The sequence below is a fragment of the Leptolyngbya sp. GB1-A1 genome, assembly GCF_039962475.1.
Lineage (GTDB): Bacteria > Cyanobacteriota > Cyanobacteriia > Elainellales > Elainellaceae > Leptolyngbya_A.
Genome location: NZ_JAMPLI010000011.1, coordinates 115,344 through 156,341 on the forward strand (window position 1 = coordinate 115,344; position 40,998 = coordinate 156,341).

Here is a 40,998-nt window from a genome sequence, read left to right on the forward strand (position 1 = left end):
TCGGAAGATTTAAATCCGCTAATACCTGATAGCACTCCGAAAAGGCTGCCTTGAGCGTTGCCACATTGCCGCCATGCCCGTTGATGAAAAAGAATTTGGTGAATCCTGTGCGCACCAGCGAAGTCACGTAGTCTCGAATCACCAGCATCAGCGTACTTGGACGCAGGCTCACTGTTCCAGGAAAGGCAGTGTGGTGAAGTGCCATACCCACGTTGATAGTTGGGGCAACCAGGGCTTGTGTCGCTTCGCCAACGCCTCGCGAAACTGCCTCAGCACAAATTGCGTCTGTGCCAATTAATCCAGTGGGACCATGCTGCTCAGTAGAACCGATCGGAATAATTAGCCCTTGCGACTGCTGAAGGTAGGCTTCTACTTCTTGCCAGGTTGTGAGATGGAGTAACATAACGTCTCCGAAAGCTAAGCTTCTACTGTACTTTAGCCAACGGACAATCGCCCCAGAAGCACCTGTAAAGCGATTATCCCTCTGGATATTAAGCTGAATATTGAGAAGAATGAGCGTAGCGATAGGGGTTAGAGAATGTTTGAAACGTGATACCTGTGACCCAAACCGCTTCCCTAACTCTTCCCTTCCAAGGAAACCTTATTTGCTTTAAAGTTCTTAAAGTCCCTTGAAGTTGACTTATTGAAGTTGACCGATTTAGGGGGACAATGCAAGGCCTCTGCGACTCCTTACCCACCCTCTTGGTATTGATCCCCAAACTGATCCCCAGACTGATACCCAAACTTTCTGTAACCTCGTTAAAATAATAGATAAAATTTACGAACTACACCCTGTGGGTGGCAGCGAACTGTAAATTCTAATAAATTGTCAAACTTGCCAAACTCAAACTGTCAGCCTCAGACCTGTCAAGCTCAGACAACGCTAAACCTGTCGGCCTCAGACCTGTCAACGTCAAACTCATCCATCGCGAATCTGTCGATGTCAAATGATCCGATGCCAAACGATCAGCCCCGCTGAATTCAGGTTTAGATTCCAGCCCGTAGCTCAGATTGTGACCAGTCCTTTATTAAAGATTCGACTTGACCCTCCACACCCCCCTTCACAATCCGGTATGCTCAGGCTTTAATTTGCATAAGCTCACCTTTCCCAGAGTGCGATTTTTATTCAACCGTTCCCCCTCATGATGAATCCTAAGGCTCTCTGCAATGTCAACCGTTCCGGGTCTTTTTTGCATCAGCCTCTCTGCCTACGCGATGAACCGTTGACCCGATCGTGCAGCTTGTTTTAGGGCTGCCTGTTCATTGCCATCCTTTGGCTGTTGCAGTGATTCGGACTTGGAATTTGCAGACTTTGATTGCTCAGGAGAAGCGATAAATGCTACACCGCAAGATCTATCAGATCTGTTGTGATGGACGAGAAGTTTGGATCTTTTTGCGGGATCAACAACGCTGGATTGAGCGTGCACGCATTCTCGATATCGAGGGTGACCTGGTGACAGTCCGGTATGAAACCGAAGAAGATGACGAAGTTTGCTCCTGGGAGGAGATGCTTCGCTTAGAGAGTATTGGTTCTGTAATGCAAAAATTGGCGACTGTGCCGCGTGGCGATGTCGAGCCGCTCGTCTCAGAAGACTGCCCTGAAGCAGAGCGCATTCGCAACCATCAGCCTGACAACGAATAGCGCAAACCAACCCTCAAATAATTCAGGATTGTTCAATAATGCCCCTGTCCATCAGGGGTTATTTTTTGTTTTAAATCTTCGCGTTGCTGACCTGGCAGTGCTAATCCGGCGGATGAATTCTGTAAGGATGGTTTACAAACCACCCCTAGCGCAAAACTCCCTATCCGAGAATCCTGTTTCCATTCAGCCATGCCTAAATCTTTATCTCATCTAATTCTCTGTTTTATCTAATTCTTTCTTCTATTTTTTTGTTCTATAAGTATTCGCGCAGAAACTCAAACGGGTCATCTTCCCAGCAAGGTTCGGGGCATCGCCAGTCTAGATTTTGCAAAATATCAGACTCGATCGCTTCAATTTCGTTCTGGTTAAAAAGCTCAGTCAGCACATGCAGATCACGTCCCCGAAGCGGAATTGACTGGGCTGAAATGAACTGTTCCGACGAAGAAGTATTCTCATGAAAGAGTAAGGGACTGCTGGCATCAAGCAGCGAAGGAAGCGGTTCTGGTTTGAAGGGATTGATCGCAGTAGAAGCGTTCGCCGAACGGGTAGCTAATGGCTCTCCATCTTCAAAAGAAACAGGCAGAGTTGGGGGACAAGCGCGAGGGGCAGATGGCATCATGATTGAGTTTAGGGGGCTGAGCAAAACCGAGAACATGGCTTGCAAGCATCTTAAACTGTTTTTGCAAAGAAATGTGAGGGCTAGTACTCAAAAAAGACTGCTCTTGCCTGTGTTTTTACGGAAGGGCTGGGGTTGCGATCGTATCAGCACTGCGCTACAGAACGATCAGCCGCAGCAGGACAAGGGTAAATCCACGGGAATTAGGCGAACTTGAAACACTTCAGCAAAGGCACGGGCAACCTGTTGTCGAACCCGATCGATCTGGATATCGGGAATAAACTCTGCCAGACTTCCCACCGGTCGATCGCCAATGCCGCAGGGAATGATGTGCTGAAATCCTGACAAGTCGGGACAGACGTTGAGTGCGAAGCCGTGCATCGTAATCCAACGGCTTACCTTAATACCGATCGCAGCCACCTTGCGCCCCTCGACCCATACCCCCGTTAGACCTGGAATTCGATCGCCCTGAAGCTGATAAGCTGCTAGCACCCGAATTAACACTTCTTCGAGCTGGCGTAAGTACCAGTGCAAATCCTGCTGATAAAAGCGAAGATTCAAAATCGGATAGCCCACAAGCTGACCCGGACAGTGGTGAGTTACTTCGCCGCCGCGCTCAATCCGAATCACCGGGTAGGGCGAATTTGAGACATCAAACTTCAGAAATTCAAGGCTGGAACCCTGCCCCAGGGTGTAAACAGATGGGTGTTCGAGCAGAAGAAAAATATCATTCTCGGCAGGGTCACTGTGCTCGGAGTTCGCGAATTCGCTTTTATCAGAGCCGCTGACTAAGCGATCGGGCTGCAACCGTTCTTTGATCAATCCGTGTGTGCGTCTTTCAGCAACCCATTTGCGCTGCCAATCCCAGGCAGTTTCATAGGGAACCAGTCCCTGATTGTAGAATAAGCACGGTCTGAGCAACACAGAATTTTTCAAATTCCCGATCTACTAATCTACTGGGTGAACGCAAAATAGATCAACATTAATTAAACAGAAATTAAACTGAGAATTTGTCCGCTCTGGTCAAGAATTATCAACGGATGCAAATGATTTTAAACGAGACTGTTGTCCCCGATACAAGGTGCTAGGGTGAAAGTGTGAACCCAGTTCTCAGGGGAGGAAGCTCTTATATGAAGCTTGTTATCCAGGGCAAAAACATCGAAATTACTGACTCGATTCGTGAATACGTCCATCAGAAAATTGAGAAAGCCGTCAGCCATTATCAGCATCTCACAATGGAAGTGGACGTTCACCTGTCAGTTGCCCGCAACCCCCGGATAAACCCAAATCAGACCGCAGAAGTTACGATTTACGCCAATGGCACAGTTGTGCGTGCTGAAGAAAGCAGTGAAAACCTCTATGCCAGCCTAGATCTTGTCGCCAATAAAATTGCCCGTCAGCTTCGCAAATTTAAGGAAAAACGCTACGAACAGGATCGTGCACCCGTGAAAGCCACTGCGGTGATTGAAGAGAAACCCGTCGCTGCGACTTTGATTGACACCGATCGCACCCCAGAACTACCTGCAGAAGTGGTGCGAATGAAATACTTCGCAATGCCGCCGATGACCATTCAGCAGGCACTAGAGCAGCTTGATCTGGTTGACCACGATTTCTTTATGTTCCGCAACATTGAAACAGGCGAAATCAACGTGATCTACGAGCGCAATCATGGCGGCTATGGCGTGATTCAGCCTCGCAACGGCAACGGTCACACCAACGGCAAATTTGCCGAAATTGCTCATGCTCACCACCCCGAAAACGTAAATAGCAACGGATACGCAAACGGACACACGAACGGAAAAGTAACCCAACCTTAAGGGACTTCACTTCAGTCGAGGAGGGATTGGCTTTGATCGAAACCAGAGGACACTAGACTGGAAAGAAATTGTGCAGTCCTAGGTCTACCTATTCCTCCTCCAATTTTTTATGTATACCTACGCTTTTCTGCATACGCCTAAGGCTCCTTTGGTGCTCATTAAGGGCATTAGCGGAACTTTAGAAACCGTGAAAGCCGATCGCCTCTTAGCAGTGGTTGAGCCTGAGCTCACAGTAGACTCTCTGCAAACCAGCGATGAGCAGCTTATGCAGGCAGTCCTGAAGCACGATCGGATTATTTGCGATTTGTTTGCTCAGACAACGGTGCTGCCGCTGCGGTTTGGCACGTATTTTGTCTCGAAAGAAGCACTGCTGGCACATCTCACCGATCGTCAGACTCAGTATCTCGATCAGCTTGCTCGACTGGATGGCAAAGCCGAGTATTTGCTGAAGCTAATTCCAAAACAGGAGCCAGAAACGGTGATCGCCCCGAATCTAAAGGGCAAAGACTATTTTCTGGCAAAGAAGCAGCGCATTCAGGAGCAGGCAGACTGGCAGCAGCAGCAGCAAATCGAGCGATCGAATCTGATGCAGCATTTCACCGAAGCCGGAATTTTGCATCAGGCGGTTGAGAGTCGGGAGGGGATTGAGCGGCTTTATTTGTTGGGAGATCGATCGGGCGAGGAAAAGCTGCGGGGGGTGCTGGCAGGCTGGCAGGCGCAGTGTTTACGCTGGGAGTTAGATTTGAGCGGAGCTTTGCCGCTTTATCATTTTGTTTAACTCTATTTGTTTAGCTCTATCATTTTTTCCAGAACACTTTGTCTAGAACAATGAGCTTCGTTTTCGGCTTTTCAGCCCCTAAATTCCCATTCTGGGGACTCTGAATGTTCTACAGCTTAAATAATCCTTCTTCCTGAGGCGTAATTTCCCCTCTAACAATAATCACTGTACGGTTTGTATTGCGAGCGATCGACTCTGGAATATTGCCTTTGATCACCTGCTGAAGCAGTCCCTCGCGGCTGGCTCCCAGCATAATGACATCGCAGCGTTCGGAGCGCGCAAGGTCAAGAATGGTGTCAGAAATCGATCGTCCACAGAGCGATCGGGCTGTGACCGGGCAGGGGAGTTTGAGCGTGACTTCGGCAAAAAGCTGCTTCAGGTAGGCAGTGTCGTGGCTGGAGGGCGTGTCGTCAAACACTTGACAGAGATGAACATCGGGCTTGGTTGAAAGCATGGTGAGGGTAGGAAGTAACCGCACAGCTTGCTGGGCATTAGGTCCGCCTGCGACAGGAATTAGCCAGCGATCGAATTTGACGATATCGCCGAGCTTCACCATCATCACTTCGCAGTCTGCCTGCCGAATCACGGTGTCTACAATGTTGCCAAACACGCGCCCTGGCGAAGTCGTGCTGCCTTTCCAGCCCATCAGGAGCAGATCGATATGGCGTTCCTCGATCGCTTCTAAAATTGCCTGAGCTGAATCGTGTGCCAGCCGTACCTGCGTATGAATGGGGACTTCTGAGGCGCGTCCGATTTGCTCTGCTCGTTTCAGCAGTTTGCGGCTATTGGTCGTGCGAATGCTGGCTTCTGAAGGCGAAGTTCCACGCGGCACACACACCACCTGAAGACATTCCAGCTCGTAGTCTCGTTCACGGGCGATCGTTGCTGCTAGGCGCAGGAGCAGGGGAGCGGTATGGGGATTGCTAAGCGGTACGAGGAGCCGTCCTTTTCCGGTAGCGGGCGATCGGGTTTGGTAAACCACGTAGGAGGGTTCAGGCTGGGGACCGAAGGATTTATTCTCACCGCTAATCTGGTCTGCTTCGGCACGAATAATATCGGCGCGGGTGATAATGCCGACGAGCTTTTGTCCTTCGGTAACGGGCAGACGGCTCAGCTTAAAGCGATTGAGCAAAAACAAAACGTGGGTGAGGCGATCGGTGGGGGAAACAGTGACGGGCTGCGGGGTCATGATATCGGCGAGTATTGCAGGCTGCCCCGTGGGAGCATGGCGCGAAGCAAAGCTGTTCCCCGCATGGGGTAGTCGGTCTGCCAGGTCGCTCTGGGTAACAATGCCAATGAGTTTGCCGTTCGTCATAACCGGAAAGCCGCGATGGTGCGATCGAGAAAATGCCTGCACGACGTCGGGCAAGCTGAGGCTGCTGTCTAGCGTTTCGACTCGTCGCTGCATCAGGTCGGCTGCTTTTAGCTCTGTCCAGGCTCCGCCCTTGGTAACGTATTTGTCGAGGTGAATGCCGTTCCAGGCGAGTAGGCGCGTGTAAATCGAACCACTGGCAATGCGATCGGTAATCAGGTAGGCGATCACCGAACCGATCATCAGCGGCAGCACTAGATTAAAGTCCGTGGTGATTTCAAAAACGATGACGATCGCTGTAATGGGTCCACGGGTGACGGCACTAAAAAATGCGCCCATTCCTGCCAGCGCATAGGTTGATGGATCGCTAATGCCAGCGGGAAAGCCAAGCGGAATGCCCACCATTGTTTCGAGCGTTTGTGCCCCATAGCCCACCAGATGCCCCAGTGCCGCGCCCAGCAGCAGAGCCGGAGCAAATAGCCCACCCGGTGTCCCGGCTCCATAGGCCAGCAAAGTCAAGCAGAACTTAATCACAAACGCTAGCAGGGTCAGATGCCAGGGCGCATCGCCCGTACTCAAAAACTCTTGCAGCCCCGAATTATCGCGAAACTCCGGCGGCAAAATCACCACGACTGCCCCTGAGATCAGCCCTGCTAAGCCAATCTTCATCGGTAGGCTCAACCGAGTTCCCCAGGGAAGCTCCCGCCGAAATAGTGCCAGGCTGGCAAAAATCCCCTGGCTAAACAGTCCGCCCAGCAGCCCCGCCAGCAATCCCAAAATCAGAAAAAACGGCACATCCTGAAGCGAAAAGCTGACCTGCGACTCGGTGACGATCGAATTCAGATTCAACCCCTGCCCACCAATTAGCCGCGACACGACCGCTCCAATAAACGAAGCCAGAATCGCCGTCCCTAGCGTCAGCCCGGAAAAATCCTGCAAAAACTCCTCCACGACAAACAGCACCCCGGCGATCGGCGCATTAAACCCTGCCGCCAACCCCGCTGCTGCCCCTGCCGCAATCAACTGTCTGCGATATTCGGGCGACGTGGGAATCCACTGACTCAACTGGGCTGCCAGAGCCGCACCGACCTGCACCGTCGGACCCTGCCGCCCCAGATTTAACCCGGAGCCAACTGCCAGAATTACGCTGACCAGCTTTATCGCCGCCACACGTAGATTAAGAGCGATCGGCACATTTGCCAAAGCCGCTTTCACCTGAGGAATGCCGCTTCCTGCCGCTTCGGGAGCCAGCCGCTCGATCAGCCAGCCCGACAACACGCCGCCCACCAAGCCGATCGCAGGCAAAACAAACCAGACAGGCATCTGATAAGACAACTGCACCCGCCAACTGCCTACGAAGCCAATACCCCACTTCAGCACGACAGCAGACAGCCCGGAAACCACCCCGATAACACAGGCTTCAAAAATTGCCAGCTTCGAGCCAGACATCAGGGAGCGAAACCGATTTGGCAGGGTGAGATAGCCCATGTTAGACCGCAGCAGAGGGAAAGCCTAAACTATCCTCATAGTGCCTGATTTATAACGAACTGTAACTATTGACTAGGAGCTAACCTGACGGTATCTTGCCCATTCGCGATCGAGTGCCTGCTGCCATCGAGCAGCAAGTTCTAGATCCGTAAAGGGAACCTGAACAGACTCATTCGAGAGTTGAAACTCGATCGCCACCTGTTTGCTTTTCTCAGGCAAATTCGCCGGGTCGATCGTCTGGTCGTTTGCCTTGAGCCAAATTGCCTGCACTTGCTGGAGCGAAAAGGTTTGCAGGTCTTTCATGCCTTTGCGAGTTGGTTTGCCCCAGGTGATTTCGCTGCCCTTTTGTCCCAAAACCGCGTAGATATCATACTTGGCGCGATCGAATCCCTCTGCCCAGAGTCGATACGCCTCTACTTTTTGATACTCGTTCCATCCTGCCCAGGCTAGCCCGATAAACAGCACCAGCAGCGGCAACCACAATAAACCCCGTTCCATCGCTAAAAACCAATAAAAGAATCAGGCAACGAGCGGCTGACAAATTTCATCTGCCAGGACTAGCTCTTCGGCGGCGATCGTCTGAATCGCTTGCTTCATAACCGTCTCTGGGTCGTGACCCTGTTCAATTTGCTTTAGCCATCGCTGTGCCTCGTTGCCTTCACGCAGGATTTTCTTCAGCGGCAGCAGGAAGCAGCTAAATCCCCCCTGTTTTGCCGTTCCCCAAACTTCCTGATACAGCTCCTCGATCCAGTCTCGTGCCAGAATTGTCCGCCCATCGCGCCAGTGTCGCAGTTCGGCATCGAGGCTGAGTTTGGCAGCGGCGGTTTCGTTGGCATCGGTAAGGGCAACCAGGGCTTCGGCTCGATCGCTAGCAGGCAAAAGGCTGTATTGAAGCGGGTCGAGTTCGGGGTGCTGAGCAATCTGGAGTATCCTTGCCTCTAGCAGTGCCGTGAGCGCGAGCAGGGCGATCGGGTCGGTCATCAAATCGCAGATTCGTAGCTCCAGACGGTTAAGGCTGTAGGGACGATGATCGCCATTCGGGCGCACCGAAGACCAGAGATGACGGACATTTTGCATCGTGCCTTTTTCAAGCTGTGCTTCGGTCCAGTCGATATAGTGGCGATGGCTTTCAAATAAAGGCACATGGGCAGGTGTTTTGGGAAACAGTCCCCATCGGGTGGAATGAAACCCCGTGACGTTTCCATCCAGAAAAGGCGAGGCAGCACTGAGGGCAAGATACAAGGGAGCCTCGACGCGCACTAATCGACAGGCTCTCATCAACGTTTCTGGGTCACTAATGCCAATGTTGATGTGAATGCTGGCAGTCACGACCGTTGTGCCGTAGGTCTGCTCGATGTAGCTGTGGTAGGGATTGCCCGGATCAGAGCGATAAAACCGATCGCTCCCTGCCAAAGCCAATGTACTGCCGGGAATCAGCGTGTAGTTGCCCAACTGGTGCAAATAAGCCCGCAGCTGACGACGAGGACGCACCAGCTCACACAGTAGCCGTTCATAACGATAAAGCGGAGCCGTCGTGTATTCCACATTGCGGCTATCTGGTTCGCGGACAAAGCCATGCAAATTAGCCACAATTTTGTCAGACAACCCGACGATTTCGCCATCTGGTGTGCCCGTGTACATTTCCACTTCAAAGCCTTTCGAGAGCATGGAGAAATTGCCTCTAGTCACAGTTCTATTGTCTCGGAAAAGGAGTCGGCTGCATCGTTCTACCGGGGCACTCCGACAGGGGGAAGTCACCAGGCGAATTTGCAGCATGCCCAAGCGGAAGTCCCATTTATGCTGGGAGACTGCTTTGCATTGCCTGCTCAAGCACAGGAAACAGATCAGGCGCAGTAAAGTTATCAATCACCAGAAACGCGCCCAGGTCGTACAGCTTTTGTGGCTCGTGTGTGGATGCAATCCCCACGGTTGGAATGCCTGCGGCAACAGCAGAGCGAATTCCAGAGGGCGAATCTTCAAAGGCGATCGTCTCGCTTGCTGTTACTCCAAGCTGATCGAGCGCAGCCAGATAAGGCATTGGATCGGGTTTACCACGCGGCAGCTCATCTCCCAGCACCACCAAGGGAAATTCGCTGTCCAGGTGCAGAACTCCCAGCATAAATTCCACATTTTCGAGTGGAGCGTTGGTCACGATCGCCCGCTTGAGCTGATGCTGCTCCGTCCATCTCAATACTTCTAGCAGTCCAGGCATGGGCTGAAGCACCGTGGCAGCCTGCTGTCGAAACATCGCTTCTTTGCGTTCACCGAGTTCGTCACCTTCAGCGATCGTCAACTGCGGCAAAATTTCCGGCACAATTTCCTGATTGCGTCTGCCGCTAAATTTAGCGCGATAGGTGGGGCGATCGATCGTGATGCCATAGGAAAGCAGGATCGATTGCCAGTTTTGAAAGTGAACTGGGTCGGTGTCTGCCATCGTTCCATCGAGGTCAAACAGCAAAGCCTTGAGCATGAATTTTTCCTAGGAAACGCTTAAAAAGTCGAGCTATTCCAGCCCCACATTGCCCCTTTTGAATCCGCAAACTCAATATAGGTACGGTTTGCAGGAACACCGAGGCTCTGATGCACTTGGGTGCAAAAATCCTGGCTCATTGCTTTGGTTTGCGTCGGACTCATCGAACCTACACTCTTGATTTCGATGTAGCACGTCGGGTCAGTCGTTCCGGCAAAGGTCATAGACACACCCGACTCAAACGCCGTCATCACGTAGGATTCTGGCTTGCCCAAATGCTTAGCGAGCGCGGCAGACAACTGCTTAAGCAACGCTTCGACCCGGAGGCGATCGGGCGAGTCAACCGAGGTTTGAATTTTGATTAGGGGCATATTGCACAAGTTCCTTTGCGATTGCTAGCCGCCGTACTGCCAGCCTGTGCTTTCCAGCAGCAGCGGATCACCGTCTCGATGCACCCCAGCCGCAATCACCTCACCCACAAAAACGGTGTGATCGCCCTGTTCGACTGACCCCACGACGCGGCATTCGACATAGCCCAGGGTGTCGGAAATAATCGGACAGCCCGTTTCGCCCAGATAGAATTCGACATCTTCAAACTTATTGCCGATCCGTCGCTGAGGCTTAAAAAACTTCTGCGCCAGCTCCTTTTGCCCCGCTTCTAAAATACTGAGCGCAAAAACCTGGCTTGACTTGATCATGGCGTGCGATCGCGAGTCTTGCTTGACACAGTTGATCACAAGCGGCGGTTGAAACGAACCCTGCATCACCCAGCTTGCAGTAAAGCCATTGACCTCTTCACCCTCTTTCACGCCACAGATATAAAGTCCGTGAGGAATTTTCCGCAGTATTGTCTTTTTTGCCTGTTCGTCTAGCAAGGCGGTGTTCTCCGATCGCGCTACATCGGATAGTGTATCGCATTCCAAATCGGGTTCTCAGGGTTCTGTCTAGTTCCGCTAATTGAAACGACCGCCCATTACTGCTCTAATTCCTTGAAGGTGAGAAGCCTTCTCACAGGGGTTGTTGGAGTCATGAGTTTTTTCCCCCTTTAAACTTAAGCAACTTTAAACTTGAGCAACGGAAACAGCACTTACATCCGCATGACGATCGAACAACACTCGCGGACGCAGCAAAATTCGGAACAGCAGCACCAGCGACTCAAATTCGCCCGGAGAGGTGCGGCGTTTCCATTGTCCCGGACGGCAAAACAGCATTTCGACCAGCAATCGTTGCTGAGCCAGCGTCACCTGCTCAAACATGACCCGCACTGCCAGAAAATCCGGCTGCTGCGTTACCTGCACCACGCGGCAGCTGAGGATTAAGTGATGTTCTAGAATCTCGATCGTTACAGGCAAAACTTCGCCTTCATGGGGGATTGGAAAGTCAAGCTGTGTCAGGGCAATTTCTGCTCCGACTTCTGAAATCATCGTTGTAGTTCCCCAAAAGTCCTGCACTATGTTTGTATCTGTCACAGTCTTTGTATCGGTCACAGTGATCCGGGCGGTGCGGTGCAGGTTAAACCATTCATACAAACTGGGGCGCGGCACATCGAGCAAAATCAGCAGCGCGATGCCCAGCATGATCAGGTTATAGCTGCTCCAGATCCAGCCCAAGCCGATGCCTTTTGCCTGAATTGCCACTTCGGGCGGCACGGTATTCATCCAGGCTCCCTTCAACATACAGAGACCAAAGTTGACCCAGAGGCTGACTGCTGTTGCCACAAACAAAATAATCAGGGGCCACGCCAGATTCCAGTTAAACGAAAATCGATCGCTCGATGTGCCCTTAGGCGTGACTTTGAACCCTTTTGAAAACGGATTGAGCATGACCTGAATCACCGTCAGGGCGAGCGGAAAACACAGCACCAGCGAATAGATATCCGAAAGCAGGGCAGAGCGCGATCGATAATTTAGCCAGGAAAAAACTGAAAGCTGCACCAGATAATAGGGCAAAAAGAAATAGAGCAGTTCCGCCGCCGTTGCCCGAAGCGGGATCACCCCCAGAAACGAATAGGCAAGCGGCATCAGCAGAAATCCAACTCTCGAAATGCTGGTAAACCAGTGCAGCAAACCTTCAAGATGGGCAAGCCGCTGAAGCGGATTCAGTCCGGGAATGGTGAGCGGATTGGATTTGATGAAAAATGCCTGGAGCGTTCCCCTTGCCCAGCGCAATCGCTGCACTGCATGGGCGGCAATATTTTCGGCGGCAAGTCCGGCACTTAGCTTTTCGTCGAGATACACTAGGCGATAGCCCTGCGCTGTAAGCCGAATCCCGGTAAAGTAATCTTCGCTCAGTGAATCGGTGACAAATCCTCCGGCACTTTCCAGGGCACTGCGCCGCACCACAAACGAGGTTCCCGAGCAGATCACGCTGCCTGCCCCATCGCGAATCGGCTGGATTTGACGGTAAAAAACTTCTTCTTCAGGAGTTAAGACATCTTCGAGTCCCAGATTGCGGGCGATCGGGTCTGAGTTGTAAAAGCTCTGCGGCGTCTGCACCAGCGCGACCTTCGGATTCTGGAAAAATCCCACGGTGCGAACCAGAAAATTTCGTGTGGGCACAAAGTCAGCATCAAACACCACCAGCAGATCGCCACTCGTTTTGCCGATCGCATGATTTAAGTTTCCAGCTTTGGCAAAGCGATTGTCTGGGCGCGTCATGTACTCACAGCCCAACTCTTCTGCCAGCTTTCTGATTTCGGGGCGGCGCGTATCGTCCAGCAAATAGACTTGCTTATTCCCATAGTCGATCGCCTGACAGCCAATTACTGTTCGCCGCAGAATGAATTCTGGCTCGTTGTAAGTCGGGATGAAAATATCAACGGTTGGGGTGTATTTGCCCTCAATCACATCCAATGTCAGCCGGTCTGCCTCTCGGCGTCGATCGCGCACCCGCAGCATCAAAAAAAGCTGAATCGTGCTGCTTGTCAGCACCAATAGCTCCAGAAAAAACAGTCCCAGACTAAACACACCATTCAGCGGCGTATCCACATTGAGCGTCGAAAGGGATCGCCACAGCAGATAGCGCAGCGTCAACGCCAGCAAAATTCCCACTACCGTAACCCGCGACCAGTAGCGAGGCTGAGGCGAAACTTTGGTGACTAGCAGGACGATCGCAAACAACGCCACCGTCGGAAACAGCAGATAGCCGCCTGCTACCATCGGCACTTCTAACCAGAGGGGCGGCTGTTCTTGCAGCGTATTGAGCTGAGTAAAAATCCTGCTGACTGTTCCCTGTCCTGCAAACCAGCCTGCCACGATCGCCCCAGAAAACAGCACCGTTCCCAGCAAAATCAGCGTCGTAGTTTGGGGACGAAACGATCGCCGCGAGGCAACAGACGAGGTAATTTGAGTCGAGGGTGGGGTCTGGTCTGCTGAAGTGGTCATCGAGACTCCTTATAAGGAAGTAGATCTGAGGAAGGCGGTCAGAGACTAGGATTTCGGGCAGAACTCGATCTCAGGTGAACTGTTTCTGAAGCAGTTATTTGCAGTTATTTACTCTGCCAGCGCACTAACTTTACCTTAACGATTACGATCGACGGTGCTAATCAGATTGCCCAAACAATTTCTGAAATCTACTCAATCTATCAACTTTCCTCAGCTTGAAAAAGTTTTGGGCGATAGCAAATCCAATCCAAAACGAGAGATTTGCCGTATGAATTCAAGATACGAGGCGCAAAGGCTGTTAAAGAAATAAAAACAAAAGTTGATTTCTGTTTCTGCTAATTTATGTAGATTGAACTGTAAAAGTTTTTTAGCAACCCCGCTTCCCAGGAGGCGATATGATTTTTGAATGATTTTAGAGAGGAAATCTGTTTCGACAGCACAATCTAGAACAGCGTACTGATGCAAGACAGCAATTCTCACGCCGCTTAGAATGATATTGCCCAGAATTCAATTGCCTGAACTTAAAAGTATTCGTTAGCACAGTTTTCTGAAATGTGAGTATCGTGTATCAGCGTAGGTAGGACAATCAAAACATGATAGACACAATTGATTTTGTCAGTCTTATTCATCCAGCTTTAGCGATCGTCTTTGTCTTTCCGCTGATCGGGATTGTGGTTCAATATTCACTTCAAACTCGAAATCGCCGACTCCAGATTGCAAAAGGTCAAAAAAGCGCAATTTCTGGAACCGTTGGTACTCAGCATTTGCGGATGGGACGCTGGCTCAGTAATTCAATCGTTGGCGTAGCTTTAATCGGGCTAGGCTATGCCATTTTTTCTAAAGTGTTGAAGGCTCCTCCCGAACAGCAAAACGGCATTAGAATCGTGCTGCTGCTGGTTTTATTTGCCCTGACGATCGCTTCTCTGGTGCTGCTCAACATCGCTAACGGCAAACTGCAACGCGGCGGATTCGCCACCCTGACTGGAATCGGTCTGGTGCTGCTTGGCTGTCAACCAGAAGTATTTCGGCGCGGCTTTGAGTGGTACGTTTCCCATTACTACTACGGCATCGCGGCGGCAATGCTAATGATTTTCTCGCTGGCGATTTTTCCTGAGATTTATCAGGATCGATCGAATCGCTGGCGCAATGTTCATGTCGTTCTAAACTGCGTCGCGGTGCTGCTGTTTATCGGTCAAGGTTTTACGGGAACCCGCGACCTGCTAGAGATTCCTGTAAGCTGGCAACAACCCTACATCGAGCAGCTTTATATCAACAACTGCCAGACCCAGCCTTGTACAGTTCAGCCCAGGCAATAGCGATCCTCAATCGGGGAACGGCTTCGCCTTCGGCTATCACCAATTTATCCATCGGAAAACCAGACCCCTGGATTCGGCGCTCGATACAGTCGATCAGGGCAAGATTAGGCTAGAATTATGACGGCTTCTTTACAGAAGTTGATGAATCTCTGACCCCGCTGAGAAGCCGTTACATTTATTTTTGACTCGCTTAATCTCTCACACTGGACTTTTTATGACGCTTCCCATTCGTAATGTTGCCATTATTGCCCACGTTGACCATGGCAAAACGACGCTCGTTGATGCTTTGCTGAAGCAGTCCGGCACATTCCGCGAAGGGGAAGAAGTTCCAGACTGTGTGATGGACTCCAATACCCTGGAGCGCGAGCGTGGCATTACCATTCTGTCTAAAAATACGGCAGTTCACTACGGCGATACCCTGATTAACATCGTAGACACTCCTGGTCACGCGGACTTTGGCGGCGAGGTTGAGCGAGTGCTGGGCATGGTAGACGGCTGTATTCTGATTGTCGATGCCAATGAAGGTCCGATGCCCCAGACGCGCTTTGTGCTAAAAAAGGCTCTGGAGAAAGGACTGCGCCCGATCGTCGTCGTCAACAAAATCGATCGTCCGCAGGCAAATCCTTTTGGAGCGATCGATAAAGTGCTGGATCTGTTCCTGGAATTAGGCGCAGACGATGATCAGTGCGAATTTCCTTATCTGTTTGCGTCAGGACTGGCAGGCTTCGCCAAAGATCAGATCGAAGATGAATCAGTAGACATGAAGCCGCTGTTTGAAGCCATTCTGCGCCACGTTCCGCCGCCAGTTGGCGACCCGGAAAAGCCGCTTCAGCTTCAGGTGACGACGCTCGACTATTCCGATTACTTAGGACGAATCGTGATCGGGCGTATTCACAACGGCACGATCAGAATGGGTCAGCCTGCTGCGCTGATTAAAGAGGATGGGTCGATCGTCAAAGGCAAAATTACAAAGCTGCTTGGCTTTGAAGGGCTGAAGCGGATCGAGATGGAAACGTCTTCCGCCGGAAACATCGTCGCCGTATCTGGCTTTGCCGATGCCAACATTGGCGAAACGATTACCTGCCCGAATGAACCGCAAGCACTTCCGCTGATCAAGGTTGATGAACCCACGCTGCAAATGACCTTCTCGGTCAACGACTCGCCTTTTGCCGGACAGGAAGGCAAGTTTGTCACCTCACGTCAGGTGCGCGATCGTCTGATGCGCGAACTGGAAACTAACGTGGCACTCCGCGTCGAAGAAACCGATTCGCCCGATCGCTTTGCGGTAGCCGGACGGGGTGAACTTCACCTGGGCATTCTAATCGAAACGATGCGTCGGGAAGGCTACGAGTTTCAGGTATCGCAGCCGCAGGTCATCTACCGCGAAGTCAGCGGTCAACCCTGTGAGCCTTATGAATTGCTGGTGCTGGATGTTCCCGACGATGCGGTTGGCGGCTGTATGGAGCGGCTCGGTCAGCGCAAGGGCGAAATGCAAGATATGCAGGTCGGCGGCAACGGTCGAACTCAGCTTGAGTTTGTGATTCCGGCACGGGGTCTGATTGGCTTCCGGGGCGATTTTATGCGCCTGACCCGTGGCGACGGCATCATGAACCACAGCTTCCTCGACTATCGCCCACTTGTTGGCGAACTAGATATGCGCCGCAACGGTGTCCTGATTTCCTTCGAGGAAGGTACAGCCACTTTTTACGCAATGAAAAACGCTGAAGATCGGGGAGTCTTTTTCATTACGCCCGGCACAAAGGTCTACAAAGGCATGATTGTGGGCGAACACAACCGTCCGCAAGACCTGGAACTGAACGTCTGCAAGGCAAAGCAGCTCACTAACCACCGGGCAGCCAGCGGCGATGAACTCGTCCAGCTGCAAGCTCCGGTAGACATGAGCCTGGAACGGGCACTGGAATACATTGGTCCCGATGAGCTGCTAGAAGTCACTCCGACTTCGATTCGTCTGCGGAAAATGAGCAAAAAGCTGGCGAAGCGATAAGTTAACTTCGATTGTTAGTTAATTGAATTAAATTCTTAAGGTGGGCAGTTTGTCCGCCTTTTTTTGTGCTGTTTCTTATCCGTAAGCGGGGCGAGGGGGAGCAGTTCGGGTCATAATGGTGACCTTTCAAACATCCTCTAAGACTAATCAGATAAGACTAATTCAATAAGTTTCCTCATCGCAGTCAGGAAATACAAAAGGCGATCGAATTAACAAAAGCAACTGCCATAAACCCTAACTTTGTAAGGAAATTGGCAGTCGCTTTAGTACAGTATTCTATTAACGCAGCAAACTAATGCAGCAAACGGTGAAATGTCCGTTTTAGTGGCGGTTTCCAAGCCATTTAGCGGCAACTGCGCCCAGGGCTGCACCCACCATCGGATTGCTGATAAATTTCAAGATTGCTGGCTGGTCTGCCAACACTTCCTGGAAGATATCCGGGTGATAGTGATAGGCAAAGGAAGCCAGTTTGCTCACATCATCTGCCGTCATGCGTCCAGGGGTGTGGGTTGATAAGCCGAGCTGCTTTTCTAGATCGTGATCACTCAAACCGCGCTTCTTAAATTGATGAAAAAACTCCCGCGCGACATCATCCCGCTCGTGAGAATGAATTTGAGCCACGGCTTTCTGCAATTCCGGCTCCATCTGGTTAGTAGGAATTCGGTCGGGGTGGAACGATCGTCCAAAGATGGCACGTCTTTCTTCACGGGTCGAGCGACGGGCAAAATCGTCGAAGTTTTCGTATTCCTTGCCGCTGCTGACATCATCAAGTTTTTCGCTGTTGCCTTTCGCCAAATCTTGCATGATCTGACGCTTATATTCATCATGACTTGCCATGAGTCGTCTCCTAAAGTATCAATTGCTTGCTGAGAATTAGCTCCCCAGCATAGCTATGGGTTTGTGCGAGTGCTTTTACCGAATGAGTGCGCAATCATGCCAATTGGTATCGCGTGAATGGCATTAACCGCTTTAACCCTGATAGTTCACCTGCTGCGTTTTGCTGTCGTATTTTGCAGTCAAGATAAGCTGCTTATCGGGTGCATAAACCAGAACGGTTAGATCATGGTTAGGCGCACTGCGGCGAAATCCCTGTGCCAGCGATCGAGCGAGCGGCTTCACATCATCCGGTCGAACTTCCTTTGAAATCACAACGCCAAGCTTATCGTTGTCACGCACATAAGCATCTTTGATTAAGCCGTGGCTAGTTTGAATTACCCAGTCTGCATACTGGTCGCCCTGAGTTGTATCACCCCGCGACAGATTATCGAACTGACCAACTCTGTTGAGACTGTGATCGGGTGCCGTGCTAGCTTCTGGAGTTGCCGTACTGCAAGCAACGGATGTCATTAAAACAAAAATTGCCATGAATGCCACAAGAATGCGGCGAATTTGATGCCATTGATTCATTTTTTGTTCCTCAATTTTTATTCCTCTGCAATGTATCAAAATGTTTCAAAAAATGAGCGCGCTCGTTTTTATTGCGTTACCGTTTCATGTTCTATTCACGCTCGCTTTGTTGCGAATCACATCATCCTTGGGATAGGCAGAAGATTAATCTAGCCCTTCTGATAGAGCCACTAAAAGATATTCTTTTAATCAAACAATTCAATCAATTACTTTGCCTTCAAATAAGATTGCAGTTGTGCAATCGTTTCATATTCACGCTGAAAGCAGTCTAATAATCGCTGATAAACCGGAAAGAGCTTCTGATATTGAGCAGTGTGGGCAGCAATCGGCTGGTGTCGCAATGTTTCGCCGATCATGGCTGTGCTAAGGGTGAGCGAATCAATGAAACCCAACGCATAAAGCCCTACAATTGCCGCTCCTAAACAAGAACTTTCGTGCTGTGCCGGAATGGTAATTTCCCGATCGAAAATGTCTGCCATCATTTGCCGCCAGAGAGCCGATCGTGCAAAGCCACCTGTTGCCTGAATGCGTTTCGCCGTACCTGCAAAATCTTCGAGTGCCTGAAGCACAATGAGCAAATTGAACAGCACCCCCTCTAGTACCGCACGGGTAATATGCGCCCGCGTGTGATTCAGGGTTAGCCCAAAGAAAGACCCGCGTGCATTTGCATTCCATAGCGGCGATCGTTCCCCCAGCAAATAGGGATGAAATAGCAGCCCATCCGCGCCCGGGGAAACGGCTTCTGCCTGCTGCATTATCAGGTGATAGGGGTCTTGTCCCCTTTGCGTTGCCAGCGCAACCTCGGCATCGGCAAACTGATCGCGCACCCATCGCAGGGCAATTCCACCATTATTGACTGCGCCGCCAATAACCCAGTGCTGCTTGGTCAGTGGATAGCAAAATAGCCGCTCCTGCGGGTCCGTCACCGGACGATCGATCACTGCCCGAATTGCCCCACTCGTCCCGATCGTCGTTGCAAATACACCCGGCTCGATCGCCCCCACGCCCAGATTAGATAACACCCCATCACTGGCTCCCATCACGATCGGGGTTTCTGGCGCAATGCCCATGATTGCCGCAAAGTCAGTTTGGATTGGCTTTAGCAAATAGGTGGTCGGAACCAGTTCGGAAAGCTGGGCAGGCCGAACTCCAGCGATGTCTAATGCTTCACTATCCCACTCCAGACGATTTAGATTCAGCAGTCCGGTTGCAGACGCGATCGAGTAATCCACGACATAGCGGCGCGTCAGCCGAAAAAAGACGTATTCCTTGATAGAAATAAACCGTGCTGCCTGCTGAAACAAATCGAGCTGGTCTTGCCGCAGCCACAGCAGCTTCACCAGGGGAGACATGGGGTGAATGGGCGTCCCGGTTCGTAGATAGATTTCGTGTCCCTGACCCGATTGCTTTAAAGACTGTGCCCAGGCTGCGCTGCGGTTATCCGCCCAGGTAATGCTGCGGGTCAAAGGGCGATCGTCCTTATCCATCAGAATCAGACTGTGCATCGCTGAACTGAACGATAAACCAACAATTTCGCCTGGCTTTGCCCCGATCGCTTGAACAACTTGCTGAATCGTTTTCAGCACCGCCAGAAAAATCTCGTTTGGGTCTTGCTCTGCAGTTGCCGGAGTTGGTGAATAAAGCGGATACTCAATCAATGCCTGCTGCACTGCCTCACCCGCCAGCGTAAACAGGACTGCCTTGGTGCTAGTGGTTCCAATATCAACGCCGATAAGGTAGCGATCGGTTGTCATAACTGTTTTGCAAACGGAACTGAGCAAACGGAATTGAGCAAACGAAATCTATAGGAAGAAGCTTTTCAGGAGCGCAACGTTTCTTTTTCACTCATGCCCTCTCAACTGAATAAAAGCCCGTTTTGAAGCGCAACAAGTTGACCCTGAACTGAAAGAATCTCAAGGGCAAGGTCCAGGAAACATTGGAGATAATTAAAGCTGCTCAAATGTTGTTCTGAATGTTGCCCTGCAAGATTGAGCGCAAACCTAGAACAGCTTTTTCGACAACCAGCCTGAAACGACAAAATTCAAAACCTGAAGCAATTTCAGCCACGATTGGCTTTATCGTTTACCAAAAGCGCAATTTTATTGTAGTTATATTAACTGGCTAAGATTTAAACGTGAATCAGCCTATAGTTACAGGAGAAACACGGCAGTAGGAGAGGTTTTTGAAGCGCGCAACTCATCCTCAAGCAGGACTGAAAGCCAAATAAAAAGCAGCCCGTGAGGACTGCCTATCTGTACGCAAATGCCTTTCAGGTTTTGTTCTCCAGTGGTTTTATAATACCGGTTTACCTTCTTCAGCTTCCTCTACCTTTGGGTAGAGAGGGGTATTACGGATTGCGGTTGAGCCACTTAGCCTGCATGAGAACGATCGCCCCTTTGTAGGATGAACAATTCTTAGCCTTGAGTATCATCTCAGCCTTGAGCATCAGAAGTCCTTGCGGCATTATTAAGACGATCGCTCACCCGCCGCAGCACTCCGTTAATAAACCGATGTCCCTCGTCGCCGCTATATCGCTTCGCTAGCTCAACCGCTTCATTGATTGCTACCTGTGGAGCCAGCCCCAGCACCCACATTTCCGTCACCGCAATGCGTAAAATATCTTGATCAACTCGCGCTAAACGATTAAGCTGCCAATCTACCATTGACTCACCAAGCAGGTGATCGACCTTCGAGCGGTTTGTCTGCACCTGAGTCAACAGTTCCATCGCATAGGCACGGACTTCTTTCTGATTTACAAGCTGAATAAATTCAGGCATCTCTAGGGATGCTCCAATTCGATTGATCGCCTTTTGGGTTAGCTCGATCGCTTCCGTCACCATTGCTTTTGCACTGTTGAGGTCAATCGCTCTGGTTTCGCTGGTTAGCAGTCGATCGCTCCCGCGACTGAGTTCTGCCGCAGCCGTTTCCAGCGTGTCTTGTACCTCAGTCGTCAAAGTTCGGATCGCCGCCAAAACAATATCTTGAAGCTGCTGGGTCTGAAGCTGCTGCGGCTTACTGGGAAGCTGACCAACGCTGAGCAGGGCGAGTTCACGGGCAATTCTGCGAGCTTGCATATTGATTGACAAGGTTCTGATCGAGCTTTGTCATTGTAGCAAGAGGTGAAGGGATGAGGAGGTGCGGGGGGATTTGAGTCAGACGAGAGGCTACCTTTGAAACGGGATCCGAATCCTGACGAGCCGATAAATCCCTGCCTCTGCGATCGCCTCATACTGTCTCGGTCGCAGCTCTGCTTCGCGGATTTTCACATCTCGTCCCAGCAGCAAAATACTGGGCGGTATTGGATTCGCAGTGCTGAGATCGCGCAGATCTTTAATCACATCGTCCGGGTCAGGGATGAATTCAATTTGACGATCGGTATAAAACACAATCGATGGTTTACCAAAGCCAATCATCACGATCGGTTCATTCGGCTGCTGCACCTGCACGATCTTCTGGGAAAGCTGTCGTAAAGGAAGCTGTCGTTCTGCATCCATCAAAGCAGCAGCGGGCATCAGGGTTAGCAGCACAAAGGCAACAAAACCGACCAGATTCACCGCCCAGAGCCATCGTCCCTGACGACGCAGCAGAAAAATCAATCCAACGATCGCCACAATCGCCCACGCAACGCCACCCCAAACTTCAATTCCTGCCTGACGAAGCGCATTTGGCAAGTTCGGCAGTTCCGGGTCGTCTCCTAGCCAGTTTGGGCTGTAATACACTGCCCATGCCAAACCAAACAGCACTGCCACATTCACGGCATGACTGACCCAGGCAAATCGATTGCTCCTTGGGTTAAGGCTTGGGCGGCTCATCTGGTCACTCCAGAACAGCGCAACCAAAATCGCACTTGCAGGCAATAGCGGAATCGTATAGCTGGGGAGTTTGGTGACGGCGATCGTAAAAAACACAAACACGATCGTAAACCAGATCAGCGCAAAGATTCCGAGGTGACTAGAGCGGGGCTGCTGCTGCCAGGAATGCCGCTTCCAAAATCGCAGTTGGGCAAAGGCGGCAGGTAAATGAATCGACCAGGGCGCAAAGGCAGCAGCCACAACCAGAAAGTAAAAATACCAGGGAGCCGAGTGACGGTTCACCACCTGGGTAAATCGCTCGATGTTGTGATAGCCGAAAAAAGACTCAATAAACGCATCGCCGTTCGCCAGCGTCACCAAAATGTACCAGGGCACAGTAATCGCCGCAAAAATCAACGCGCCCTGAATCAGCTTCAGTTCTCGCAGCACAGTCCACAGGTTTCCCATATAGAGGAGAAACGCCAGCACAATCATGCCGGGAAGCACGATGCCGACTGGTCCTTTTGTGAGCACTGCCAGCGCGCTCAAAACATAGGCAGCAATGTACCAGCGATGTTGCGTCTTCGCGCGATCGGGCTGAGCATAGCCGCAAAAAAACGCCAGCAGCGAACCGCCAACACAGCCGTTGAGCAGCATATCGGATACGCCCGTCCTGCCCCAAACGATCGTCTGCGGATTCAAAACCATTGCAGCAGACCCGACCAGGGCAGCAATCCAGAGCTGACGGTCAATTTGCGGAGGAATGGGCTTTTCTGCCACTTGAGCCTCACTGGCTTCGATCGCCCTTGCCGGACGCGCAAACCCAAACCGACGCAGCGTATAAAACCCGATCGCTGCCAAAAAAGTGCCTGCCAGCGCAGAAGGAAAACGGGCTGACCATTCATTCACGCCCACCGTCTGGTAGGCAACCGCCATGATCCAGTAAACGAGCGGCGGCTTGTCAAATCGCGTGGTTCCATTGAAGTAAGGCGTAATCCAATCGCCCGTAATCTTCATCTGCCGTGCTGCCTCCGCAAAAAGCGGTTCGGTTTCATCCACCAAGCCGATGCTGCCCAGATGCAGCCAAAATGCAATCCCAGTTGCTAAACCAATCCATACAATGGCAAATATCCAGGCGTGATTGGTTTGAAACTGCCACTGCGAGGTGGCTTTGGATAGATCTACCTTTCTCATGGTCTCACTGGCACAGATGGAGTCGATCGCGATCGGGTTCAGACCTTACTTTATCGAAGTCTGGTCATTTTCCGTAGCACGGTGGAGTGATTCTCCTGAGTACTGTCGGATTAAGAACTTCAGGAGTTCCCTGGCTGCAATTGCGGTAAATGGCTCCAGCAAATTATCAGAATTCCTGCTAAAAAAAAGCTGCGAATAGACAGTCTCCTGCATTACAAAGCCTGCATACCTCTTGTCTATCAGTAGAGTGAATTTAGTAAAGCGAATTCAGTAAAGCGAATTCAGTAAAGCGAATACAAAGTAAAACGCTGTAGGAAGGTGCTGATGAGCAGAATTAAGAATATTATTTTGGTTCACGGTTTTTGGGTTAATGGCTCTTGCTACAGCAAAATTACTCCACCGCTACTAGCGGAAGGCTACGAAGTGATTGCCGTGCAAAACCCACTCACCTCTTTGGCTGATGACGTTGCGGCAACGAAACGTGCTTTGGCTCGCGTCGAAGGAAATTGCCTTCTCGTGGGGCATTCGTGGGGAGGGTTCGTCATTACCGAAGCTGGTAACGATGAGAAAGTTGCTGGCTTGGTGTATATAGCGGCGGTTGCTCCCGATCGCGACGAATCGATGATTGATCTGCTGACTCAATACACTGCCCCTCCCGTGCTGCAATATGTTGAGGAGCAAGATGGGTTTCTTTGGCTGTCCAAAGAAGGAATGCAAAAGTCCTTTGCAGGCGACCTTCCGGCTGAAGAAGCTGCCTTGCTTTACGCGACTCAAACTGCGGCACCTGCATCGCTGTCGCAAACAAAAGCAACTTCACAACCTGCATGGAAAAATAAGCCAAGTTGGTATATTGTTGCAAACTCCGACCAGTCCGTTTCGCCCCATTATCAGCACGATGCCGCAAAACGAATTGGAGCAACCACTACCGTGCTGGAATCCAGCCACGTTCCAATGCTTTCGCAGCCAGGAGAAGTTTTAGCAGTGATCAAAGACGCGACGGCGATGAGCCACTTATAAACCCACTGCTTAAAGAACATGCGAATGGCTCTCGTCTGGATCATCGGCGGCACTCAAGAAAGCGCAGCGTTAGTCCGAGCGCTTGTTGCTTCGGGCATTGCTTGCATTGTTACAGTCACCACAGAATCCGCCCGATCGCTTTACCCCAGTGATCCCTCAGTTCAAATTTGGGTAGGACGATTGCAACCTGAAAGCCTGCTGCGTTTCCTTCAAAACCACTCAGTTCTCTGTATCGTGGATGTCTCCCATCCCTTTGCCGTAGCAGTTTCTCAGATGGCGATCGACGCTTCGATCAAATATCAGTTGCCCTACCTGCGCTATGAGCGGCAATCGGTTGCATCGGATGGAATTCACTTCAGCAGTTTTAACGCATTGTTTGCCAGCGATCGATTAGCCGGAGAACGGGTGCTGCTCACGATCGGCTATCGCCCCCTGATGCTCTTTCAACCCTGGCAAACGCGATCGACCCTCTTCGCCCGAATTTTGCCTTCCCAAGTTGCACTAGAAACTGCCTTAAACGCCGGATTCACCCCCGATCGTCTGATTGCCCTGCGCCCTCCAATTTCGATCGATCTGGAACGCGCCCTCTGGCAACAGTGGCAAATCTCCCTTGTCGTCACAAAGGCATCAGGTTCCGCCGGAGGGGAAGACACCAAACAGCAAGTTGCAAATAAATTGGGGATTTCTTTAATCGTGATCGATCGTCCCCCAATTCAATATCCCCAACAAACGCAGGAGATCAAAGCTGCGATCGAATTCTGTCAGCGTTGCCTTTCCTGACCCACAACCTTCGCAATTAGCGATCGGCAAGCATTCCTTTCGCAGACTCCCCATTCCAAAAAACTCAAAGTCCCCCGTTGATGGGGGATTTAGGGGGTTGGATCCCGCAACTGGCCCCGTTTTCTGCGTTTAAGAAGCTGTCGAATTTGATTCCAGCTCGATCGCTTGATTGTTATACAGGCTCATCGCCTTCGGCACTCCCTCTTTCAGACTCAGCTCGATCGCCTTCACCACCAGATCCAGCGCTTCATTCATCACTCGACTTTCTGCCACTGAAAATCGTCCCAGCACATGATTCACCACCTGGGTATCTGGATTCGCGTTCTTTCCTTTTGGACTGCCAATTCCAATTCGCATTCGCGGGAAATTCTGACTATTCAGATGCGAAATGGCTGACTTCATGCCGTTGTGTCCGCCCGCTGAACCAGACTGCCGCAGCCGCAAACGACCGATCGGCAAATCCATTTCGTCATAAATCACCAGAATTGCTTCTGGCGGAATTTTGTACCAGTCTGCAACAGCTCGAATTGACTGCCCGGACAGATTCATATAAGTCAAAGGCTTCAGTAGCCGAATCTTTTCCCGATGGCTGCCCTGCCCGTCACCGAAAATGCCCTGAAACTTACGATTTTCACCTAGCGGAATTTTCCAGGCTTGAGCGAGCCGATCGATCGCCTCAAAGCCAATATTGTGACGGGTTTGATCGTATTTTGTACCCGGATTGCCCAGCCCTACAATAAGCTGTGGCTTCACCTCCAAGGAAGAAGTCGCGGATGCCATAATTTATGAGTTGAATTTAGCCTTGCTGAGAGCTTGCCGCTTCAGGGGCAGTTTCAGAATGAGCCGCTTCCGGTGAATCTGCGATTGTCGCATCAACGATTTTAGTTTCTTCAGCAGGTGTAAGAGCCTTAGGAGCCGGAGTTTCAAGGGTTGCCTTAATCGGCTCATTCACTGATTTCTCAATTCGCTCTGCTTCTCGCTTAAATTCATTCTCAAATTCTTTCGAGGCTTCCTGGAAACCACGTAGTGCTTTACCCAGGCTTCGACCGATTTCAGGCAACTTCTTGGGACCAAAAATCAGCAGTGCCAGCACCAGAATCAGGGTCATTTCGGGTAAGCCAATGCCGAAGAAATTCATGCTTCTTCCTCTCTAAGCGATCGAACGTCTCACAAGATCTAGTGTAGTTTCCTGGTAGACAATTCACTTGTCCGATCGAGTAATTTTTCTATGCAAAAATCCCCAGACGAAGCCGGGGATCAATTTGAAATAAATAATTGAATTAGCGATTGAATTAGCTTCCGAGGCTTGACCAGTCCACGTTCACGCCTTCTAGAATGAGCGAGGAGTTGTAAATCTGAAGAATAATCAACAGGAACACAAAGAACAGTCCCATAAAGACTGCCATCAGAGGCGTAGTTCCCCAACCGGGGGCAACTTTACCGTATTCAGAGTTAAGGGGCTTAAGAACATCTCCCAACCGAGTCCGCTGTGCCATGTGTTACCCTTTCTAAGCGTTCTAAGATTTTAACGATCCGTAATATTATAAGGATAATACTATTGATGAATTTCTCAAATATGGAACCCGCAACAGTTCTTAGCATTACGATCGCCGTCTTCCTGGTGGCAATCACTGGGATCTCAGTCTACACTTCGTTTGGACCACCTTCAAGAGAATTGGAAGATCCTTTTGAAGACCACGAAGACTAGAAGCAGAGCCACTGCTAAAGCAAAGCTCCTGTTGTCTGCTCCCGTCTCTCACAGTGGATGTCTCGTGGTTTGTACCTGGCATCACTTACTTTCGCTGAGTCAACTTCTCAGCTTTTCTCATGCCCTGCTTCACAGGGTTTTTCTATTGCAGAAGATTACTTTTATGAGAAACTGCATAAAAGCATCAGGCAACTGAGACTCCTTCCAGTGCTTCTGCTTCTGTATTGAGAATCTGAAATACAGAATCCATCATTGTCACTTCAAAGACTAACTTCGCCTCTGGATGCACATCACATAGGCGAAAGCTACCTTTCCCCTGGTCTGCATCTCGCATTCCCGCAACAAGAACTGCTAAGCCGGAACTGTCAATAAAACTGACCTGGCTTAGATTAATCACCACATTTGGACTGACTTTGGCAATACAGTCCTGGAGTTTAGAGCGGAACTGTGATGCAGTTGTGATGTCCAATCGCCCAGTTGGTGTGAGGACAAGAATCGGTTTACCAGACTTTGTTTGATAAAGAGTTTGCTTCACTGCAATTGCCATCTTAGGTAAGGGAGCGGAATGAGTCTCCTTCGCTTTGCTGCCTTTTAACCTGCTGCGTGTGATTTAAGCGAACGATGAGAAACGATTAGCGATCGATAACCGTCTTGCAGCTTTTCTTTGAAAGTGCGGCAGGCTTACTTCTTAGCTTTCCCGCTCAACGATAGATCAGAGACATCAAACATCAAAATGTTTTGGATTGATGCTCAGACGGACGAAAGCAGCCTAAAAAACAACCTATGCCAACTGCGATCGTTGAAACATAGGCTGCTCAGATTTATCAAGATATTCGGTGCCGAAATAATGCTGTGCTATGCAGCCGTAATATAGTCCTGCAACGGCTTCCAGATAAAGCTGCGACCGCCCCCCATCTCCACAACAACTTTCACCTTTGGTTCGATCGTTGGCAGCGTGGTCAAAAACTGTAGCTCTTGCTGAGACAGCACAAAGCCCTCAAGCAGCCAAATCACTAAACCTTTCGAGTTCGCTGGAAGTGCCTCTAGCTGAGACTGAATGGCAGGCGGCAAATAATATACATAGCCCACTGCTCCTTCACGACCGGTATTCTTCTTACCCAAGTGGGGAGGACGCACGCCATGAGTCCGCAGCAGATAGGCAGGCAAGTCGCCCAGTCCTCTCGCGGTAATGTGCATCATGCCATAGCCCGTAGCTCGCAGCCGCCGCTGATACCGTCCTTCGTGTCCGCCCTCTAGAGGCACAGACACCCCTACCGATCCAGAGGTCTCTAGCCCGTGAATAAAATCCTTGCCAGTCGTAATTAATGCCATAAATCCTGCTTGACCTTATAAATAATAGGCAGAATGGCTATCCCATCATGAACCGCTCGCCGCATCAACCGACAAATGCCATGAATTAGCATTCCGGGCAATCATTGCGGACTTACAACCCTAGATTATAAGGGTCACCCGATCGTCGAGCAAGCGCATCTACATTCAGGACGGCGATCCAGCCTCCTGCATTCCTAATTAACCTAATAAGCAGCACCAATGAATTAGATAATTAGACCGTAGTACTGTCTCTAGCCGATTCTGTAAGCTCTTCTGTACCTAGCTGAATGACACCAATCAAGCTTTGAGTCTAGGGATCAAGACCAGTTGGAGAATTCACGTTGAGGAGGGAGGGTTTAACCCTAGCGTTTCTTGTTGAATTGAACTCAACAATGACTGCACCAAAGGCCAGCGATCGCCAAGGGGCAACTGCAATGCCTGGTTTTGTAATTCCTGCAATGTTATCTTTCAATTTATTTTAGAGTGCTGCTGACATTTCCAGCCTTAATGCGTCTCCTGCGATCGCCCTACTTCGTCCCGTCCTACCCTATAGACAAATCCGAAATCATTCGCTATGATAAGTAGCTGTTGCCAAAATTGGACAGCAAATTTTTCTCTGGTATTGAGTGTGGGGAAACGCCTGTCGTTTGATTGAGTCCCAGCCACATTTCAGAGGGCTGAGTTGATTCGTTGGAAATCTAGCGTTGCTGGAAGGCACTTCCTGAGCGAAGTTCATCTACCCGTCACCTGCCGGAATTTGCTGAAAGGTCTGGTTTGAGGATACTTAGCGAACATTGTTCACTAAAGTCCTAAGCCAATTTGGGCTGACTGCGTCAGGTTAATCAGGAGATTGGTTAGCTTCTTGCGCGTTCAATCCTATAAGTGAAACAGCATTCACAGAATAACTGTGTGGTTCTCTTGAGCCTTGGCTGAAGGGAGCCTGCATAGTCTGTGTTTATTTGGAGCCAAATGGACTGTTGAGGCGATCGCAGTTCTGCTCCTTATGCAAACCGCGAGAAAGGGGGATTCGTCACAGTGTCTGTTGGCATTCTCGGCACAAAAGTAGGCATGACTCAGATTTTCGATGAGGCGGGCGTTGCGATTCCTGTCACCGTCGTTCAGGCGGGTCCATGCACCGTTACACAGGTTAAAACCAAGCAAACCGATGGCTACACTGCTATTCAGGTGGGCTATGGCGCAATTAAAGAAAAGGCAATTAATAAGCCTGAGATGGGTCACTTAGCGAAAGCGGGTGCAGGTCCGCTGCGTCATTTGCACGAGTATCGTCTGGCAGACCCCAGCGAGTTCGAGCTAGGACAGCAGTTGACCGTCGATCGTTTTGAAGCGGGTCAAACCGTGGATGTGGTCGGAACCAGTATTGGTCGTGGCTTTGCAGGCTACCAGAAGCGGCACAACTTCAAGCGGGGTCCGATGGCGCACGGTTCTAAGAACCACCGTCTGCCCGGTTCCACGGGTGCAGGTACAACCCCCGGACGGGTCTTCCCCGGTAAGCGGATGGCAGGTCAGTTGGGTGATGCCCGCGTCACGATCCGTAAGTTGACTGTGGTTCGAGTCGATGCAGAGCGCAACCTGATCCTGATCAAAGGTGCGCTGCCGGGTAAGCCAGGTGCGCTGGTGAATATCGTGCCTGCAAAGTTAGTCGGACGAGCGAAGTAAAACGATCGCCCCCAGGACGCTAATTCCACAGCAAATTCCTGGCGGCAGTGCCCAAGAGAGAGTAGAGACGACCTATGGTTGACTGTGTAGTAAAAGACTGGCAGGGTGCGGAAGTGGGTCAAGCTTCCCTGGAACTGCGAGTTGCTAAAGAAACAAGTGCTGCTCACGTAGTGCATCGGGCACTGGTGCGGCAGATGAACAACGCTAGACAGGGAACGGCTTCTGCAAAAACCCGCGCAGAGGTCAGCGGCGGCGGTCGTAAGCCCTGGAGGCAAAAGGGAACGGGTCGGGCAAGAGCCGGTTCTAACCGTTCACCCCTCTGGCGGGGCGGTGGCGTGATCTTTGGACCGAAGCCACGCGACTACTCGACCAAAATGAACCGCAAAGAGCGTCGTTTGGCACTCAGAACGGCTCTGGTCGGTCGGAACCAAGACCTGGTTGTGGTGGCTGATTTTGTAGATCAACTGCCGCGTCCCAAAACGAAGGAGCTGGTTCAGGCTCTCACGCGCTGGGGAGTTGAGGCAGATTCTAAGGTGCTGATCATCACCGCCGATCGCGAAGACAACGTTTATTTGTCTGCTCGCAATATCGATCGCCTCCGGCTGATAACGGCAAGCAACCTCAACGTATTTGACATTTTGAACGCAGACAAGATTGTAATTACCCAGTCTGCGATCGCCAAGATTCAGGAGGTTTACGGTGAAGATTGATTCTCGCGCTCTTCCAGATTTGATCCGCCGTCCCTTAATTACGGAGAAGGCGACTCTGCTGCTGGAACAGAACAAGTATGTGTTCGAGGTTTCCCCTAAAGCTGATAAATATCAGATCAAAGCGGCGATCGAAGAACTGTTTGATGTCAAGGTCATAAAGGTCAATACGCAAGTCCCTCCCTATAAAGCGCGTCGTGTCGGACGGTTCCAGGGCAATCGCCCTCACTACAAGAAGGCGATCGTGACTCTGGCAGAGGGTGACTCGATTACGCTCTTCCCCGAAGTCTAGCCTCTGAGGATTTTAAATTATGGGTATTCGTAGCTATCGACCTTATACACCCGGAACCCGTCAGCGGGTAGTCGTTGATTTCGCTGAAATCACGAAGTCTGAACCGGAAAAATCGCTAACGACATCCGTCCATCGGAAAAAGGGACGCAATAACCGGGGCGTAATCACTACTCGTCACCGGGGCGGTGGACATAAAAAGCTCTACCGCATCATCGATTTTTACCGCAACAAGCACAATATTCCTGCGAAGGTCGCGGCGATCGAGTATGACCCCAACCGGAACGCTCGAATTGCGCTGTTGTACTACCAGGACGGTGAGAAGCGGTACATCCTGCATCCGGCCAATCTGGCAGTGGGCGCAACGGTAATTTCGGGTCCTGAGGCTCCGTTTGAAATCGGCAACGCGCTGCCGTTGGGCAATATGCCGCTGGGTACGACAGTTCACAACGTTGAACTGGTTCCCGGTAAGGGCGGTCAGGTTGTGCGGGCAGCAGGCACTGGCGCACAGGTCGTTGCAAAGGAAGGCAACTATGTCACCCTGCGTCTGCCTTCGACAGAAGTTCGCCTAATTCGCCGCGAGTGCTATGCCACGATCGGTCAGGTGGGTAACGCGGAAGCCAGAAACGTGAGCCTGGGTAAAGCGGGTCGCACTCGCTGGAAAGGACGCAGACCGGAAGTGCGAGGCAGCGTGATGAACCCGGTAGATCACCCGCACGGTGGTGGTGAAGGACGTGCGCCGATTGGTCGTCCCGGTCCGGTTACGCCTTGGGGTAAGCCTGCTCTGGGCGCGAAGACTCGCAAGAAGAAGAAGCTGAGCAATTCATTGATTGTCCGCCGTCGTCGTCGTACCTCGAAGCGGGGTCGTGGCGGACGGGAGGCATAATTCGCATCTGCGTTCGGTCAACCTCTTGTCTAAGAACAGCCCGAACGCAGTATGTATAACTCTTTTTGTTCCGTCTAACGTTCATCACAAGGTTAACTGGTAGCCATGTCTCGCTCGCTTAAAAAAGGTCCGTTTGTTGCTGACCACCTGCTTAAAAAAGTTGAAAACTTGAACGCCAAGGGCGACAAGCAGGTGATCAAAACCTGGTCGAGAGCTTCGACGATTCTGCCTCAAATGATTGGACACACGATCGCCGTACACAACGGACGACAGCACGTTCCGGTCTATGTGACAGAGCAAATGGTCGGTCATAAGCTCGGAGAATTCGCGCCGACTCGCACCTTCCGGGGTCACGCGAAAAGCGATAAGAAAGCCCGTCGATAAAAAAAATAGCCGCTCTAGTCGGTCTTAGTTCAATAGAAACTTATCGCTAGAAGCTAGGAGAAAACGATGCCAACCATTAGTTCTGATGAAGTAAAAGCTGTCGCCCGCTATATCCGGATGTCGCCCCATAAGGTGCGTCGTGTGCTGGATCAAATTCGGGGACGCTCCTACCGGGAAGCCCTGATTGTCCTGGAATTTATGCCTTATCGCGCCTGCGACCCAGTGCTAAAAGTGCTTCGCTCTGCGGTTGCGAACGCTGAACATAACGTTGGGTATACCCCTACTGACCTCGTAATCACTCAGGCATTTGCGGATCAGGGACCTGTACTGAAGCGATTCCGTCCCCGTGCTCAAGGGCGTGCCTATCAAATCCGCAAGCCGACCTGCCATATTACGATCGCCGTCGCCCCAGGCGAATCTGCGGACTAGATCGAAGGCTAAGACTTGCAATTCATACTTTCTGACTATTACGAGGACAAACCGTGGGACAGAAAATTCATCCAGTCGGCTTTCGTCTCGGCATTACCCAGGAGCACAAGTCTCGCTGGTTTGCCGATGCGGGTCGCTATCCAAAACTGCTTCAGGAGGACTACACGATCCGCAACTTCCTGGAAAAGAACCCGATGAAGCTCAAGAGCCTTGAGAGTCCGGGCATTGCCATGATTCGAATTGAGCGCAAAGCGGATCAGATTGACCTCGAAATTCATACCTCTCGTCCGGGCGTCGTCGTCGGTCGGGGTGGACAGGGGATCGAGGAACTGCGAACCAACCTGCAAAAGGCATTGGGCGACAGCAACCGCCAGATCCGGATTAATGTGGTGGAAGTGGCGCGAGTCGATGCCGATGCTGCTCTGATTGCAGAAAACGTGGCACAGCAGCTTGAGCGTCGGGTTTCCTTCCGTCGTGTTGTGCGTCAGGCTATCCAACGGGCGCAGCGGGCTGGAATCGAGGGAATCAAGATTCAGGTGAGCGGTCGTCTGAACGGGGCAGAGATTGCGCGGACGGAATACACCCGCGAAGGCAAGGTTCCCCTTCATACGCTGCGAGCAGACATTGATTTTGCTTACAAGACGGCTCAAACCATCTACGGGATTCTGGGCATCAAGGTCTGGGTGTTCCGAGGCGAGATTATTCCTGGACAGGAAGAAGTGGCTCCGGCATCTGCTCCTGCAAACCAGCCCCGTCGTCGTCAGCCCCGTCGTCGTCAGCAGTACGAAGACCGCTCGAACGAAGGTTAAACAGAACTCCTACATCTGATCAAAGGTACTCAAGATGTTAAGTCCTAGAAGAACTAAATTCCGCAAGCAGCAGCGCGGGCGGATGAGAGGGTTAGCCACTTCAGGCAATGAAATCAACTTTGGTGATTTTGCCCTGCAAGCCCTCGAACCCACCTGGATTACCTCGCGTCAAATCGAGGCAAGCCGACGAGCCATGACCCGCTACATTCGCCGGGGTGGAAAAATCTGGATTCGGATTTTCCCGGATAAGCCTGTGACAATGCGCCCGGCAGAAACCCGAATGGGATCTGGTAAAGGAAACCCGGAATACTGGGTGGCAGTCGTGAAACCGGGTCGGATTCTGTTTGAGATTGCGGGTGTTCCTGAAGCCACTGCCCGCGAAGCGATGCGTTTGGCATCCTTTAAGCTGCCGATTAAAACGAAGTTCATCATGCGCGAAGCGGAGGAGTCGTAATCATGGCTCTGCCTAAAATCGACGAAGTAAGAGAAATGGGTGATCAGGACATTAGTGACCAGATCGCCTCGGTGAAAAAAGAGCTGTTCCAGTTGCGCTTTCAAAAGGCAACCCGTCGTCTAGAGAAGCCGCATCAGTTTAAGCATCTGCGCCATCGTTTAGCGCAGCTTATGACGGTGGAACATGAACGGAAACTTGCAGCAGCGCAATCATCCCTTGAGTCCCAGCCTGCAAGCGAGGAGAAATAAGCAATGGCGGTGAAAGAGAGAGTTGGTCTGGTCGTTAGCGACAAAATGGACAAGACCGTCGTGGTCGCGGTAGAAAACCGATCGCCCCACCCGAAGTACAAAAAAATCATGGTTCGCACCAAGCGATTCAAGGTACACGACGAAGAAAATAAGTGCAAAGTGGGCGATCGCGTTCGTATTCAGGAGACACGCCCGCTGAGCCGCACCAAACGCTGGACAGTCGTAGATATCCTCGGTGGCACGACTAGCGCGTAATTAACGGTGAACGTGATTAGTTGAACCTGTTTATTTGAGGATTAAGAGGGAGACGAACTGTGATTCAGCAAGAGACCTATCTCAATGTGGCGGACAACAGCGGCGCAAGAAAGCTGATGTGTATCCGCGTTCTCGGCGGCAACCGTCGCTACGCCAACGTAGGTGACGTGATTATTGCCGTGGTGAAAGATGCGCTGCCGAATATGGCGGTTAAAAAGTCGGACGTGGTACGGGCAGTCGTCGTACGCACCAGAAAGGGTCTGCGTCGCGATAGCGGCATGAGCATCCGGTTTGATGATAACGCCGCCGTGATCATCAACGCTGAAGGAAACCCCAGAGGAACCCGTGTGTTTGGTCCGGTTGCCCGCGAATTGCGCGATAAGAACTTCACCAAGATTATTTCGCTGGCTCCAGAGGTGCTGTGATGAAGAAAGGAACCAAGGTTCGCTACAAAATGCACGTCAAGAAAGGCGATACCGTCCAGATCATTTCTGGCAAAGAGAAAGGCAAAGTAGGTGAAATTCTGAAAGCTTTTCCCGAAACCAGCCAGGTGATCGTGCAGGGCGTTAACGTCAAGACGAAGCACATCAAACCCCAGCAAGAGGGTGAGTCGGGGCAGATTCAAACGATCGAAGCTCCGATCCACAGCTCGAACGTAATGCTGTATTCCAACAAGCAAAAAGTGGCAAGCCGCATCTGCTACACCGTCAACACGGATGGCAAAAAGGTGCGAATGCTGAAGAAGACTGGGGAAATCATCGATTAGTGTTTGATTCTTTACAAGAAATATCCCTGACCAAGACCAGGGAATTTATGGAGAGAGACCCATGGTAAACAAATTCAAGGCACGCTATCAAGACGAAGTAGTGCCTAAGCTGATGGAACAGTTCAAATACACGAACATTCATCAGGTTCCTAAATTAGTCAAAGTGACAGTGAACCGGGGTTTAGGCGAAGCATCGTCTAACGCAAAGGCACTGGAAGCATCGCTGAACGAAATCGCGAGGATTACCGGACAAAAGCCAGTTGTGACTCGCGCCACAAAAGCGATCGCAGGTTTCAAAATCCGCAAAGGAATGCCCGTCGGCATGATGGTGACGCTGCGCTCCGACCGGATGTACTCGTTCCTCGATCGCCTGATCAATCTGGCGTTACCCAGAATTCGCGATTTCCGAGGCATCAGTCCAAAAAGTTTTGACGGTCGCGGTAACTACACGCTCGGCGTGCGCGAACAGCTTATTTTTCCTGAGATTGAGTACGACAACATCGACCAGATTCGCGGGATGGACATTTCTATCACCACGACTGCGACGACCGATGAAGAGGGTCGTGCCTTACTTAAGGAACTGGGGATGCCCTTCCGGGATATCTGAGGCAATTTCATCAAGAGGAAGCTATGGCGGCTAACGATACCATTGCAGATATGCTGACGCGCATTCGGAATGCGACAATGGCGCGGCATCAAACAACAGAAGTTCCATCGACCAAAATGACGCGAAGCATTGCTGAAGTGCTGCGCTCGGAAGGATTTATTGCTGACTTTACAGAGCAGGAAGAAGGGATCAAGCGGATGCTGGTGCTTTCCCTCAAATACAAGGGCAAAAACCGTCGTCCCATTATTAACACTCTGAAGCGGGTCAGTAAGCCTGGACTGCGCGTTTACTCCAACCGGAAGGATTTACCTCGCGTGTTGGGCGGCATTGGCATTGCGATCATTTCAACGTCCAGCGGCATCATGACCGATCGCGATGCGCGTCGTCAGGGACTCGGCGGTGAAGTGCTTTGCTACATCTGGTAAGGCAGTTTTTAGATTACAACTCACTTTAATCAGGAGAAACTGTCATGTCTCGAATTGGTAAACGCCCAATCACGCTTCCGGCAAAGGTTGATGTGACGATCGACGGACAGGAAGTGAAGGTCAAAGGTCCGAAGGGCGAATTGGCTCGCGTCCTGCCTGCTGAAGTCGAAGTGACTCAGGAAGACGGCACAATTACGGTGGCACGCCGAAGCGACTCTCGCGCTGCCCGCCAGCGTCATGGACTCTCGCGCACCCTGGTTTCCAACATGGTCGAAGGGGTGTCGCAGGGATTCAGCAAGCGGCTGGAGATTCAAGGGGTAGGCTATCGTGCCCAGGTGCAGGGACGCAATCTGATCCTCAACGTGGGATACAGTCATCAGGTGCAAATTGAACCGCCCGAAGGCATTCAGCTTGCTGTAGAAAACAATACCAACGTGATTGTGTCTGGAATTAACAAAGAAGACGTGGGCAATACCGCCGCCAAAATTCGTGCGGTTCGTCCCCCGGAACCCTATAAGGGTAAAGGCATTCGCTACGCAGGTGAAGCCGTCAGACGTAAGGCTGGAAAGGCAGGTAAGAAGTAATGAAACTGACTCGCAAAGAATCAATCAAACGCCGCCATCGTCGCGTTCGTCGCAAAGTATTTGGCACTACGGAACGTCCCCGGTTGGCTGTCTTTCGATCGCATCAGCACATCTATGTCCAGGTGATCGACGATTCGCAACACCATACCCTGGTAGCAGCTTCCACGTTGGAACCCGATGTTCGATCGGAAGTTGAAACAGGTCGCAACTGTGATGCCTCGGTGAGAGTCGGACAGTTGATTGCAGAACGGGCAAAGGCACAGGGGATCGATCAGGTCGTATTCGATCGCGGCGGCAACCTCTACCACGGGCGTGTCAAAGCTCTGGCAGATGCAGCGCGGGAAGGCGGACTGAATTTCTAGGTCATGCTCTGAGTTCAATACAAGAAACTTGTTAGAAGGATAAGGATTATCATGGCGAATCGTCGCAAGAATAACCGTAACAACAAGGAAAAGGAAACCGATTGGCAGGAGCGTGTCGTTCAAATTCGCCGTGTAACCAAAGTGGTGAAGGGCGGTAAGAAACTCAGCTTCCGGGCGATCGTCGTGGTCGGAAATGAACGCGGGCAAGTCGGGGTCGGGGTCGGCAAAGCCAGTGATGTGATCGGCGCAGTGAAGAAAGGAGTCGCGGACGGCAAAAAGCACTTAGTTGAAGTGCCTTTGACCAAAGCAAACTCGATTCCTCACCCAGTTAATGGTGCAGGCGGCGGTGCAAAAGTAATGATGCGTCCGGCAGCACCTGGTACTGGGGTAATCGCGGGTGGCGCAGTTCGTACCGTACTGGAGCTGGCTGGCGTGAAGAACATTCTGGCAAAGCAGCTTGGCTCTGGCAATCCGCTCAACAATGCAAGAGCGGCAGCAAACGCGCTGTCTTCGCTTCGCACCTTCTCGGATGTGGCAGAAGAGCGGGGCGTTCCAATTGAGAATCTCTACGGTTAGTAGTTCGCCTAATCTGAAGGCGCGATCGCTTTAATGATCATCTAATGATCATCTCTTCATGATCATCTCTCGTTTATTGGCTGTATCACTATGAGACTACAAGACGCTGTTCCTCAACCTGGCTCACAAAAACGTCGTCGTCGTGTGGGTCGAGGCATCGCTGCCGGACAGGGCGCAAGCTGCGGCTTTGGGATGCGGGGTCAAAAATCTCGCTCCGGTCGCCCAACTCGTCCTGGATTTGAGGGTGGACAAATGCCCCTCTATCGCCGGATTCCGAAGCTGAAGCATTTCGAGCGAGTGAACGTGAAGCAATACACGGTCATCAACGTGGGCGATCTGGCAGAACTGAGTGCGAATTCCCAGGTGAGTCTGGCTTCGCTAATGGAGGCTGGTATCGTGACGACTGATGATGGTCCGCTCAAGATTCTGGGCAATGGTGATGTATCGGTTGCGCTAACCGTTCAGGGGGCTGCTTTCTCGGCATCGGCGCGCGAAAAAATCGAAGCGGCGGGCGGAACTTGTGAAGTGGTAGGTTAAAAGCTTCTTCAATTTGGGATGTTTGTTGCTGATCCCTTCAGTGTTGTTCTTGAGCGATCGGAACATCTACACTAGGAGAGAAGCTCTCAAATTACACTGCTCTACTGGTTTCATCAACCTTTTAATCAGCAGTACAGCGTACCTGCCAAATTCAGCAGAGGGACTCCTACATGGTCGTTAGTCGAGATAAAACTCCAACCGCTCAAGAAACTTTTGCCCAAATGGCGCAAGCAGCCGGACTGAGAAGTCGGTTGCTTGTGACCGTTGGAATGCTCATTTTAATTCGCCTGGGCATTTACATCCCGATCCCTGGAATCGATCGCGTTGCGTTTCAGCAGGGACTTCAAGGAAGTGGCCTAGGCAACCTCATTGGCATTCTCGATGTCCTGGCAGGGGGCGGTATTTCCGCTGTCGGCATTTTCGCGCTGGGAATTCTGCCCTATATTAATGCCTCCATTATTATTCAGCTTTTGACTGCTGCCGTTCCAAGCCTCGAAGACCTTCAGAAGAACGAAGGGGAAGCCGGACGACGCAAAATTTCTCAAATCACCCGATATGTTGCTTTGGGTTGGGCAATTTTCCAGAGCATTGGTATTTCGCTGCTGCTTAGCCAATACGCGGCAAGTCCAGGACCGCTGTTTATTTTCCAGACGGTGCTGGCACTGACCGCAGGTTCAATGTTTGTTATGTGGGTTGGTGAACTGATTACTGAGCGTGGCATCGGCAATGGAGCTTCGCTGCTGATCTTCGTCAGTATTGTTTCCACCCTACCTCGATCGCTCGGACAGACGATCGACTTGGCTCAAAGCGGCGATCGGAGCTTGGTGGGCGGCGTGATTATCCTGTTCCTGGTTTTCCTGGCAATGATCGTCGGGATTGTGTTTGTGCAGGAAGGGACTCGTCGGATTCCGATTATTTCGGCGCGTCGTCAGGTCGGTCGCCGGATGTATCTGGAAAAGAGCAGCTATTTGCCGCTTCGCCTTAATCAGGGCGGCGTGATGCCGATCATCTTTTCTTACATGGTGCTGTTTTTGCCTGCTTCGCTGGTCAACTTCTTCCCGAATAACCAGGTTTTGATTCAGGCGGTTCGCTACCTCAGCCCCGGTCACTGGCTGAATATTCTGCTTTATCTGGTGCTGATTCTCTTCTTTAGCTATTTCTACGCTTCGCTGATCGTGAACCCTGTAGAAATGTCCCAAAACTTGAAGAAGATGGGCGCGAGCATTCCCGGTATTCGTCCTGGTAAGGCAACCAGCGACTATATCGAAAAGGTGCTGAATCGGCTAACGTTCCTGGGCGCAATCTTCCTGGGTCTGGTCGCAATTATTCCGACTGCGGTAGAAGGCGCAACGCAGGTCAGAACCTTCCAGGGTTTGGGCGCAACGTCGCTGCTGATTCTGGTGGGTGTGGCGATCGACACCGCAAAGCAAATTCAGACCTATGTGATTTCCCAACGCTATGAAGGGATGGTGAAACAATAGTGGCTCGATTGATCTTTTTAGGACCTCCTGGCGCAGGTAAGGGTACGCAGGCACAGGTATTAGCCAAGCACTTTGGCATTCCTCACATCTCCACTGGGGATATTTTGCGGAGTGCAGTGGCGCGGCAGACGGAGTTAGGGCAAAAAGCGCAGTCCTATATGGATCAGGGCGAACTGGTTCCCGACCAGCTCATTATTGATATGGTACGGGAGCGGCTCCACGAAGATGACGTGACTCCAGGCTGGATTCTCGACGGTTTTCCCCGTACGGTGACTCAGGCAAACTCTCTCGATCAACTGCTTCAGGAAATCCATCAGTCCTACGATTACGTGGTGAATTTTGATGTACCTGATGTAATTCTGATCGATCGCCTGCTGAACAGGGGGCGGAAGGACGACACCGAAGAGGTGGTGAAGCATCGTCTGGATGTTTATCGCAAGCAGACCGCTCCGCTAATTGACTTCTACCAGAACCGCAGTCAGTTGATTTCGGTGAACGGCGATCAGTCGGTCGAGGATGTGACGGCTCACCTGGAGCAGTTAATCAACGCTTAATTTCACTCAGTTCCTTTGCTGAAATATAGTTGGGCTGCGTTGTCTCGAAGAAGAGTTGGCGCAGCCCTTCTTTATTTTGTGGCGATCGTCCTATAAGGGAATCCTCAATCCGGTGACAGGATACCCGCGTTGATATAGGCGCATCAGCTCACCGGGAAGCGGTTGAATGGGTGACGCACTGGCACGAACAATAATCGGTTGAGTCCAGGCGTAGCTATCGCAAAATCCGCAACGCTCCAGGTCAATCACACTCTGATCGACCGCATCGGGATCGCCTAGCAGGATAAACTTTACCTGCGATCGCCCCGGAGGGGGGCTGGCATCGCCTCGCCCAAAACGGTCATGCAAAGGTTTACCGAAAGCCGTAGACGGTTCGGGAGGGTAAGTCATGTATTTAGATCTCCATAGGGTAAAGAACCCTAGAGAGTGGAACAAGACTTTAAAACATGACTGAATCAACCAGAACGTATAATCGTCCTAGCCTTCAGACTGCTCACATCAGCCTGGGAGGTTAGCTGGCTATGAGTGTTCGCAGCACCCATAGTCGGCGATCGATCTCCTGATGAGAACAATCACTCCCTCAGTCCATCTCTAGGTAAAGCATGGCTCTCCGGTTAAGTTGCATTGAGCCATTGCTTCACGCCACCAAAATTTTTTTGTGCGAGTAATAGTAGGGGGTGGGGCGATGCGACGCAGTTTCCCCTTCGGGGTAATCGTGATTTATCAGAAACAGCTATGGTCTAGGCTGTAATTTCATCGAACCACCCTTGATTCGGGCTAATTCCGTTTTTAGGATCTTATACGGAATCCGGATAGTAAAGTAACACTATTTTATGCCTGCCTCCACCAGTGAAATAGCGTGTGCTGACGAATGACTTCCGGCATGGCTGCAAGGATGTTACAACGAGAGGC

The 40,998-nt window shown here is 51.1% G+C and carries 49 protein-coding genes (1 of these 49 cut by a window edge); 28 read left to right on the top strand and 21 right to left on the bottom strand.

Annotation, left to right across the window (positions count from 1 at the left end; translation table 11 throughout):
- Positions 1-403: the 5' portion of a creatininase family protein gene (locus tag NDI45_RS13505; protein WP_190790346.1), read on the bottom strand. Its footprint begins 344 nt before the window's first position; 403 of the gene's 747 nt are visible here — the first part of the coding sequence; its start codon is at positions 401-403; the stop codon falls past the left edge of the window.
- A 933-nt stretch (positions 404-1,336) separates the two neighbouring features.
- On the opposite strand from NDI45_RS13505, the gene NDI45_RS13510 reads away from it, so the two are divergent.
- Positions 1,337-1,642 carry a DUF6679 family protein gene (locus NDI45_RS13510; protein ID WP_348247649.1) on the top strand — a complete coding sequence of 102 codons (306 nt, stop codon included), beginning with the start codon at positions 1,337-1,339 and terminating at the stop codon, positions 1,640-1,642.
- A gap of 253 nt (positions 1,643-1,895) precedes the next feature.
- Here NDI45_RS13510 and NDI45_RS13515 read toward each other — a convergent pair whose 3' ends face one another.
- Complete coding sequence (locus NDI45_RS13515) at positions 1,896-2,261, bottom strand: hypothetical protein (RefSeq protein WP_190792624.1); 366 nt, start codon at positions 2,259-2,261, stop codon at positions 1,896-1,898.
- A 165-nt stretch (positions 2,262-2,426) separates the two neighbouring features.
- Positions 2,427-3,182, bottom strand: a complete 756-nt coding sequence (lipB, locus tag NDI45_RS13520) for a lipoyl(octanoyl) transferase LipB (protein ID WP_348247650.1) — start codon at positions 3,180-3,182, stop codon at positions 2,427-2,429.
- A gap of 206 nt (positions 3,183-3,388) precedes the next feature.
- Between lipB and raiA the strand changes: the two genes are divergently transcribed.
- A complete protein-coding gene (gene raiA / locus NDI45_RS13525) occupies positions 3,389-4,075 on the top strand; it encodes a ribosome-associated translation inhibitor RaiA (protein ID WP_348247651.1) in 687 nt (228 codons plus the stop codon).
- A 109-nt stretch (positions 4,076-4,184) separates the two neighbouring features.
- Positions 4,185-4,853 carry a GvpL/GvpF family gas vesicle protein gene (locus tag NDI45_RS13530; protein WP_348247652.1) on the top strand — a complete coding sequence of 223 codons (669 nt, stop codon included), beginning with the start codon at positions 4,185-4,187 and terminating at the stop codon, positions 4,851-4,853.
- Between the two features lie 109 nt (positions 4,854-4,962).
- On the opposite strand, the gene NDI45_RS13535 is transcribed toward NDI45_RS13530, so the two are convergent.
- The 7 genes from NDI45_RS13535 to NDI45_RS13565 form a co-directional block, all read right to left on the bottom strand.
- Positions 4,963-7,653, bottom strand: a complete 2,691-nt coding sequence (locus tag NDI45_RS13535) for a chloride channel protein (RefSeq protein ID WP_348247653.1) — start codon at positions 7,651-7,653, stop codon at positions 4,963-4,965.
- Between the two features lie 72 nt (positions 7,654-7,725).
- Positions 7,726-8,151, bottom strand: a complete 426-nt coding sequence (locus tag NDI45_RS13540) for a hypothetical protein (RefSeq protein ID WP_190792617.1) — start codon at positions 8,149-8,151, stop codon at positions 7,726-7,728.
- Between the two features lie 21 nt (positions 8,152-8,172).
- On the bottom strand, positions 8,173-9,321 hold the full coding sequence (gene gshA / locus NDI45_RS13545; RefSeq protein ID WP_348247654.1) for a glutamate--cysteine ligase: 1,149 nt from the start codon (positions 9,319-9,321) through the stop codon (positions 8,173-8,175).
- Positions 9,322-9,448: 127 nt separating this feature from the next.
- Entirely contained in the window at positions 9,449-10,123 is a 675-nt protein-coding gene (locus tag NDI45_RS13550) for an HAD family phosphatase (protein ID WP_190792618.1), read from the bottom strand.
- Between the two features lie 20 nt (positions 10,124-10,143).
- Positions 10,144-10,494, bottom strand: a complete 351-nt coding sequence (locus tag NDI45_RS13555) for a phenylpyruvate tautomerase MIF-related protein (RefSeq protein ID WP_190792619.1) — start codon at positions 10,492-10,494, stop codon at positions 10,144-10,146.
- A 24-nt stretch (positions 10,495-10,518) separates the two neighbouring features.
- The gene (locus tag NDI45_RS13560) at positions 10,519-10,998 is read right to left on the bottom strand and encodes a flavin reductase family protein (protein WP_190792623.1); all 480 of its coding nucleotides are present in this window, start codon (positions 10,996-10,998) and stop codon (positions 10,519-10,521) included.
- Positions 10,999-11,184: 186 nt separating this feature from the next.
- Entirely contained in the window at positions 11,185-13,506 is a 2,322-nt protein-coding gene (locus tag NDI45_RS13565) for a glycosyltransferase (RefSeq protein WP_348247655.1), read from the bottom strand.
- A gap of 596 nt (positions 13,507-14,102) precedes the next feature.
- Between NDI45_RS13565 and NDI45_RS13570 the strand changes: the two genes are divergently transcribed.
- Both NDI45_RS13570 and typA read left to right on the top strand, forming a co-directional pair.
- Positions 14,103-14,822 carry a DUF4079 domain-containing protein gene (locus NDI45_RS13570; RefSeq protein WP_348247668.1) on the top strand — a complete coding sequence of 240 codons (720 nt, stop codon included), beginning with the start codon at positions 14,103-14,105 and terminating at the stop codon, positions 14,820-14,822.
- A gap of 214 nt (positions 14,823-15,036) precedes the next feature.
- Positions 15,037-16,827 (top strand): translational GTPase TypA, encoded by a 1,791-nt coding sequence (gene typA / locus NDI45_RS13575; RefSeq protein WP_190794607.1) that lies wholly within the window; start codon positions 15,037-15,039, stop codon positions 16,825-16,827.
- A gap of 321 nt (positions 16,828-17,148) precedes the next feature.
- On the opposite strand, the gene NDI45_RS13580 is transcribed toward typA, so the two are convergent.
- The 5 genes from NDI45_RS13580 to NDI45_RS13600 form a co-directional block, all read right to left on the bottom strand.
- A complete protein-coding gene (locus tag NDI45_RS13580) occupies positions 17,149-17,664 on the bottom strand; it encodes a hypothetical protein (RefSeq protein ID WP_190794608.1) in 516 nt (171 codons plus the stop codon).
- 132 nt (positions 17,665-17,796) lie between these two features.
- The gene (locus NDI45_RS13585; RefSeq protein ID WP_190794609.1) at positions 17,797-18,234 is read right to left on the bottom strand and encodes a hypothetical protein; all 438 of its coding nucleotides are present in this window, start codon (positions 18,232-18,234) and stop codon (positions 17,797-17,799) included.
- A 206-nt stretch (positions 18,235-18,440) separates the two neighbouring features.
- Positions 18,441-19,988 carry a gluconokinase gene (gntK, locus tag NDI45_RS13590; RefSeq protein ID WP_348247656.1) on the bottom strand — a complete coding sequence of 516 codons (1,548 nt, stop codon included), beginning with the start codon at positions 19,986-19,988 and terminating at the stop codon, positions 18,441-18,443.
- A 678-nt stretch (positions 19,989-20,666) separates the two neighbouring features.
- Complete coding sequence (gene nusB / locus NDI45_RS13595; RefSeq protein WP_348247657.1) at positions 20,667-21,308, bottom strand: transcription antitermination factor NusB; 642 nt, start codon at positions 21,306-21,308, stop codon at positions 20,667-20,669.
- Positions 21,309-21,398: 90 nt separating this feature from the next.
- Entirely contained in the window at positions 21,399-23,219 is a 1,821-nt protein-coding gene (locus NDI45_RS13600; protein ID WP_348247658.1) for a glycosyltransferase family 39 protein, read from the bottom strand.
- Between the two features lie 324 nt (positions 23,220-23,543).
- Between NDI45_RS13600 and NDI45_RS13605 the strand changes: the two genes are divergently transcribed.
- Complete coding sequence (locus NDI45_RS13605) at positions 23,544-24,236, top strand: alpha/beta hydrolase (RefSeq protein ID WP_190794613.1); 693 nt, start codon at positions 23,544-23,546, stop codon at positions 24,234-24,236.
- A 24-nt stretch (positions 24,237-24,260) separates the two neighbouring features.
- The gene (locus NDI45_RS13610; RefSeq protein WP_348247659.1) at positions 24,261-25,016 is read left to right on the top strand and encodes a cobalt-precorrin-6A reductase; all 756 of its coding nucleotides are present in this window, start codon (positions 24,261-24,263) and stop codon (positions 25,014-25,016) included.
- Between the two features lie 129 nt (positions 25,017-25,145).
- Here NDI45_RS13610 and pth read toward each other — a convergent pair whose 3' ends face one another.
- The 3 genes from pth to psbH all read right to left on the bottom strand — a co-directional run bounded on the left by pth (position 25,146) and on the right by psbH (position 26,512).
- Positions 25,146-25,796 (bottom strand): aminoacyl-tRNA hydrolase, encoded by a 651-nt coding sequence (pth, locus tag NDI45_RS13615; RefSeq protein WP_348247660.1) that lies wholly within the window; start codon positions 25,794-25,796, stop codon positions 25,146-25,148.
- A gap of 16 nt (positions 25,797-25,812) precedes the next feature.
- Positions 25,813-26,154: a TatA/E family twin arginine-targeting protein translocase gene (locus NDI45_RS13620; RefSeq protein ID WP_348247661.1), complete on the bottom strand. Its 342-nt coding sequence runs from the start codon at positions 26,152-26,154 to the stop codon at positions 25,813-25,815.
- Between the two features lie 154 nt (positions 26,155-26,308).
- Positions 26,309-26,512, bottom strand: coding sequence for a photosystem II reaction center protein PsbH (psbH, locus tag NDI45_RS13625; RefSeq protein WP_088892590.1), 204 nt, complete (start codon positions 26,510-26,512; stop codon positions 26,309-26,311).
- Positions 26,513-26,592: 80 nt separating this feature from the next.
- Here psbH and psbN point away from each other — a divergent pair, with 80 nt between their 5' ends.
- Positions 26,593-26,724 (top strand): photosystem II reaction center protein PsbN, encoded by a 132-nt coding sequence (gene psbN / locus NDI45_RS13630; RefSeq protein WP_190794629.1) that lies wholly within the window; start codon positions 26,593-26,595, stop codon positions 26,722-26,724.
- A gap of 184 nt (positions 26,725-26,908) precedes the next feature.
- Here the strand turns inward: psbN and NDI45_RS13635 are convergent, their stop codons facing one another.
- Both NDI45_RS13635 and NDI45_RS13640 read right to left on the bottom strand, forming a co-directional pair.
- On the bottom strand, positions 26,909-27,271 hold the full coding sequence (locus tag NDI45_RS13635; protein WP_190794617.1) for an STAS domain-containing protein: 363 nt from the start codon (positions 27,269-27,271) through the stop codon (positions 26,909-26,911).
- A 308-nt stretch (positions 27,272-27,579) separates the two neighbouring features.
- Positions 27,580-28,056, bottom strand: a complete 477-nt coding sequence (locus NDI45_RS13640; RefSeq protein WP_348247662.1) for an NAD(P)H-quinone oxidoreductase subunit N — start codon at positions 28,054-28,056, stop codon at positions 27,580-27,582.
- 1,035 nt (positions 28,057-29,091) lie between these two features.
- Here NDI45_RS13640 and rplC point away from each other — a divergent pair.
- From rplC to NDI45_RS13740, 20 genes are all read left to right on the top strand, one after another.
- Positions 29,092-29,733 (top strand): 50S ribosomal protein L3, encoded by a 642-nt coding sequence (gene rplC / locus NDI45_RS13645; RefSeq protein ID WP_190794619.1) that lies wholly within the window; start codon positions 29,092-29,094, stop codon positions 29,731-29,733.
- Between the two features lie 74 nt (positions 29,734-29,807).
- A complete protein-coding gene (rplD, locus tag NDI45_RS13650) occupies positions 29,808-30,443 on the top strand; it encodes a 50S ribosomal protein L4 (RefSeq protein WP_190794620.1) in 636 nt (211 codons plus the stop codon).
- On the top strand, positions 30,433-30,732 hold the full coding sequence (locus NDI45_RS13655) for a 50S ribosomal protein L23 (protein WP_190794621.1): 300 nt from the start codon (positions 30,433-30,435) through the stop codon (positions 30,730-30,732). Before rplD ends, NDI45_RS13655 begins: the two co-directional genes overlap by 11 nt.
- 19 nt (positions 30,733-30,751) lie before the next feature.
- Positions 30,752-31,615, top strand: coding sequence for a 50S ribosomal protein L2 (gene rplB, locus NDI45_RS13660; protein ID WP_190794622.1), 864 nt, complete (start codon positions 30,752-30,754; stop codon positions 31,613-31,615).
- A gap of 105 nt (positions 31,616-31,720) precedes the next feature.
- Positions 31,721-31,999: a 30S ribosomal protein S19 gene (gene rpsS, locus NDI45_RS13665; RefSeq protein WP_190794623.1), complete on the top strand. Its 279-nt coding sequence runs from the start codon at positions 31,721-31,723 to the stop codon at positions 31,997-31,999.
- A gap of 66 nt (positions 32,000-32,065) precedes the next feature.
- A complete protein-coding gene (gene rplV, locus NDI45_RS13670) occupies positions 32,066-32,428 on the top strand; it encodes a 50S ribosomal protein L22 (RefSeq protein WP_190794624.1) in 363 nt (120 codons plus the stop codon).
- A gap of 53 nt (positions 32,429-32,481) precedes the next feature.
- The gene (gene rpsC, locus NDI45_RS13675) at positions 32,482-33,237 is read left to right on the top strand and encodes a 30S ribosomal protein S3 (protein WP_190794625.1); all 756 of its coding nucleotides are present in this window, start codon (positions 32,482-32,484) and stop codon (positions 33,235-33,237) included.
- A 34-nt stretch (positions 33,238-33,271) separates the two neighbouring features.
- Entirely contained in the window at positions 33,272-33,691 is a 420-nt protein-coding gene (gene rplP, locus NDI45_RS13680; RefSeq protein ID WP_190794626.1) for a 50S ribosomal protein L16, read from the top strand.
- A 2-nt stretch (positions 33,692-33,693) separates the two neighbouring features.
- Positions 33,694-33,939, top strand: a complete 246-nt coding sequence (rpmC, locus tag NDI45_RS13685; protein ID WP_348247663.1) for a 50S ribosomal protein L29 — start codon at positions 33,694-33,696, stop codon at positions 33,937-33,939.
- A 3-nt stretch (positions 33,940-33,942) separates the two neighbouring features.
- Positions 33,943-34,194: a 30S ribosomal protein S17 gene (gene rpsQ, locus NDI45_RS13690; RefSeq protein WP_348247664.1), complete on the top strand. Its 252-nt coding sequence runs from the start codon at positions 33,943-33,945 to the stop codon at positions 34,192-34,194.
- A 59-nt stretch (positions 34,195-34,253) separates the two neighbouring features.
- A complete protein-coding gene (rplN, locus tag NDI45_RS13695; protein WP_190789674.1) occupies positions 34,254-34,619 on the top strand; it encodes a 50S ribosomal protein L14 in 366 nt (121 codons plus the stop codon).
- Positions 34,619-34,960, top strand: a complete 342-nt coding sequence (rplX, locus tag NDI45_RS13700; protein WP_242067089.1) for a 50S ribosomal protein L24 — start codon at positions 34,619-34,621, stop codon at positions 34,958-34,960. Before rplN ends, rplX begins: the two co-directional genes overlap by 1 nt.
- Before the next feature lie 61 nt (positions 34,961-35,021).
- On the top strand, positions 35,022-35,567 hold the full coding sequence (gene rplE / locus NDI45_RS13705; protein ID WP_190789673.1) for a 50S ribosomal protein L5: 546 nt from the start codon (positions 35,022-35,024) through the stop codon (positions 35,565-35,567).
- 23 nt (positions 35,568-35,590) lie between these two features.
- Positions 35,591-35,992 (top strand): 30S ribosomal protein S8, encoded by a 402-nt coding sequence (gene rpsH / locus NDI45_RS13710; RefSeq protein WP_190789672.1) that lies wholly within the window; start codon positions 35,591-35,593, stop codon positions 35,990-35,992.
- 44 nt (positions 35,993-36,036) lie between these two features.
- The gene (rplF, locus tag NDI45_RS13715) at positions 36,037-36,576 is read left to right on the top strand and encodes a 50S ribosomal protein L6 (RefSeq protein ID WP_190789671.1); all 540 of its coding nucleotides are present in this window, start codon (positions 36,037-36,039) and stop codon (positions 36,574-36,576) included.
- Positions 36,576-36,938, top strand: coding sequence for a 50S ribosomal protein L18 (gene rplR, locus NDI45_RS13720; RefSeq protein WP_190789670.1), 363 nt, complete (start codon positions 36,576-36,578; stop codon positions 36,936-36,938). Before rplF ends, rplR begins: the two co-directional genes overlap by 1 nt.
- A 48-nt stretch (positions 36,939-36,986) precedes the next feature.
- Complete coding sequence (rpsE, locus tag NDI45_RS13725; protein ID WP_347277807.1) at positions 36,987-37,514, top strand: 30S ribosomal protein S5; 528 nt, start codon at positions 36,987-36,989, stop codon at positions 37,512-37,514.
- Between the two features lie 90 nt (positions 37,515-37,604).
- Positions 37,605-38,051: a 50S ribosomal protein L15 gene (gene rplO, locus NDI45_RS13730; protein WP_190789668.1), complete on the top strand. Its 447-nt coding sequence runs from the start codon at positions 37,605-37,607 to the stop codon at positions 38,049-38,051.
- 170 nt (positions 38,052-38,221) lie between these two features.
- A complete protein-coding gene (secY, locus tag NDI45_RS13735; RefSeq protein WP_190789667.1) occupies positions 38,222-39,532 on the top strand; it encodes a preprotein translocase subunit SecY in 1,311 nt (436 codons plus the stop codon).
- A complete protein-coding gene (locus NDI45_RS13740; RefSeq protein WP_190789666.1) occupies positions 39,532-40,086 on the top strand; it encodes an adenylate kinase in 555 nt (184 codons plus the stop codon). Before secY ends, NDI45_RS13740 begins: the two co-directional genes overlap by 1 nt.
- Positions 40,087-40,176: 90 nt before the next feature.
- Here NDI45_RS13740 and NDI45_RS13745 read toward each other — a convergent pair whose 3' ends face one another.
- On the bottom strand, positions 40,177-40,476 hold the full coding sequence (locus NDI45_RS13745; RefSeq protein ID WP_190789665.1) for a hypothetical protein: 300 nt from the start codon (positions 40,474-40,476) through the stop codon (positions 40,177-40,179).
- Between the last annotated feature and the right edge of the window lie 522 nt (positions 40,477-40,998).

Excerpts from the sequence above, each read along its gene's own strand:
- rplR (WP_190789670.1), top strand. The coding sequence starts at position 36,576 with ATGAAACTGACTCGCAAAGAATCAATCAAACGCCGCCATCGTCGCGTT.
- NDI45_RS13620 (WP_348247661.1), bottom strand. The coding sequence starts at position 26,154 with ATGAATTTCTTCGGCATTGGCTTACCCGAAATGACCCTGATTCTGGTG.
- rpsH (WP_190789672.1), top strand. The coding sequence starts at position 35,591 with ATGGCGGCTAACGATACCATTGCAGATATGCTGACGCGCATTCGGAAT.
- NDI45_RS13565 (WP_348247655.1), bottom strand. The coding sequence starts at position 13,506 with ATGACCACTTCAGCAGACCAGACCCCACCCTCGACTCAAATTACCTCG.
- rplD (WP_190794620.1), top strand. The coding sequence starts at position 29,808 with ATGGTTGACTGTGTAGTAAAAGACTGGCAGGGTGCGGAAGTGGGTCAA.
- pth (WP_348247660.1), bottom strand. The coding sequence starts at position 25,796 with ATGGCATCCGCGACTTCTTCCTTGGAGGTGAAGCCACAGCTTATTGTA.
- NDI45_RS13745 (WP_190789665.1), bottom strand. The coding sequence starts at position 40,476 with ATGACTTACCCTCCCGAACCGTCTACGGCTTTCGGTAAACCTTTGCAT.
- rplP (WP_190794626.1), top strand. The coding sequence starts at position 33,272 with ATGTTAAGTCCTAGAAGAACTAAATTCCGCAAGCAGCAGCGCGGGCGG.
- gntK (WP_348247656.1), bottom strand. The coding sequence starts at position 19,988 with ATGACAACCGATCGCTACCTTATCGGCGTTGATATTGGAACCACTAGC.
- NDI45_RS13530 (WP_348247652.1), top strand. The coding sequence starts at position 4,185 with ATGTATACCTACGCTTTTCTGCATACGCCTAAGGCTCCTTTGGTGCTC.
- NDI45_RS13535 (WP_348247653.1), bottom strand. The coding sequence starts at position 7,653 with ATGGGCTATCTCACCCTGCCAAATCGGTTTCGCTCCCTGATGTCTGGC.
- rpsS (WP_190794623.1), top strand. The coding sequence starts at position 31,721 with ATGTCTCGCTCGCTTAAAAAAGGTCCGTTTGTTGCTGACCACCTGCTT.
- NDI45_RS13510 (WP_348247649.1), top strand. The coding sequence starts at position 1,337 with ATGCTACACCGCAAGATCTATCAGATCTGTTGTGATGGACGAGAAGTT.
- rplX (WP_242067089.1), top strand. The coding sequence starts at position 34,619 with ATGAAGAAAGGAACCAAGGTTCGCTACAAAATGCACGTCAAGAAAGGC.
- typA (WP_190794607.1), top strand. The coding sequence starts at position 15,037 with ATGACGCTTCCCATTCGTAATGTTGCCATTATTGCCCACGTTGACCAT.
- NDI45_RS13540 (WP_190792617.1), bottom strand. The coding sequence starts at position 8,151 with ATGGAACGGGGTTTATTGTGGTTGCCGCTGCTGGTGCTGTTTATCGGG.
- NDI45_RS13585 (WP_190794609.1), bottom strand. The coding sequence starts at position 18,234 with ATGAATCAATGGCATCAAATTCGCCGCATTCTTGTGGCATTCATGGCA.
- gshA (WP_348247654.1), bottom strand. The coding sequence starts at position 9,321 with ATGCTCTCGAAAGGCTTTGAAGTGGAAATGTACACGGGCACACCAGAT.
- NDI45_RS13600 (WP_348247658.1), bottom strand. The coding sequence starts at position 23,219 with ATGAGAAAGGTAGATCTATCCAAAGCCACCTCGCAGTGGCAGTTTCAA.
- NDI45_RS13580 (WP_190794608.1), bottom strand. The coding sequence starts at position 17,664 with ATGGCAAGTCATGATGAATATAAGCGTCAGATCATGCAAGATTTGGCG.
- psbN (WP_190794629.1), top strand. The coding sequence starts at position 26,593 with ATGGAACCCGCAACAGTTCTTAGCATTACGATCGCCGTCTTCCTGGTG.
- NDI45_RS13550 (WP_190792618.1), bottom strand. The coding sequence starts at position 10,123 with ATGCTCAAGGCTTTGCTGTTTGACCTCGATGGAACGATGGCAGACACC.
- rpsQ (WP_348247664.1), top strand. The coding sequence starts at position 33,943 with ATGGCGGTGAAAGAGAGAGTTGGTCTGGTCGTTAGCGACAAAATGGAC.
- NDI45_RS13515 (WP_190792624.1), bottom strand. The coding sequence starts at position 2,261 with ATGATGCCATCTGCCCCTCGCGCTTGTCCCCCAACTCTGCCTGTTTCT.
- raiA (WP_348247651.1), top strand. The coding sequence starts at position 3,389 with ATGAAGCTTGTTATCCAGGGCAAAAACATCGAAATTACTGACTCGATT.
- NDI45_RS13605 (WP_190794613.1), top strand. The coding sequence starts at position 23,544 with ATGAGCAGAATTAAGAATATTATTTTGGTTCACGGTTTTTGGGTTAAT.
- NDI45_RS13555 (WP_190792619.1), bottom strand. The coding sequence starts at position 10,494 with ATGCCCCTAATCAAAATTCAAACCTCGGTTGACTCGCCCGATCGCCTC.
- NDI45_RS13640 (WP_348247662.1), bottom strand. The coding sequence starts at position 28,056 with ATGGCATTAATTACGACTGGCAAGGATTTTATTCACGGGCTAGAGACC.
- NDI45_RS13635 (WP_190794617.1), bottom strand. The coding sequence starts at position 27,271 with ATGGCAATTGCAGTGAAGCAAACTCTTTATCAAACAAAGTCTGGTAAA.
- rplV (WP_190794624.1), top strand. The coding sequence starts at position 32,066 with ATGCCAACCATTAGTTCTGATGAAGTAAAAGCTGTCGCCCGCTATATC.
- rpmC (WP_348247663.1), top strand. The coding sequence starts at position 33,694 with ATGGCTCTGCCTAAAATCGACGAAGTAAGAGAAATGGGTGATCAGGAC.
- rplF (WP_190789671.1), top strand. The coding sequence starts at position 36,037 with ATGTCTCGAATTGGTAAACGCCCAATCACGCTTCCGGCAAAGGTTGAT.
- rplB (WP_190794622.1), top strand. The coding sequence starts at position 30,752 with ATGGGTATTCGTAGCTATCGACCTTATACACCCGGAACCCGTCAGCGG.
- nusB (WP_348247657.1), bottom strand. The coding sequence starts at position 21,308 with ATGCAAGCTCGCAGAATTGCCCGTGAACTCGCCCTGCTCAGCGTTGGT.
- secY (WP_190789667.1), top strand. The coding sequence starts at position 38,222 with ATGGTCGTTAGTCGAGATAAAACTCCAACCGCTCAAGAAACTTTTGCC.
- rplE (WP_190789673.1), top strand. The coding sequence starts at position 35,022 with ATGGTAAACAAATTCAAGGCACGCTATCAAGACGAAGTAGTGCCTAAG.
- psbH (WP_088892590.1), bottom strand. The coding sequence starts at position 26,512 with ATGGCACAGCGGACTCGGTTGGGAGATGTTCTTAAGCCCCTTAACTCT.
- rplO (WP_190789668.1), top strand. The coding sequence starts at position 37,605 with ATGAGACTACAAGACGCTGTTCCTCAACCTGGCTCACAAAAACGTCGT.
- NDI45_RS13610 (WP_348247659.1), top strand. The coding sequence starts at position 24,261 with ATGGCTCTCGTCTGGATCATCGGCGGCACTCAAGAAAGCGCAGCGTTA.